44 protein-coding genes and 1 pseudogene (1 of these 45 running past the window's edge) are annotated in these 57,671 nt (G+C 64.4%); 18 read left to right on the forward strand and 27 right to left on the reverse strand.

Annotated features, from left to right (window positions below; genetic code table 11):
• The 5 genes from B4393_RS25115 to eccA all read right to left on the reverse strand — a co-directional run.
• The coding region (locus tag B4393_RS25115; RefSeq protein WP_078336498.1) for a PPE family protein at positions 1-1,251 on the reverse strand (1,251 nt) is incomplete at its 3' end.
• A gap of 5 nt (positions 1,252-1,256) precedes the next feature.
• Positions 1,257-1,565, reverse strand: a complete 309-nt coding sequence (locus B4393_RS25120) for a PE family protein (protein ID WP_070936996.1) — start codon at positions 1,563-1,565, stop codon at positions 1,257-1,259.
• Positions 1,562-5,593 carry a type VII secretion protein EccCa gene (eccCa, locus tag B4393_RS25125; protein WP_078336435.1) on the reverse strand — a complete coding sequence of 1,344 codons (4,032 nt, stop codon included), beginning with the start codon at positions 5,591-5,593 and terminating at the stop codon, positions 1,562-1,564. The genes B4393_RS25120 and eccCa overlap by 4 nt, the downstream gene beginning before the upstream one ends.
• Positions 5,590-7,158 (reverse strand): type VII secretion protein EccB, encoded by a 1,569-nt coding sequence (eccB, locus tag B4393_RS25130; protein ID WP_078336436.1) that lies wholly within the window; start codon positions 7,156-7,158, stop codon positions 5,590-5,592. Before eccB ends, eccCa begins: the two co-directional genes overlap by 4 nt.
• Complete coding sequence (gene eccA, locus B4393_RS25135; RefSeq protein ID WP_078336437.1) at positions 7,155-9,017, reverse strand: type VII secretion AAA-ATPase EccA; 1,863 nt, start codon at positions 9,015-9,017, stop codon at positions 7,155-7,157. The genes eccB and eccA overlap by 4 nt, the downstream gene beginning before the upstream one ends.
• A 395-nt stretch (positions 9,018-9,412) precedes the next feature.
• Here eccA and B4393_RS25140 point away from each other — a divergent pair, with 395 nt between their 5' ends.
• Positions 9,413-10,126: a siderophore-interacting protein gene (locus tag B4393_RS25140; protein ID WP_078336438.1), complete on the forward strand. Its 714-nt coding sequence runs from the start codon at positions 9,413-9,415 to the stop codon at positions 10,124-10,126.
• Between the two features lie 21 nt (positions 10,127-10,147).
• Here the strand turns inward: B4393_RS25140 and B4393_RS25145 are convergent, their stop codons facing one another.
• Both B4393_RS25145 and B4393_RS25150 read right to left on the reverse strand, forming a co-directional pair.
• Positions 10,148-10,459: an SDR family NAD(P)-dependent oxidoreductase gene (locus tag B4393_RS25145; protein WP_078336439.1), complete on the reverse strand. Its 312-nt coding sequence runs from the start codon at positions 10,457-10,459 to the stop codon at positions 10,148-10,150.
• 130 nt (positions 10,460-10,589) lie between these two features.
• Positions 10,590-11,747, reverse strand: a complete 1,158-nt coding sequence (locus B4393_RS25150; protein ID WP_078336440.1) for a flavin-dependent oxidoreductase — start codon at positions 11,745-11,747, stop codon at positions 10,590-10,592.
• A gap of 59 nt (positions 11,748-11,806) precedes the next feature.
• Here B4393_RS25150 and B4393_RS25155 point away from each other — a divergent pair, with 59 nt between their 5' ends.
• The 8 genes from B4393_RS25155 (at position 11,807) to B4393_RS25190 (ending at position 21,060) form a co-directional block, all read left to right on the forward strand.
• Positions 11,807-12,676, forward strand: a complete 870-nt coding sequence (locus tag B4393_RS25155) for a LysR family transcriptional regulator (RefSeq protein WP_078336441.1) — start codon at positions 11,807-11,809, stop codon at positions 12,674-12,676.
• A 204-nt stretch (positions 12,677-12,880) separates the two neighbouring features.
• Positions 12,881-13,624, forward strand: a complete 744-nt coding sequence (locus tag B4393_RS25160; RefSeq protein WP_078336499.1) for a GntR family transcriptional regulator — start codon at positions 12,881-12,883, stop codon at positions 13,622-13,624.
• Between the two features lie 8 nt (positions 13,625-13,632).
• Positions 13,633-13,860: a 4Fe-4S dicluster domain-containing protein gene (locus B4393_RS25165; RefSeq protein ID WP_070936987.1), complete on the forward strand. Its 228-nt coding sequence runs from the start codon at positions 13,633-13,635 to the stop codon at positions 13,858-13,860.
• A gap of 12 nt (positions 13,861-13,872) precedes the next feature.
• The gene (locus tag B4393_RS25170) at positions 13,873-15,270 is read left to right on the forward strand and encodes an ABC transporter substrate-binding protein (RefSeq protein ID WP_078336442.1); all 1,398 of its coding nucleotides are present in this window, start codon (positions 13,873-13,875) and stop codon (positions 15,268-15,270) included.
• Positions 15,267-16,145 (forward strand): ABC transporter permease, encoded by an 879-nt coding sequence (locus B4393_RS25175; RefSeq protein ID WP_109558601.1) that lies wholly within the window; start codon positions 15,267-15,269, stop codon positions 16,143-16,145. Before B4393_RS25170 ends, B4393_RS25175 begins: the two co-directional genes overlap by 4 nt.
• Positions 16,142-16,888 carry an ABC transporter ATP-binding protein gene (locus B4393_RS25180; RefSeq protein ID WP_078336443.1) on the forward strand — a complete coding sequence of 249 codons (747 nt, stop codon included), beginning with the start codon at positions 16,142-16,144 and terminating at the stop codon, positions 16,886-16,888. The genes B4393_RS25175 and B4393_RS25180 overlap by 4 nt, the downstream gene beginning before the upstream one ends.
• Positions 16,888-19,599, forward strand: coding sequence for a fumarate reductase/succinate dehydrogenase flavoprotein subunit (locus B4393_RS25185; RefSeq protein WP_078336445.1), 2,712 nt, complete (start codon positions 16,888-16,890; stop codon positions 19,597-19,599). Before B4393_RS25180 ends, B4393_RS25185 begins: the two co-directional genes overlap by 1 nt.
• A gap of 99 nt (positions 19,600-19,698) precedes the next feature.
• A complete protein-coding gene (locus tag B4393_RS25190; RefSeq protein ID WP_078336447.1) occupies positions 19,699-21,060 on the forward strand; it encodes a salicylate synthase in 1,362 nt (453 codons plus the stop codon).
• A 48-nt stretch (positions 21,061-21,108) separates the two neighbouring features.
• Here B4393_RS25190 and B4393_RS25195 read toward each other — a convergent pair whose 3' ends face one another.
• Positions 21,109-22,758: a (2,3-dihydroxybenzoyl)adenylate synthase gene (locus B4393_RS25195; protein WP_078336449.1), complete on the reverse strand. Its 1,650-nt coding sequence runs from the start codon at positions 22,756-22,758 to the stop codon at positions 21,109-21,111.
• Positions 22,759-22,857: 99 nt separating this feature from the next.
• Between B4393_RS25195 and B4393_RS25200 the strand changes: the two genes are divergently transcribed.
• From B4393_RS25200 to B4393_RS25210, 3 genes are read left to right on the forward strand one after another with little or no spacing between them, the layout of a single operon-like run.
• Positions 22,858-27,234, forward strand: coding sequence for a non-ribosomal peptide synthetase (locus B4393_RS25200; protein WP_078336450.1), 4,377 nt, complete (start codon positions 22,858-22,860; stop codon positions 27,232-27,234).
• Positions 27,231-28,520: an NADPH-dependent L-lysine N(6)-monooxygenase MbtG gene (gene mbtG / locus B4393_RS25205; RefSeq protein WP_078336501.1), complete on the forward strand. Its 1,290-nt coding sequence runs from the start codon at positions 27,231-27,233 to the stop codon at positions 28,518-28,520. Before B4393_RS25200 ends, mbtG begins: the two co-directional genes overlap by 4 nt.
• On the forward strand, positions 28,501-28,716 hold the full coding sequence (locus tag B4393_RS25210; protein WP_078336452.1) for an MbtH family protein: 216 nt from the start codon (positions 28,501-28,503) through the stop codon (positions 28,714-28,716). Before mbtG ends, B4393_RS25210 begins: the two co-directional genes overlap by 20 nt.
• Here the strand turns inward: B4393_RS25210 and B4393_RS25215 are convergent.
• Both B4393_RS25215 and B4393_RS25220 read right to left on the reverse strand, forming a co-directional pair.
• On the reverse strand, positions 28,713-29,582 hold the full coding sequence (locus B4393_RS25215; RefSeq protein WP_078336502.1) for an LLM class F420-dependent oxidoreductase: 870 nt from the start codon (positions 29,580-29,582) through the stop codon (positions 28,713-28,715). The two genes, B4393_RS25210 and B4393_RS25215, sit on opposite strands and share 4 nt — an antisense overlap.
• A 20-nt stretch (positions 29,583-29,602) precedes the next feature.
• The gene (locus tag B4393_RS25220) at positions 29,603-30,037 is read right to left on the reverse strand and encodes a MarR family winged helix-turn-helix transcriptional regulator (protein ID WP_078336453.1); all 435 of its coding nucleotides are present in this window, start codon (positions 30,035-30,037) and stop codon (positions 29,603-29,605) included.
• Between the two features lie 72 nt (positions 30,038-30,109).
• Here B4393_RS25220 and B4393_RS25225 point away from each other — a divergent pair, with 72 nt between their 5' ends.
• Positions 30,110-30,952, forward strand: coding sequence for a class I SAM-dependent methyltransferase (locus tag B4393_RS25225; protein WP_078336455.1), 843 nt, complete (start codon positions 30,110-30,112; stop codon positions 30,950-30,952).
• On the opposite strand, the gene B4393_RS25230 is transcribed toward B4393_RS25225, so the two are convergent.
• From B4393_RS25230 to B4393_RS25285, 12 genes and pseudogenes are all read right to left on the reverse strand, one after another.
• Positions 30,949-32,697, reverse strand: a complete 1,749-nt coding sequence (locus B4393_RS25230; RefSeq protein WP_078336457.1) for an ABC transporter ATP-binding protein — start codon at positions 32,695-32,697, stop codon at positions 30,949-30,951. The two genes, B4393_RS25225 and B4393_RS25230, sit on opposite strands and share 4 nt — an antisense overlap.
• Complete coding sequence (locus tag B4393_RS25235) at positions 32,697-35,294, reverse strand: ABC transporter ATP-binding protein/permease (protein WP_078336459.1); 2,598 nt, start codon at positions 35,292-35,294, stop codon at positions 32,697-32,699. The genes B4393_RS25230 and B4393_RS25235 overlap by 1 nt, the downstream gene beginning before the upstream one ends.
• Before the next feature lie 66 nt (positions 35,295-35,360).
• Positions 35,361-36,638 (reverse strand): MFS transporter, encoded by a 1,278-nt coding sequence (locus B4393_RS25240; RefSeq protein ID WP_078336503.1) that lies wholly within the window; start codon positions 36,636-36,638, stop codon positions 35,361-35,363.
• A 113-nt stretch (positions 36,639-36,751) separates the two neighbouring features.
• Positions 36,752-37,663 (reverse strand): ectoine hydroxylase, encoded by a 912-nt coding sequence (thpD, locus tag B4393_RS25245; protein WP_074367857.1) that lies wholly within the window; start codon positions 37,661-37,663, stop codon positions 36,752-36,754.
• Complete coding sequence (locus B4393_RS25250) at positions 37,660-38,052, reverse strand: ectoine synthase (RefSeq protein WP_070937004.1); 393 nt, start codon at positions 38,050-38,052, stop codon at positions 37,660-37,662. The genes thpD and B4393_RS25250 overlap by 4 nt, the downstream gene beginning before the upstream one ends.
• Before the next feature lie 40 nt (positions 38,053-38,092).
• Positions 38,093-39,373: a diaminobutyrate--2-oxoglutarate transaminase gene (ectB, locus tag B4393_RS25255; protein ID WP_070936971.1), complete on the reverse strand. Its 1,281-nt coding sequence runs from the start codon at positions 39,371-39,373 to the stop codon at positions 38,093-38,095.
• Positions 39,374-39,401: 28 nt separating this feature from the next.
• Complete coding sequence (gene ectA, locus B4393_RS25260; protein ID WP_269085932.1) at positions 39,402-39,896, reverse strand: diaminobutyrate acetyltransferase; 495 nt, start codon at positions 39,894-39,896, stop codon at positions 39,402-39,404.
• Positions 39,897-40,172: 276 nt separating this feature from the next.
• Positions 40,173-41,816, reverse strand: a complete 1,644-nt coding sequence (locus B4393_RS25265; protein WP_078336460.1) for an FUSC family protein — start codon at positions 41,814-41,816, stop codon at positions 40,173-40,175.
• Positions 41,817-41,819: 3 nt separating this feature from the next.
• Complete coding sequence (locus B4393_RS25270) at positions 41,820-42,443, reverse strand: MerR family transcriptional regulator (RefSeq protein WP_078336461.1); 624 nt, start codon at positions 42,441-42,443, stop codon at positions 41,820-41,822.
• Between the two features lie 108 nt (positions 42,444-42,551).
• The gene (locus B4393_RS25275) at positions 42,552-43,760 is read right to left on the reverse strand and encodes a Dyp-type peroxidase (protein ID WP_078336462.1); all 1,209 of its coding nucleotides are present in this window, start codon (positions 43,758-43,760) and stop codon (positions 42,552-42,554) included.
• A 2-nt stretch (positions 43,761-43,762) separates the two neighbouring features.
• A complete protein-coding gene (locus B4393_RS25280; protein ID WP_070936966.1) occupies positions 43,763-44,227 on the reverse strand; it encodes a copper chaperone PCu(A)C in 465 nt (154 codons plus the stop codon).
• 6 nt (positions 44,228-44,233) lie between these two features.
• Positions 44,234-44,949 (reverse strand): annotated as a pseudogene (locus B4393_RS25285) (FadR/GntR family transcriptional regulator).
• 91 nt (positions 44,950-45,040) lie between these two features.
• Here B4393_RS25285 and B4393_RS25290 point away from each other — a divergent pair.
• Positions 45,041-46,282, forward strand: a complete 1,242-nt coding sequence (locus B4393_RS25290; RefSeq protein WP_078336463.1) for an MFS transporter — start codon at positions 45,041-45,043, stop codon at positions 46,280-46,282.
• 134 nt (positions 46,283-46,416) lie between these two features.
• Here B4393_RS25290 and B4393_RS25295 read toward each other — a convergent pair whose 3' ends face one another.
• Entirely contained in the window at positions 46,417-47,901 is a 1,485-nt protein-coding gene (locus tag B4393_RS25295; protein ID WP_078336464.1) for an amino acid permease, read from the reverse strand.
• Positions 47,902-49,636: 1,735 nt separating this feature from the next.
• Between B4393_RS25295 and B4393_RS25305 the strand changes: the two genes are divergently transcribed.
• The gene (locus tag B4393_RS25305; RefSeq protein ID WP_078336467.1) at positions 49,637-49,948 is read left to right on the forward strand and encodes a hypothetical protein; all 312 of its coding nucleotides are present in this window, start codon (positions 49,637-49,639) and stop codon (positions 49,946-49,948) included.
• 118 nt (positions 49,949-50,066) lie between these two features.
• Entirely contained in the window at positions 50,067-50,501 is a 435-nt protein-coding gene (locus B4393_RS25310) for a hypothetical protein (protein WP_133052606.1), read from the forward strand.
• A 117-nt stretch (positions 50,502-50,618) separates the two neighbouring features.
• Here the strand turns inward: B4393_RS25310 and B4393_RS25315 are convergent, their stop codons facing one another.
• The 4 genes from B4393_RS25315 to B4393_RS25330 all read right to left on the reverse strand — a co-directional run bounded on the left by B4393_RS25315 (position 50,619) and on the right by B4393_RS25330 (position 56,039).
• Positions 50,619-51,965 carry an HNH endonuclease signature motif containing protein gene (locus B4393_RS25315; protein WP_078336469.1) on the reverse strand — a complete coding sequence of 449 codons (1,347 nt, stop codon included), beginning with the start codon at positions 51,963-51,965 and terminating at the stop codon, positions 50,619-50,621.
• A 264-nt stretch (positions 51,966-52,229) separates the two neighbouring features.
• Positions 52,230-53,813 carry a fatty-acid--CoA ligase FadD1 gene (gene fadD1, locus B4393_RS25320; RefSeq protein WP_078336470.1) on the reverse strand — a complete coding sequence of 528 codons (1,584 nt, stop codon included), beginning with the start codon at positions 53,811-53,813 and terminating at the stop codon, positions 52,230-52,232.
• Positions 53,806-54,720: an alpha/beta hydrolase gene (locus tag B4393_RS25325; RefSeq protein WP_078336471.1), complete on the reverse strand. Its 915-nt coding sequence runs from the start codon at positions 54,718-54,720 to the stop codon at positions 53,806-53,808. The genes fadD1 and B4393_RS25325 overlap by 8 nt, the downstream gene beginning before the upstream one ends.
• Entirely contained in the window at positions 54,717-56,039 is a 1,323-nt protein-coding gene (locus B4393_RS25330; RefSeq protein WP_078336473.1) for a flavin-containing monooxygenase, read from the reverse strand. The genes B4393_RS25325 and B4393_RS25330 overlap by 4 nt, the downstream gene beginning before the upstream one ends.
• Before the next feature lie 118 nt (positions 56,040-56,157).
• On the opposite strand from B4393_RS25330, the gene B4393_RS25335 reads away from it, so the two are divergent.
• On the forward strand, positions 56,158-56,787 hold the full coding sequence (locus B4393_RS25335; RefSeq protein WP_078336474.1) for a TetR/AcrR family transcriptional regulator: 630 nt from the start codon (positions 56,158-56,160) through the stop codon (positions 56,785-56,787).
• A gap of 22 nt (positions 56,788-56,809) precedes the next feature.
• Positions 56,810-57,671, forward strand: the 5' portion of a protein-coding gene (locus tag B4393_RS25340; protein ID WP_078336475.1) for an N-acyl-D-amino-acid deacylase family protein. The gene runs 935 nt beyond the window's last position; the window shows 862 of its 1,797 coding nt (coding positions 1-862); it begins with the start codon at positions 56,810-56,812; its stop codon lies off the right edge, out of view.

A 57,671-nucleotide genomic window follows, 5' to 3' on the forward strand; every position in this document is an offset into this window, starting at 1 on the left:
GTCCTTGATCCGGGCGCCACGCTTGCGGCGTGCCCGGGAACGGGCCGAAGCCGCGGCTGCCGCCGCGGCGGAGATTCCGGCTGCGGGCGCCTTAGCGCCGGCACCTTCATTCAGCGTCGGGCCAAACCGGGCGGCGGGCGGATCCTCCTGCACGGCATAGACCATGTATGCCGGTGCTGCGGCCGCGGTCGCGGGTGTGGCGGGCGCGTTGGCCGGTGCGGACGGTGCACCAGAGCCACCGGTGGTTACCGTGCCGCCGCCTCCTGGCATTCCGCCCATGGCAAAAGGCTGCTGCTGAGGGGTATTGCGCGCGACCTGCGCCAGTTCCTGTGCCGGCTCCTCCGCCGGTACATCGGCGTCGACCGGAACCGGGTTGACCAGCTGGGCCAGTCCGACCAGGAGTAGTGGCAACCACAGCGGTGCGGACAGCATGATGCCCCACGCGGTGAACCCGAAGGGGATGAAGAACGCCTCGTACGCGATGAAGAACAGCAGCGGACCCCAGGCCACAAGTGCCTCAAGGGGATTGCGCATGAAGTCCTGCAAGATCTTTTGCAGGGTGCCCAGCGGGTCGCTGAAGAATTCCTGGATCTGCCGCATCAGCTTGTCGAAGAAGCTCTCGCTGTCGTCCAGTGCGGTACCGGATTCGGCGGCCTGGGCCTGAGCAGCCATGCCGGACATGTCGGCGGCCATCCGGGACATCTCGCCGCCCGGCGCCATGATCATCGGCGCGGGCTGCGTCGGTGCGACGGCAGTCACGGCGGCGGTAGAGACGCCTTGGTAGATACCCATGGTGGTGGCGGCTTGCACCCACATCCGGAGGTAGTCGGCCTCGTTGAGGGCGATCGGAATGGTGTTGATGCCAAAGAAGTTGGTGGCCAGCAGCACACCGTGGATCATGTGGTTGGCGGCCAGCTCGGCCAGGGTGGGCATGGCGGCAAGTGCCGCGGTGTACGCAGCAGCGCTGGTCTCGTGCAGCACCGCGTTGGTGGCGCTCATGGCGCTCTGCTGGGTCAGCCACGCCAGATACGGCGTGTGGCTGGCGACGTACTGGATGGCGCTGGGCCCCTGCCAGGATCCGGCGCCGGTGGCGGCGAGCAGTTGGGTCAACTCCGTGGCGGCGGCGGTGTATTGCACCGAGAGCGCCTGCCATTGTGCGGCGGCGGCCAGCAGTGCGCCCGGCCCGGGCCCGGCGCTGAGCAGCGCCGAGTGCACCTCGGGAGGCGAAGCCATCCAAATCGGAGCCGACACCGGCGTTAGCCCCGCGCGATCATGTAGGTGGCCGCGGCCTGCATATCCCCGGTGGTGTAGCTGGCCGCGGACTCCGACACACCCAGCCCGGCCCGGCCCAGTTCCTCGACGGCCTGGGCGGCCACACCGGTGTGCTCGATACCGCGGGCACTGAAACCGGCCGCGGTCTCCAACGAGACCGGGTCAGCGGCCGGGGGCACCACGGCCCCGATCACCGGGGCGGCCGCGGCATGCGCGGCAGCCAGACGCGCGGTCAGCGCCTCCACGGCCGCACTGGTGGCGGTCAGACCTTCTGGAACGACGTTGAGATTCATCGTGGGTACTCCCTTCCTTGAGCGGCATGCTCGCTGACGAACGGATTGACGGTCTGTACGTACGTTGGGACATCGTTGTCGGACAACAGGACTCCGCGACCGGCAGGTAGACGCTCGAAACGATGCCCGCGGATGCGGCCCCCGTCCTGTGGGCTGCCGCTGAGCATCAGGGTGTTGGCCTGCAGCTCGTGGAACCGACGCAGCATGGGGTTGGTCATCAGGATGTGACCCGATCCCGTGGCGCGTGCGGTGATGATCACCCGCAGACCGAGCTCACGCGCCTCGGCGAGCAATCCGGTGATCGGATTCCAGGGACGCTGCCCGATGTACGGACCGCTGACAGCCGGTGTGTCGGGGATCTGGTCGACATCGTCGATGATCAGGTAGTGCCGCTGTGCGGTCACCCCGCGTGACACCCAGTTGTGCAGTTCCTCGTTGGAGAGTCCGGCCGGTGGCCGACGCTTCTCCAGCAGTCCGCCGAGGCCCAGCATGGCCGGGGTGATCCGGTCGATGTTGGGGGTGTACTCGTTGTCGGGGAACAGCGGTTCGTCGACAAGATGCAGACGCCGATCCAGAACCGTGAATGCCACCTGATCGGGTGTCGAATGCTCGCGGATGGTGCGGATGACGTGGCGCAGCAGCGTTGTCTTGCCGGATCCGGTGTCGCCCAACACCATCAGGAGCGGGTTGTGCGCGAAATCGAGCGCGACCGGCGCCAGGTCCTGCTCCCGCTGGCCGATGACGACCTGCTCGTGCCCCGGATACAGCGGGCCGATGGCATTGGGTGCCAGGTCTGCCGGCAGGAGGCGGACGGCGGGAGCCTTGGCCCCCGGGTAGTTGGCGTTGACCGATTCCACAGTCCTGGCGTCGGAGGCCGCGAACAGGAAGTGCTCGGCCTGCATGGTCAGACCGCGACCTGGCTGATCGTGCGGAACACTTTCGGCGGGGCGGCGCAGCGCGCCGGGGACCCGCACATTGCTGTCTGCCGAGTCGTGCAGCTTGAGCTCGAGGCGCAGTCCGAGAGAATCGCGCATCGCCAGCGGCACCTCGATCCAGTTCGGAGTGGTGATCACGACGTGGATGCCGTACGACAGTCCGGCGTTGGCCAGCTCGGTAAGCCTGGCCAGCAACGGGTTCCGGGTGTTGAACTGATCGGTGTTGTCACGGCTGAACGCGTACAGGTTGTCCACGATCAGGAAGGTCTCGCCGTAGCCGTCGTCCAGGGTGTGGTCGCTGTCCCGCAGGGCACGCAGCTGGCTCACCGAGGCGATGCCGCGGTCGCGGAACAGCCGCTGCCGGTATGCCAGTAGCTGCTCCAGCTCACCGAAGGTGCGCCGAATACGCTCAGGCTCAAGGGCGCTGGCGACGCTGCCGACGTGTGCCAGTCCTTCGAGCGCGTGCAGTTGTCCGCCGCCGTAATCGATGCAGTAGAACGTGACATCGCGGGGGGAGTGCAGTGCGGCGGCCGACAACATGAACGTCTGCAGCGCCGTGGATTTTCCGGACTTCGGACCGCCGTGAATGATCGCGTTCCCGGCCGCCGACGTTGCGTCGAAGATCAGTGGATCGCGGCGCATCTGGAACGGCTTGTCGATCTCGCCGAGCGGCCAGCGCAGCTGGCGGGCCGGGATCCCGGTCTGGCTCAGCACATCCGCCAACGGAATGGCGGTGTCCAGTGGCGGCAGCCACAACTGCGGTGCGCGGGGTCCCACCTTTGAGAGTTGATCACCGACGGTCGTGATCAGCTTGCGGGCCGGCTGTGTCGGCCGGTCGGACTCGCCCTTCACAATCACCGTCGTGGGATCGGCAGCGACTGGCAACGCGGTGAACTGCTTGGGCTGCGGGGTGGCGCGGATTTCTACGGTGGTGGTCGTCGACGGCGGCTCGTAGATGCCGTCGACATACGTGCTGCGGAACTTGATGGGCACGGCGCCCGGGGCAGGCACCAGGAACCCAACACCCTTGTGGTCCTTGCCCGATTCGATGTGATACGCGTCCTCGGTTCCGATGATTTGCCGGGATGCGCTGGGGCTGGCCACCTTCAGACCGATGCGGTACGACGTGTTCTTGTCGATGTCCTTGATCTTGCCGACGTCCAGAGTCTGCGACGCGAACAGAATGTGGATACGGAACGAGCGGCCCTTGCGTGCGACATAGTCGAACAGCTCGGCGTACTCCGGGTGATCCTGGAGCATCAGGGTGAATTCATCGGCCACCACGAACAGCGTGGGAATCGGCGGCAGGTCGTGACCGGCGGCGATCGCCTCCTCGTACTCACGGACCGAGTTGAAGGCGCTTCCCTGCACGTCGCGGCCTGCCTGCTTGAGCAGGTTTTCCCGGCGAGCGACCTCGCCACGCAACGTGTCGGCGAAACGTTCGGCGAGGGAACGCTTCTCCGCCATGTTGGAGATCACGGCAACAACCTGTGGGAAGTCGCGGAAGATATCCGCGCCGGCCTCGCCCTTGAAGTCGGCGTAGATGATGATCAGGCGATCTGCCGAGTGGGTTGCCAAGAGAGACAGCAGGATCGACATCAGGGTCTGAGACTTACCGGAGCCCGTCATACCGATCATCAGACCGTGTGGCCCCATGCCGCCCTCGGCCTCGTCCTTGAGGTCGAACATGAGCGGCTCGCCGGAAGAGGTGACTCCGATGGGCACGCGCAGCTCCTCGTCGCGCGTACGCGGCGACCAGAGGGCGGGAACGTCCAGTTGGGAAGCGTCCTCGATGCCGAGGAGCGAAGTGAACGTCGCACCGCCGGTGGCGGAGGACCGCAACCCCGGATGGGTCGGGTTGGAGTCCCAGCGGGAGAGCCGGCGGGACACATGTGAGGCTGTGCCGATTGTGAGCTGGTCCGCCTCATCGATGTAGGGCTGCCAGTCGCTGCCATTCCAACGGGCGATGCGTGCGCTCACACCATTCCGATTAACCTGCAGCACAGGACGTTCGGGGTTGAGATAGTCCGGAAGCTTGACCTCGCCGTCCGCGTCGTCGAGCCGCTGGATGACGGTGACACCGTCCAGCCCGGTCGCCGGGATGGGTGAGTTCACGCCGTTCAGATCGTAATTCGGATCGTCCAGGATGATCAGCAGGTGCTTGTGGGCGCCGGATTCGGCACCGAAGAGTGCGCGCTCTGCCAGGGCCGGCCTCAGTGCTTCGAAGAGCTCGGCACCAGTGCGACGCAGGTACCGTGCCGGGCCGACGCCGTCGATCTCACCGCTGATATCCACGTGTGGAAGCCACTTGAGCCAAGACCACTGCGCATCTTCAACACTGGGACCGGCCATGGCCACGGTCAGCAGCGTCGGGTCGTGGAATGTGGTCGCCTGCGCCACCCACGAGCGGATGGCGGCGCGAGCGATGTCGTCATCCCCGAGCACCGTGATGCGCGAAACCTTGTTCAGATCGACGCCGAGCGGGGCGCTTCGCACCGTGCGCTGGGTGTCCAGCAGTCCGCGCAATGCGCTGTGACTGACGGGCTCCAAGTCGATCTCGTCGGCGATGTCCTTGACGCGCACGGGGCTGGCCAGCGGAACATCGTGGCGTCCGGTACGCACCACCAGGTAGTCGTCATCGCCGGGATCGCGTTCCCATTGACGTCGGGTGCCGGGAACTGTCGACAGCTCCTCGGGGTCTGGGTGCGACCATTCCAGAGCCTTGCGCTGTGCAGTGGCGTGGGTGCGCAGATTCTCGCGTACCACCGACAGGTACCGCAGGTAGTCGGCACGCTCGGCGTCGACCTCCTCGGTGCGGACCTTGTCGCCGCCGCCGCGGTACAGCGCGGTGGCAGCCAGCAGAAGCACGAACGGGAAGAACAGCGTCTGCGGGGAGATGAGCCGGATGCCCGAGGCGACCAGCGCAACGATCATGCCGACGATCAAGATCACGATCACGACCGGAATGGCGCGCCGCAGGAACGATGGCGGCACCACCCGAGGCAGCTGCGGAGGCGCCTCGACGGTCACCGTGGCATCGGGTATCGCCGGGGGCGTGACACGCCGATGGGCTTCGAAAATGAGACGGCTCAACGGGACTCCTGCGCATTCTGTGCAAGTTGGGTGTCGGTCTGGATCTGCGTGGCCTGCCGAACGTTCGGGGTCAGGGTGTCGTGCGAGAGCAGGGCGTCGGTGCGTGAGAGCGACGGCCCGGATGCGAACAGATCCAGGATCGACGAGGGGATGGTCAGCGCCGGCTTGTGCAGGCCGAGCGCCTCGAGGGTCTTATCGCCCTCGGCCTCGGTGTCGATGCCATAGCGGACGCCGGTATCGGATATCCACTGATACGCACCACGACCGCCTGGCTGCACCAGGTATCCGGTGCCGGGGGCGATGGCGACCCGGGTCGGAGTGTCGGCGGGGGAGATCAGCTGCACGGTGTGCACCGAATCCGACAGGGGCAGAACAGAACCCGCAAGCAACGACCATGAATCCGAGGTGGCATCTGCCGTCTTGGTGAACCGAGTGCACAGCACTGGATCCTCATTGGCGGCCAGCGGCTTGACGGCGGCATTCGGGAACACCCGAGTGTCGATCGCCGACGACGTCTGCAGATGCGCGATCTGATCGGCGGTCAACCGGGGCGGCTGTTCCAGTCCGTAGGAGTTGGCGTTGCGCAGTGCCGACGCGATCACCGGTGAAACCTGCTGCACGCCATCGGCAAGTACCGCGTAGTACACCGGCGTGTTATCCGTCGAGGAACTCACCAGCACCGAGCCGACAGGCGCCGCGACCGGCAGGGGATAGGCGGTAGGCGTCCCTGCCCCGGCGATGGCGGGAACCACAAGTGCCGGAGCCTCCGGAATGGCGTTGAGCAGACGGGTTGTCACGGGGCGCACCTCAGGCGGTGTGGTGAAACCAAGCGCGCTGGTGACGGCGGCATCTCCGAGGTTGAGCGCGCTGCGCTTCCCGTCCCAGAGCAGCCAGGTAGTACCGGATTCGGTGGACACCACGGCCGCGCGGTCGCGTGGCAGTTCAGAGGCCTTGTCGCCGTTGGTGTCCAACGCTCCGGCGATGACGGTGACCGCGTGGTTGCCCGTGCTGGTTTGGCCGGCCTCGCATACCGCCCAGGCGGCGTCGGTGGCCTTGGTCTGCACCATGCGTTCCGGGGCGCCCGGAATGCCGATCAGGTTGCCGCGCGGAAACTGGTCGAGCTGAGCGCTTTTGACCATCGTGGGATCCACTGCCTTGCCCGCGATGAGACGGGCGGAGGTGAGGTTGAGCACCGGGTGCAGGTTGTCACCAACGCGCACATAGAGTGCCGCCGTCGAACGGTCGGCCAGCACCGGGTCGGTGCCTGCGATACCGGCGGGCCGCAGCAAGCTGAAGACGAAGCATCCAACCACGCCGGTGACCACGATGACGGCGCCCATGCTCAAGGCACGGGACTGGGTGCGCAGTGGGTCGACGAGCATCCGCGCGTCATGCAGTGCAACACCAGATGCGATGCGCCGCATGACAAATCGCCATCCGGTTACCTGATGGCCGGTGACGAATCCGCGGCGATACTTCAGCGGTTCGGGGCTCTCGCTGGCCGGTGTGCGTGACGCGAAGGCCCGGCGCTCGGAATTCGCGTTACTGTCTCGGTTGTCGCTCATTTCTGGACCGACGCCCCCGGAGCCGACAGGCCGAGCCCGGCGACGATGGCCTCCACGGAGGCCTGTACGTCTTCGACGGTGACCGTCATGAGGTCTTCATCGCTGAAGTCTTCGGCGCCTGAATTGTCAAGGCGGTGTTCACGTTCCTCCTCGGAGCGTTCAACGACGTTACGGACGAACCGGCCGTTACCGGCGACGTCGATGCTGCGGCGTGCGATGCCGCGGGTATCGGGAGCTTCCGCGGCGCACATGTCCGAGAAAGCGGCGAGCAGCTTGGCTGCGGCCCCCTCGTCGAACTTGCTGTCCCGGACGGATGCCATCGCCGCGGCGATCTCGACGAGTTCGGACGGTGCGTACGAAGGGAAGTTGATGGAGCGGGTGAAGCGCGAGCGCAGACCCTCGTTGGTGTCGAGGAACTGATCCAGCTCGGCGCGGTACCCGGCGACGATCACGACCAACCGATCGCGGTCGTTCTCCATCCGGGCCAGCAGGGTGTCGATGGCGACCAGGCCGAAATCGTTCTTGGCGCCGGTGGACACCAGGGCGTAGGCCTCGTCGAGGAACAGCACGCCGTCGAGCGCACTGTCGATGACGGCGTTGGTCTTGGCCTCGGTTTCACCGATGTGCTGACCGATGAGGTCGGCACGGTGCACTTCGCGGACGTTCTCGCGTTTGAGAAGTCCCAAACCGCAATAGATCTTGGCGACCACGCGGGCGATGGTGGTCTTACCGGTGCCGGGAGGGCCTGCGAACACCAGGTGGTGTGTGCGGTGGCCGACGGCCAGGCCACGGTCCTGACGCCGCAATGCCATCGCCACGGAGCTCTTGAGCCGGGCGACCTGGTCTTTGACCTGCTCCAGGCCGATGAACTCGCTGAGCTGCTGCTCGGCCTCGGCCAGCAGGATCGCCTTGCGTTCGTGAGCCTCAGGATCGATGAAATCCTCTTCGGTGGGCTCAGTTTCGGGATCCCAGGCATCGGTGCGGGCAGCGATGCGGGCGGCGGTCGTGGTGTGCAGGCCCACGCTCGGATCGGTGAGCGCATGCTCGACCTCGGCGATCTCGGGATTGGCCGCGTACAGATCCTGAAGCACCTCGGTGGCGGTCTCTTCGTCGCCGTGGTGGCGTAGGTTCAGCGCCTTCGCGAGGGCGCCATCGGTCGCTGCCACTTCGATGGGGCCACTGGGGTCTTCGAGGTAGGACAGTGCGGGATTGACCATACCGAGCTTGGCGAGTGCGATACCCAGGGTGATCCGCACGGCGTGGGATGTGGTGGGCTCCAGTGACTTGTCGGTGACGACGGGGGTCAGCAGCGCGACAACATCGGCCCAACGCTGGGCCCGGTTCTGCATGGCGACGGCGACCCAGCGGGCGTTGAACCATCCGGGGCGCCGCTCGGTCACGGCCGCGATCAGTTCATCGGCCTTGACGTATTCGCCCTTGTCCACGAGGGCCGCGGCGTAGGCCAGGTGATAGTCGTCGGGTCCGCTGGCGCGAAACTCAAGGTACAGCCCCGTGTCGTAGGTAAAGGTCAGATCGCCGGGCTGCAGGTTCACCGCATGCTGAAGATGGCCGGCGGTGGACGTGGTCTCCGAGATGGCTTCCAGGACGTCGATGGTGGCGCCTCCGGCGGCCGCGAGCCCGACCCACACGTCACACTGATCTTGAGCGGTCCGGCACAGCGAGGTGAACCCGTAGCGCGCTGCTGGCAGGTCGGCGGGACGTCGCCTGTCGTTGACGGAGAGGCCTAGCGCCCGGCAGCAGGTCGCGAATCGACTCTCCAATTCGGGGTCGATACGCGTCGATGAGGCCGCGCCCGCGGCCACCCACTCTCGCTGACCAACTCGTTCACGAATATCCACTTACAGCCCTTCGCCCGATCGACACGCTCGCTGATTGGAGTAGTCGGCTCGCGAACGTGATTGGTTCCTGACAGTGCCCTCTCGGGTTGTCAGCAAATTTGTGATAGATCGCCCGCTGCCGCCGGCGTGCTCTCCGTGGTGCTGGAGATGGTTGAACCAGTGCCCCTGTGTGAAGGCGGAGGTCCGGGGCGTGACTGCCGTCACACCCGGGCGTTCGAGTTGACCAACTCGTTCGCGAGTACTCATCTACCGCCTTTTTCCATGGCACCGTTGCATGCTCGGCAAGAGATTAGCATTCCCTTACCTAAGTGTCGATAGCTAACCCTAGCCTTATTTAAGGAGACATGATTAGGCTAGCCTAAGCTAATGGCGATGACCGAGGAATCGAGAGTGCAATGCCGAGCGCAGTGACGCAACCGACACGCGGATGGCAGGGCGCCGTTCTTAAATTGTTCCGGGTAGGGGACTATCAGCTAACTGTGACGGGTCGACGCGAGCTAACCGACCACTATGTGAGGCTCAGCTTCTCGGCGGGCGGCCTGCTGCAGGGCCGCGATGTTCACCCCACCATGTGGATCCGGCTGTGGTTCTCGGACGGAGAGAAGCTGCATCAACGTGGGTACACGCTGGTCAGCCCCGATCCTGGGGCCGATACCGTCGATATCGAGTTCGCGTTGCACGACGGTCTGGCCGCCAGTTGGGCACACGCGGCCCGAGTCGGAGACACGATCGAGGCGACGGTGCTGGGTAGCAATTTTGCGTTGCCGAACCCGGCTCCGCGTGGGTACGTCATCGTTGGTGATACCGCGTCGCTACCCGCCATCAACTCCCTGTTGGCCGCGATCGGGGACAGTCCCGCGACCGTGTTTCTGGAGGCCGCGCACGAGAGCGACAAGACCCTGCCCGTCGGCCGGGACGTGGTCTGGGTGGACCGTCATGGCGAGCGGTCGCTGGTCGAGGTCGTGCGTGCGGCGGCCTTCGACGCCTCGGGGTACTTCGGCTGGGTGGCGTGCGATACCCGGACCACTCGACAGATCGCCCAGGTCCTCAAGGATCACTTCGGCATTCCGCGCCGGTCGATGAAGGTCCAGGCCTACTGGATGGCCTAGTCGGCCCTGGGCTCGGCTGGTCTACGAGGCAAGCCGCAGATGGGGCATCTGCCGACCGGCGGTGTCCATGATCGTGGTGACGGTGCCAAACCGATCCGTGGCGCGTCGGCATAGTTCACGGAGCTGGCGGGGGTCGCTGGTGTCGGCCGCGATGGCCATCACCTGATCCGCGTCGTATCCGTGCAGCATCCTGGTCAGATCGGTTGCGTGCTTGCCACAGACGACGACCCGATGACCATTGCGCACCAGTATCTGGACGATCTGACGGCCGTTGGGGGCGTCGGCGTTCAGGACAACGACCACATCCTGGTCCGGGTTCGCGTGGCTTTGCATGTCTCCATTGAGCCAGCGATTCCTGGACCCCGGATGTGAGCGCCATGTGGATTCGTTGGGTGACCTCAGTGGTTGGTTGCATTCACGCCGAGTTCGCGATTGTCAGGCCTTCGTTGTCAGGCCTTCGTTGTCAGGCCTTGGTGCGCTGCCGGTAGGACTCTGCCGCCTCCTGGAGCCCTTCCGGGGACTCCTCGCCCCAGGATCTCAGCATTGCGCGGTTGGCCAGCACCACATCGCGGGTGGCCTCGATCCGCTGGGACTCATAGTCGGCCAGTGCGCGTGTCGGGTCGTCGGGGGAGTCCGACAGTGCCCGTGCCAGCACGTGGGCATCGACAACCGACTGCGACCCGCCATTGGCGCCCAAGGGGTACATGGGATGTGCGGCGTCGCCGAGCAGCGTGACGCGGCCAGTTCCCCAGTGGGGCAACGGATCGCGGTCGACCATCGGGTATTCGACGATGTGCTCGCTACCGCGGACCATTCTGTCGAGGGCCAACCATCCGAAATCCCAGCCCGGGAAGTGCTCCAGCACCTCATCGGCGGTGACCGGGTCATTCCATCGTGCTCCTGCCGGGAGCTGCCCGGCAGGATTGGTGCGCGCGAGTGCCACCCAGTTCACGGTGCTCTCGCTGATGGGATAGGCGATCAGTTCGTGATCGGTGTCGTCGTGCGCGGCGATCATGGTCTTGCCGGTGAGGAAGGGGCCGACATCGGCCGCGCCACGCCACATCCGCACGCCCGACCAGCGCAACGGGTCCACGGGATGCAGCTGCGCGCGTATCGCCGAGTTCACGCCGTCGGCGCCCACCAGAACGGCCCCTTCGACATCACCGTCGGCGGTGTGCACGCACACGCCAGTTCCGTCACTCTCGAAGCCGAGAACCCGGCTACCTGTCCGGACTGCTTGTGGGCCAATGCGTTCCCGCGCCGCGTCGAGCAGTAGGAGTTGCAACCGGCCGCGGTGCACCGAGATCTGCGGGTGGGCATACGCGCCCGCCAGGCCTCGCGGCTCGGTGTACAGCACGGTGCCACGCTTATCGCAGAAGCGGATCTCGGTGGTGGCGATGCCCATGCGGGTCAGCTGCTCACCCAACCCGAGCTCGGTAAGTACTCCGACCGCGTGCGGAAGCATGTTGATGCCGACGCCCAGCGGCTTCACCTCACGCGCACTCTCGAGCACCGCCACCTCGCATCCCGCCGCGTGCAGGGTCAGTGCTGACGCGAGTCCGCCGATACCCGCTCCGGCAATCACGATCGAGGTCTTGTCTGTGCTCATGTCGTCCAGCATCCGGCGATATTGATTAGAAGTCTAAGATCTGTTCATTAGTGAACCTATAATCAGTGCTTATGGAATTGCACCAGCTGCGCTACCTGTTGGCCGTGGCGGACACGTCGAGTTTCACCAAGGCTGCCGCCGCGCTGCATGTCGCCCAACCAGGAGTGAGCGCACAGATCCGCCTCCTGGAACGCGAACTGGGACACGATGTGTTTGATCGATCGGGCCGCCAGGTCCGGCTCACCGATGCCGGCCAGGCGGTGATTCCCTATGCGCGGGCAGCTCTTGCCGCGGTTGACGCCGTGCGCGAGGCGGCGGACGAGATTGGTGGACTGTTGCGCGGGCACATCGCGTTCGGAACCGTCACGTCACACGGCGCCGACCTTTCCTCGTTGCTTGCGGCGTTCCACCGTGACTATCCGGCGATCACGATCACCCTCACCGAAGCGGGCCGCGACGAACTCGTCGCCGGGCTGCATGAGGGCCGGTTGGACGGTGCGATCGTGGCGCTGGGGGTGCACCCGATGGAGGGGTTGGGTTCGCAGGTGATCGATGATCAGCCCTTGGTGGCAGCGGTCGCCACCAACGATCCGTGGGTGAAGCGGCGCACGGTCACGTTGGAGAGGCTCTGTGAACGCCCTCTGGTCTGTCTGCCGGCGGGCAGCGGCGTGCGGTCCATCCTGGAGGGGGCGTGCCGGGCGGCGGGACTCGTCCCGAATGTGGCCTTTGAAGCGAGCTCGCCGCGAGTTCTCGTCAGTCTCGTCGAGCAGGGACTCGGTGTGGCAGTGGTGCCTGCCCCATACGTACGACACCGCGCCGGGGTGATGGCATTGGATATCCGGCCCGCGCTGCGGGGGAGGCTCGCATTGGCCTGGCGCCTCGATGGTCCGCTCGGCCCGGCGGCACGTGTCTTCCTGGAGCGGGCCCGGGCCGTTCTCTGACTGTCGTTCCGATCACCCTGAATCCAATACGGCGCCCAGCCAGGCGGTGGCGCAATGGCAGGCCCGCGGCGGTGCGTAGCAGGTCGAGGGTGGTGTCGAGCGGCGCAATGGAACGGACCTGACAGATTTTCATTTCACCCGGCAGGTAGCCGCTGAGCAGGCCTTTAGCGTGTGGGCGAGGTCGATTCAGGTCAGGAGGACCCCGTGGCCGCTGCCGAGCCCACGCCATTGCGCCGCCCGCGTGCCGATCAGGCGCGGTTGGTCGCCGACGTGTTGCGTCATCAGATTCACGCCGGGGCCTACGCCGACGGCGGTCTGCCGAGCGAGCAGGAGCTGGCCGCCGAGTTCTTCGTCTCGCGCAACACGGTCCGCGAAGCGCTCACCACGCTGAAGGAAGAGGGCCTGATCGAGCGCGGACCGCGAACGGGTACCCATGTCGCGTTGCGCAAGTACGAACACGGCCTGGATGCGCTCCTCGGGCTCAAGGAAACCTTCAAGGGCTACGGCGAGGTGCGCAACGAGGTTCGCGTCATCCAGGAGGTCAACGCGCCCCCTGCTGTCGCGCACAGATTGCGGGTTGACCCGGGCGCGCGTGTGATCTTCATCGAGCGGTTGCGCTATCTCGGTGACCTACCGCTGAGCCTGGACAAGACCTATCTCACGCCGGGCGTGGGGGAGGCGGTCATCGAGCATCAGCTCGAGACCAACGACGTGTTCGCGTTGATCGAACGCGTCACCGGACGCAGGTTGGGTTCGGCCAACCTCTCGCTGGAAGCCGTTGCGGCGGATTCACATTCGGCCGCGACGCTGCAGGTACCGGACAGTGCCCCGTTGCTGCTGCTGGAACGGCTCACCCATCTCGACGACGGGACTCCCGTCGACCTCGAGTACATCAGGATGCGTGGTGATCGAATCACCTTGCGCAGCAATCTATTAAGGGATATCTGAGGATTCTCATGACACTGGTCAACAACCGCATCGACGTACCGGTCACCATCGACGAATCGCTGTGTATCGAGGGCTGCACCCTGTGCGTGGATATCTGCCCGCTCGATTCGCTGGCCATCAATCCGGAAAACGGAAAGGCCTTCATGCACGTCGACGAGTGCTGGTACTGCGGGCCGTGCGCGGCGCGCTGTCCTACCGGTGCCGTCACCGTCAACATGCCCTATCTACTCCGCTAAGACAGGACACCCATGAAGAGAACAGCCCTTCTCTGCTCCGTGCTTCTCGCCCTTGTCGCCGGCTGCTCCTTGGACTCCGGATCCGGTTCGGCCAACGAGGTGACGGTCGTCGTCGGATACCAGTCGAAGACCATCAACACCGTCACCGCGGGCACCCTGCTGCGCGCCCAGGGCTATCTGGAAAAGCGGCTCGGCGAGGTCACCTCCCGAACCGGAACCAAGTACACCGTGCAGTGGGAGGACTACGACACCGGAGCCCCGATCACCGCACAGATGCTCGCCGAGAAGATCGACATCGGTTCGATGGGCGACTACCCGCTGTTGATCAACGGCTCTAAGACCCAGGCCAATGACAAGGCGCGCACCGAGCTGGTGTCCATCACGGGTTACAACGCCAAGGGTGCGCTCAACATGGTTGTGGTGCCGCCGAATTCGCCGATCACCGAGCTTCCTGAACTGAAGGACAAGAAGGTCTCGGCCAGTGTGGGCTCGGCAGGGCACGGCACGCTGGTGCGTGCTCTGCGCAATGACGGGCTGGACCCGGCCAAGGATGTCGAGGTTCTCAACCAGCAGCCGCAGGTTGGCGCCTCTGCCCTGGAATCTGGCCAGGTGCAGGTGCTCTCGCAGTTCGTGGCCTGGCCGGGACTGCTGGTCTTCCAGAAGAAGGCCAAACTGCTCTACGACGGCGCCGCGTTGAATGTCCCGACTTTCCACGGCGTGGTGGTGCGCCGCGACTATGCCAAGCAGCATCCCGAGGTGCTCGACGCCTTCCTGCAGGCGCAGCTCGACGCCACCGATTTCATTCACGACAAGCCTCTTGACGCGGCCAGGATCGTAGCCGAGGGCAGCGGCCTGCCCCAGGAGGTGGTGTACCTCTACAACGGGCCCGGTGGCACGTCGTTCGACACCACCCTCAAGCCCTCGCTCATCGACGCGTTCACAAGCGATGTGCCCTATCTGAAGTCGATAGGAGACTTTGCCGATCTGAACATCGACGAGTTCGTGCAAGACGGCCCACTGCGCCAGGCATACACATCTCGCGCGAAGAGTTACGACACCGAGTTGGCCGCCAAGGTCAATCCGCTGATACTGCACCCGGCAGGCGGGGCAGACCCGGAGCAGGCCGCCGAGATTTGGTTCGACGGCAAGGATTCCACGCAGGTGTACGGCACCGCACAGGAGCTGTTGAAAGCCGTCAACGCCGCCAACGCGGCCGGCCAGAAGGTCCGAGCCGCGTATGTCGCCGATACCGAACTGGGTACCCGCTGGTTCGCCGACCATGCCTGGTGGGTTCGGGATTCGGCTGGGCTGCATCCCTTCACGACCAGTTCGGGTGCCACTCGATACGTCGGCGCACATCCGGGTGCCACACCCCTGGATTACCCGCAGGCACTAGCGGCCGCGTCATGAGCAGCCTGCCCATCCTTGAGACTCGCCCGCGATCGGTTGCGGTCATCCCGGCCGAAGACCGGGTTAGTGCGGCGCTGCCTGCCCGGCGTTCGGGTTCGCGATATGTCGCCTGGGGTATCCGGGCATCCTCGGTCGCAGTCGTCGTGCTGCTCTGGCAGGTGTTGACGGTCAACAAGGTGCGCTTCGGATTGCGATTCGACACCCTGCCGACGGTCACGGAGATCGTCTCCGCGCTCACCAAGCGCGTCGGTACCGAACAGTATTGGCTGGACCTCGGCCAATCCACGATCCGTATCCTCACCGGCTTCGGTCTGGCCGCGGTGCTGGGTGTCATCACCGGTATCTGGCTGGGGCGTTCTCCACTGTTCGCCGACATCTTTGGTCCGCTCACCGAACTCGCACGCCCCATCCCCGCGATTGCGATTGTGCCCGTGGCCATTCTGTTGTTCCCCAGCGATGAGGCCGGGATCGTGTTCATCACCTTCCTCGCCGCGTATTTCCCGATCATGGTCAGTACACGGCACGCGGTGCGCGCCCTGCCGACGCTGTGGGAGGAATCGGTCCGAACCCTGGGCGGCAGCCGGTGGGACGTACTGCTGCGAGTGGTGCTGCCGGGGAGTCTCCCCGGAGTATTCGGCGGCCTATCCGTCGGGATCGGTGTCGCCTGGATCTGTGTGATCTCCGCCGAGATGATCTCGGGCCGTCTGGGAGTCGGCTACCGCACCTGGCAGTCGTACACGGTGTTGGCCTATCCGGATGTGTTCGTGGGAATCATCACCATCGGTGTGCTCGGATTCCTGACATCGGCCGCCGTCGAGCTGGTTGGCCGTCGTGTCACACGCTGGCTGCCCCGCGCGGAGGAGGCGCGCTCATGACACGCGCTTCCACCCTGGTTCTCGACGAGGTCCGGCTCGGTTACGGCGGACGCACCGTCGTGGATCGCCTCAGCCTGACCGTGCGTCCCGCGGAAATACTGGTTCTCACCGGTCCGTCGGGATGCGGGAAGTCCACCGTGCTGCGTGCCCTGGCAGGGCTGCTCCCGCCCGACTCGGGCACCATCCGGGCCGACGGCGAGAAGGTCGTCACCACCTCGCGCGATCGCGCCATGGTTTTCCAGGACAACGCGTTACTGCCTTGGCGCACAGTGCAATCGAATATCGATCTGGCGCTCAAGCTGGGCGGTGTGCCTCGCCAGGGGCGCCGCGAGGCGGTGCAGGCCTGGATCGACGATGTCGGGCTGACCGGGTTCGAGGACTACCTGCCCAAGAGCCTCTCGGGCGGTATGCGTCAACGTGTCCAGCTGGCCCGCGGCCTGGCGGGAGCCCCCCGCGCAGTCATGATGGACGAGCCTTTCGGGGCATTGGATGCCCAGACCCGTGCCAGCATGCAACGCCTGCTCGTCGATACCTGGCGCACTCATCCCACCACCGTGGTGTTCGTGACCCACGATGTCGACGAAGCCCTGCTCTTGGGAGATCGCGTCGCGGTGCTGGGTCGAGCCGGCCAGCCGCTGCGGGCACTGCTGGATGTTCCCCAACCTCGCGATGCCGACGTCGATCGCGGCGCATTGCGCGCTGAAATCCTTGCGGCACTGAATCACACGGAGCTTGTTGCCTGATGGAGACCCCAGAACTAGATAGCGCCATCCGCCTGGACTGTGACGTGCTCGTCATCGGCGGTGGCACCGCCGGAACCATGGCGGCACTGACGGCTGCCGAAAACGGGGCCCAGGTGATCCTGCTGGAGAAGGCGCATGTGCGGCACTCCGGTGCGCTGGCCATGGGGATGGATGGTGTCAACAACGCCGTCATTCCCGGCAAGGCCGAGCCGGAGGATTACGTCGCGGAGATCACCCGCGCCAATGACGGAATCGTCAACCAGCGCACCGTGTACCAAACAGCGACACGCGGTTTCGCCATGGTGCAGCGCCTGGAACGTTACGGCGTCAAGTTCGAGAAGGACGAGCACGGCGAGTACGCGGTGCGCCGCGTGCACCGATCGGGTTCCTATGTGTTGCCGATGCCCGAGGGCAAGGACGTCAAGAAGGCGCTGTACCGCGTGCTGCGGCAGAAGTCGATGCGCGAAAAGATCCGCATCGAGAACCGCGTCATGCCGGTGCGGATTCTTACCGAGGAGCTGGGCGAGCAGAGGGGCGGGACGTCGCTGCGTCGTGCCATCGGCGCGGCGGGATTCAACACGCGTACCGGCGAATTCGTCACGGTCGGTGCGAAGGCGGTGATCCTGGCGACCGGACCATGCGGCCGTCTGGGCCTGCCGGCGTCCGGCTATCTGTATGGCACCTATGAGAATCCGACCAATGCCGGGGACGGGTACGCGATGGCCTACCACGCCGGCGCCGAGCTGTCGGGGATCGAGTGCTTTCAGATCAACCCGCTGATCAAGGATTACAACGGCCCGGCCTGCGCGTACGTGGCCAACCCGTTTGGCGGGTATCAGGTGAACGCGCAGGGGGAGCGCTTCGTCGACTCCGACTACTGGTCGGGCCAGATGATGACGGAGGTCAAGAACGAAATCGAGTCGGCGCGCGGTCCCATCTATCTCAAGGTGACTCATCTGCCGGAGGAGACACTGTCGGCGCTGGAGAACATCCTGCACACCACCGAGCGCCCCACCCGCGGGACCTTCCACGCCAACCGCGGACACGACTACCGCACGCATGATATCGAGATGCACATCTCCGAGATCGGTTTGTGCAGCGGCCATTCTGCGTCGGGGGTGTGGGTGGACGAGCATGCCCGCACGACGGTGCCGGGTCTGTATGCCGCGGGCGACCTGGCCTGCGTGCCGCACAATTACATGATCGGCGCCTTCGTGTACGGCGATCTGGCCGGCGAGCACGCGGCGTCGACGCTCTCGAAAACGCCCGCCCCGCTGGAATTTCCCGTTGATCAGGTCAAAGAGGCGCACGAGCTGATCTACCGTCCGCTGCGTCATCCGGACGGTCCGCCGCAGCCTCAGGTCGAGTACAAGCTGCGCCGCTTCGTCAACGATTACGTGGCCCCGCCGAAGACCGCGGCCAAGCTGTCCCTAGCCGTGCAGACCTTCGAGCGGATGGCCGACGAGGTGAACCAGATCGGCGCGCGCACCCCGCACGAGCTGATGCGGGCGGCCGAAGTGTCGTTCATCAGGGACTGTGCCGAAATGGCGGCACGTTCGTCGTTGACCCGCACCGAATCGCGGTGGGGTCTGTACCACGACAGGGCGGATCTGCCGGAGCGCGACGACGAGAACTGGCGCTACCACCTGAACCTGCGTAAGAGCGTGAGTGGCGGCATGGACTTCGTGAAACGGCCGGTTGCACCGTATTTCGTTCCGGTGCCCGGCTTGGACGACCTACCATCGGGGGAGACCGAACCCATCGCGGTGCACCAGCCCGAGCTGTTGGGCGGGAAGGCCCCGGCCACTCGCGTCTCGGAGGTCATCGCAGCGGAAGCGGAACAGCCGCCATCCCCGCGGATCGCCACGGTGCTGTCCCTGGAGGCTCCCACGGTCGAGGATCTGCTGCAGTATCTCGCCGACGACGATCCGGGCGTACGCCGCACCGCAATCGCCGCGCTGACCGAACACATTCCCAGCGGCTATGAGGACGCCTTGTTGAATGCGTTGGGCGACAGCGATTCCTCGGTCCGTCGTATGGCCGCTGACGGGGTGCGTGAGCTGGTCGAGGTTCTGGACAACCCAGCGGCGATCCGCGATCACGTCGATGCCCCCGACCCGTTGGTGCGCGGTACCGCGCTGTACGTGGCCAGCGCCCGGCGGGTCGGCGATTCGGCGGCATATGTCGCGTCGCTGCGCGATCCCGACCACCGAGTGCGGATCGAAGCCGTGCGGGCCCTGGTATCCGTGGATGACGCGGTGTCCATTGGTACCGCGGCCCACGACGACAACCGTGAGGTACGGATCGCCGTTGCGAACGGGCTTGCGAAGCTGTCCGCCGGTGGCCAGACGGTGCGGGCGCTGGTGGGCGATGCTGACCCGCTGGTGCGGGCCGCGGCGCTGACCGCCCTCGGTGCGTTGGGGGTCGATGAACAGATTCTCGATGCCGTCGAGGAGGCCTTGCGGGCGCCGGCCTGGCAGATCCGCCAAGGGGCGGTGCGTGCATTGGCGGGGGCGTCGTTGGCGCACGCCGTCCCGCCGCTGACACGGGCGCTGTCCGACGCACATTTGGATGTGCGTAAGTCGGCGGTATTGAGTCTGGGCCAGTGGGTGTCGACGGAGCCTGCTGTGCGTGAGGCGCTGACGGGCGCGCTTCAAGATGGGGATGCCGATGTGAGAGCCTATGCGCGACAGGCACTTGCGGCCGGCTGACCGCAGTGCCCATGGACATCGGATTCGGCCCGGCAACGTGGCGCAGGTCATGTTATGGGCGGCTTCCGAGGCCACTTAGCATAGGCTAGGCTTACTCGGGTGTCGAAGATGAGTGCGGTTGTAGATCCCGATACCGGCGCCCGGACCTGGGTTTCTGTGCAGGAGGGGCTGCCGGACGGTTTTGCGCCGGCTGACCTCGCGAGTGTGCTCGCGCAGGAAATCCCTGAGCGCCAGGGCGACGAATACCTGATTTACGAGCGCGACGGCGAATGGGTGCTCGCCATCGGCGCCCGTGCCTCCGTCGAGCTCGACAGCGATGGGCTGCGCATCCTCCGCGACGGATCCGTCGAGAAACGCGGTTGGTCCGGACACCCGGGCGCCGCGCTCGAAGTGGCCGTGAACGAGATCTCCGACGGCGTGCATCGCGTCTTCGGCTGGGTCGCGTTCGAGTTCGGTACCTACCGCTTCAACCTGCAGCATCGACTGGCCCCCGGTACGCCGTTGGCGCGGGTTTTCACTCCCCGTGCCGAAGTGGTGATCACCGCCGACGGCGTGTCGGTCTCCGATGAGCGCTATGTCGACGAGATCAGCCGGCTGATCGATCAGGGCGCTCCGGCGATTCCGGCGCCGGCCTCGATCGACCTGGTTCCGGACCCGTCCGATTATCGAGGGCGCGTAGGCATTGCGACCGCCGAGATCCGATCGGGCCTGTACCACAAGGTGATTTTGTCACGGCGCGTGGAAGTGCCGTTCGCGATGGACTTTCCGTCCACGTACCGCCTTGGCCGGCATAACAACACCCCGGTCCGCTCCTTCCTGTTGCGGCTGGGTGGTATCCGCGCGCTGGGATACAGTCCTGAGCTGGTGACCGCGGTCGAGGCCGACGGAACCGTTATCACGCAGCCGTTGGCGGGAACACGTGCCTTCGGCCGGGGCGCGGACGCGGATCGGGTTGCCCGCGACGACCTCGAATCGAATGCCAAAGAGATTGTCGAGCATGCGATCTCGGTACGCAGCTCGCTGGCCGAAATTGCCGAGGTGGTCGATCCCGATAGTACCAAGGTGACCGATTTCATGACCGTGCGCGAGCGCGGCAGCGTTCAGCACCTGGGGTCGACCGTCAGCGGAGAGCTCAGCCCCGGCATGACGAGAATGGATGCGTTGGAGGCGCTCTTCCCCGCGGTTACCGCGTCCGGGATTCCCAAGGCCGAAGGTGTCGACGCAATCCTGCGGCTCGACGATCACCCCCGCGGTCTCTACTCGGGTGCGGTGCTGATGATGTACCCGAACGGTGGATTGGACGCGGCGCTGACCCTGCGCTCGGCTTATGAGCACGACGGGCACACCTGGCTGCGGGCCGGTGCCGGCATCATCGAGGCATCCACGCCCGAGCGTGAATTCGAGGAAACCTGCGAGAAGCTCGGCAGCATCGCGCCCTACGTGATCAAACGCGAGGCCTAGTCCTGTCATCCTGGTTTCCGGGCTGGCATCGCATCGATCGGCCGAGGTCTAGCTCGTGAGCGAGGCGCGCAGCGCCCGCTTGTCTATCTTGCCCACGGCGGTCAGCGGAAGGGTCGGAACCGCGACCAGCTTGTCGACGCGTGAATGGGTGGCGGCTCCACGATCTTGCAGGTGCCGGTTGAGTTCGGCGGCGGTAGCCGGCTTGCCCTTGAACACAATTGCCGCACAGACAATCTCACCAAGATACTGATCGGGCAGGCCGACGGCGGCGGCCGCGTAGACCGCCGGATGGGTCTGCAGGTGCGATTCGAGATCCAACGCGGCGATGGACTCCCCGCCGCGGAGGATGACGTCCTTGATGCGGCCGGTCACCTCCAAATATCCGTCCGGCAGTGCCCGCACCCGGTCGCCGCTGCGGTAGAAACCGTCGACGGTGAACGAGCGCACATTGTCCGCCTCGGCGCGGTAGTAGCCGTTCAGGGTGTACGGGCCACGCACCAGCAGCTCTCCGGCCTCACCGGGGGCCACGGGGGCGCCGTCCTCATCGACAATGCGCACCTCGTCGGCATCGCACATCGGCCGGCCCTGGGTGTTGTCGAGTATCTCGGCGGGATCGCCTGGGCGCGTGAGGCATAGCAGGCCCTCGGCCATTCCGAAGACCTGCTGCAGTCCCGGCGTGAGTGACTCGCGGACCGTTCGCGCGTCATCGGCGCCGAGTTTGGCGCCGCCGACCTGGAGCAGCCGCAGTGATTCCGGCAGCACAGGCTCCCACGCGGCGGCTTGTGCCCACAGCTGGGCAAGTGATGGCACCAGTGCCGTCACGGATACCCGGTGCCGGGCGATGGTCTCGAAGGCCGACTCCGGGCTCGGGTCCGAGAGGAAAACTGTGGTGGCGCCGGTACTTATCGCGCCGAGCAGGCCCGGGCAAGCCAACGGAAAGTTGTGACCCGCGGGTAGTGCGACGAGGTAGACATCGTCCTGGGTGAGATCACACACCTGCGCGGCCTGGGTGGCGTTGTAGACGTAGTCCTCGTGGGTGCGGGGGATGAGCTTGGGCGCTGCGGTAGTGCCGCCCGAGACCAACAACAGCGCCGGGTCGTCTGTCTGTGCGGTCGGCAGAGGGCCCTGAGCCTCAACGCTTTTCAGCAGGTCCGCCCAGGAGGTAAAGGGTCCGGCGTCGCCGTCGACCACCACGCTGCGCAGGCTCGGGTGTTTCTGGGACAGCTCGACCGCCAAGGCGCGGTAATCGAAGCCACCGGCAGAATCGGCGATCACCAAGGCAACGGCATCGGCCACCTCGATGAAATGCGACAGCTCGGCGGCCCGGTGTCCCGGCAGACACATCACCGGTATCGCGCCGGCGCGCATCAAACCGAACAGCGCAACAGCGAAGGATGCCCTATTGGGAAGCTGGAGTAGCACCCGATCGCCGGGCGTTATCCCCAGCCGGATGAAGGCATGTGCGGCATTGTCCGCCGCCGCATCGAGTTCTCGGTAGCTCAGTGTGGCGTGCTCGTCGATCACCGCGGGGTGATCGGCGCGTCGGGCGGCGGACACGCGGAGCAGGGATTCGACGGTGTTGCCGGTCCAGTACCCGGCCTGGCGATAGGCCTCGGCGCGCGCCGGGGGAAACGGGACGAAACCCTCCGCGCTGGGGGTTGTGGCCGAAGCGGCGGTGGTCGATCTGGCCTGAGTCATCGGGGCTCCTCGTGGGTGACTCCCCGCAGTCTAGATAGGGTAGCCTCGTCGTAGTTAGGGCAGCCTGTACTAATAGCGAAAACGCGAGGTGAGATCGAGGTGCGCACCGTGAGCGAGGGTGACGTCGAGGTGGGCGTTACCAGCGGAGGGGCGTCGATAGGCCTCGAGCCGGCTGCCGCGCCGCCGCTGTCCGCGGGACAGCAGCGCATATGGTTCGCCCACCGCGTGACGCCCGCTCTGATGAACATGTGCCGGTCCTACCGGCTCCGCGGCGACGTGGATGTCGACAGGCTGCGTGCCGCGGTGACCGCGGTCGTGGCGCGGCACGAGGCCTTGCGCATGACAATTCACGCCGGCGCCGAGGGCAATCCGGTCGCATTGCTGCACAACGACCTGCCGGCCCGATGGGTCGAGCATGACGTGGCCGACCTCGCGGGTACCGCGCAAGAGCTTCGGCTGGGCGTGCTGGCACAACGCGAATTCGGCGCCATATTCGATCTGGCCACCGAATCGCCGTTGCGAGTCACCGTCATCCGTACCGGTGCTGCGGAGTACGTCGTGTTCGTGGTCGCCCACCGGATCGCGTGGGACGACGAGTCGTGGTCGGTGTTCCTCGCCGATCTGACGACCGCCTATGTCGACGGCGATATCACCGCGCCACTGTCATCGCTGCCCTCGCAGGATGGGCCCGTCGGTGCGGACGACTACTGGCGCCAAGAGTTGGCGAATCCTGCTGAACCGCTCGAACTTCCGGGCCCCAATGGCTCTGTGGTGCCGACCGACTGGAAGGCTGCGCGCTGCACCGCACGCCTTTCCGCGTCGGTGATGGATGACATCGGGCGGCTTGCGCATGACGCCGACACCACCCCGTACGCGGTGTTGTTGGCCGCGTATTCGGCGCTCCTGCATCGGTATACGCATGCCGAAGATTTCCTCGTGGCCGCCCCGGTACCTGTGCGTGACGCCGGCGTGCAGGGCCGTATCGGTCACTTCGGCAATTTCCTCGCCCTGCGGATGCGCCCGCACGGTGAGGAAAGCTTCAGGGACCTGCTGGGTCGGGTGCGGCGTACCACCCTGGACGGGTTTGCGCATCAGGGGGTAAGCCTGGATCGCGTGGTCCCACGCGTCGGCTTCGCGATGGGTGCGGACTCCGCAGCCCTTTTCTGCCCGCCCGGAATCCACTGTGAAAGAGCGCCATTCGATGGCCAGGTGGCGTATGTGCCACTCGGCCTGACCGTCCAGACGACCCCCGATGGCGCCGATCTGGTGGCCGAATATCTGGTCGGCGTGCTGGACGAACGGATGACCGCGCAGATGCTCCGGCACTTCGGCAACATGCTCGATGCCGCGCTCGACGACCCGGACCGTCCGCTGGGCAGTCTGGAACTCATGGACGGCCGCGAGTCGCAGTGGCTGTGGGATGCGTCGTCCGGGGAACGGTTTGACGCCGAGCCGACGACGCTCGGTGATCTGGTGGCCGCTCGGGTGGCTGCTCAACCCGACGCCACCGCGCTGGTGTACGAGGGACGTCACTACTCGTACCGCGAAACCAATGACTTGGCGAACCGTCTGGCGCACTGGATCATCCAGCAGGGGATCGGCACGGAGGATCATGTCGCGGTTCTCCTCGATAAGTCCCCGGAATTGATCATCACCGCGCTCGCCATCGCCAAGGCGGGGGCGGTGTACCTGCCGATCGATCCCGACTACCCGCCCGATCGGATCGCGCATATTCTTGCCGACGCGCAGCCCAGGCTCGTGATCCGAGAGCCGGTGACCGGCCTTGACCAATTCGATGTTCGCGAACCGGTCGACTCTGATCGAGTGCGGCCGTTGACCGCCGACAATGCTGCGTATCTGATTTACACATCCGGTTCGACGGGCATACCCAAAGGAGTGACGGTCACACACCGCCCACTCACCGAGTACTTCAATTGGTTCCGCGCCGAGTATCGGGTCAGCGGATCGGATCGGGTGCTGCAGGTGGGATCGCCGAGCTTTGACGTATCGATAGGGGAGATCTTCGGGATCCTCAGTTGTGGTGGCCGCCTGGTCATTCCGCGCCGGGGTGGGCTCACCGATGTTGCGTACCTGACGGACCTGTTGAACAACGAAGCCGTCACCTCGATGCACATGGTGCCTTCGTTGCTCGGGCTCATTCTGTCGCTTCCCGGAGTAACACAATGGAAGTCCCTGCGCCGGGTGCCGGTAGGTGGAGAGGCATTGCCCGGGCCGGTCGCGGATAAATTCCACGCCACGTTCGACGCGTCGCTGCATAATTTCTACGGCCCGACCGAGGCCGTCATCAACGCGTCGCGGTACAAGGTCCGCGGAATCCAGGGCACGCGGACCGTGCCGATCGGCACTCCCAAGATCAACACTCAGATTCACATTCTGGATCAGGATCTGCGACCGGTTCCGGTGGGCGTAATCGGTGAGATATACATTGGCGGAACGCATCTGGCGCGTGGATATCATCGCGCCGCAGGCCTGACCGCGCAGCGTTTCATCGCCGATCCCTTCACCCCCGGGCAGCGGATGTATCGCTCCGGCGACCTCGCACGGCGCAATGCGTGCGGCGATATCGAGTTCGTCGGCCGTGCCGACGAACAGGTGAAGATCCGGGGTTTCCGTGTCGAGCTCGGTGAGATTTCCTCCGCGATCGAGGTCGACCCCAGTGTCGGCCAGGCGCTGGTGGTGGTCGACGAACTGCCGCACCTCGGTAAGCGCCTCGTCGCCTACCTGACACCGTTCGGCGGGCACGTGGTCGATATCGACCGGATCCGCTCCAGGATCTCAGCGGCCCTGCCCGACTACATGATTCCCACTGCCTACGTCGTGCTCGATGAGATTCCCATCACCCCGCACGGCAAGATCGACAGGGATGCGCTGCCGGCGCCCGACACCGGGTCCGTCGCAGAGCGCCGTGAGCCGGAAACCGCGACACAGAACCAGGTGACTGCGTTGTTCTCGCGAATGCTCGGATCTGGCGTTGTGGGAATCGACGATTCGTTCGAGTCTCTTGGCGGTCATTCACTGCTCGCAAGCAAGCTCTCGGCGGCAATCCTGTCCGAGTATGGAGTGCGGATCGATATCCGCGAGATTCTGCGCCGGGGTAGCGTCGCGAGCCTGGCCGAGCTGATCGACCAACACATCGACAGCACTGCGGCTTCGGCGGACCGTGTGGTCGAAGGGGAGCCGATTCCGCTGCTGCCGGGCGGACACAGTCTGTATGAGTACGGAAACCCGCGCAGGCTTGCGGTGACGTGTGTTTTCCGGATTCAGGAGGGCATCACCCGTCCTGCCCTGGAGCAGCTTCTGGGTGCCGTTGTCGCGGAACATGAAGTACTGCGCAGTCGGCTCGATCGCGACAGCATGATGCTGGTCCCGCGTGCGCGCCCGGCTCTTCGGTTCGTCGAGATCCTTGCCGCCGATCCCTTGGCCGTCGCGGGTGCCGAGATTGCCCGTGCGGTGGATCGGCTTGATCCCGAACAGGGTTGGATGTTGTCGGCCGTGTGGCTGCACCCAGACAACGAGCCAGGCGTTCTCATCCTGGCGGTACACCATCTTGCCGCGGATCCCATTTCCTGGCGGGTCATCATGTCCGAGTTGGAATCCCGCTGGCGGGCCATGACGCAGGAGGTGGCACCGGCGACCGTTGAGAACGGTATGGGCCTGCGCCGCTGGGCGAATTCGCTAGCGGCCGAGGCGCAGGATGTGGGTAGTCTGCCGTTCTGGGTTGCCCAGCTTGATGGCGATGATCCCGACATCGGTTCGCGCAGAATTTCTCCCGAGTCGGATCGGGAGAGTGAGGTGGCCATCACCGTCGAATCCGCACCGGTGGAAGTCAGTGCACGCCTGCTGAATTCCGGAATTCCGATGCATCAGCTGCTGGCGGCGGCGCTCGCGGGCACGGTGGCGCAGTGGCGTCGTGGCCGGGGACAGCCCCCGGTCGAGCCGCTCTTGGCGATGCAGATCACCGGACGCACGGAGGGCACCGCCGGAACCGTGGGGCTGCTCAGTACGGTATATCCGTTGCGTGTCGGGGGCACCGATCCGCTCAGGATGGGGCCGCGTTCTCTGGTGGAACGGGTCGCTCGGCAGCACAGCGCGATGCCGGGGCGCAGTATCGACTACGGGTTGCTGCGGTATCTGCGCGGCGATACTTCGGCGGTACTGCGAAAATACCGCGACCCGCAAGTCCTGCTCACCTATCTCGGACACGATCTGGGATTTGAAGGGGACCTTCTTCGTCGCGATGAGTGGCTCTCGGTACTGGGCTCGCCTGTCCCCGAACCTGATTCGGCAGTGCGTCACGAGCTCGATATCGCCGTGCTGATCATGGAGACCACCGAGGGGCCGACCATCGGAACCATGTGGCGCGCGATTCCGGACGTGCTCAGTCGCTCGGAGATCGCCGAGTTGCAATCGATATGGCACGGACAGCTGGGAATTCTGGCAAAGGAGCAATGGTGACCTCGACATTGGCAGTGATAGGCGCGGGTGCCAAGGCGGTCGCGGTCGCCGCGAAGGCGGCCGTGCTGCGTGAGTGCGGTGTCGACGTGCCCGATGTGGTGGCGATCGAACGCCAGCAGATCGGCGCCAACTGGCAGGCGTGCGGCGGCTGGACGGATGGGCAGCACCGGCTGGGTACCAGCCCCGAGAAGGATGTGGGCTTCCCGTACCGGTCTGCCGTGCTGCCGGGGCGCAACGCCGAGATCGATGCCCGGATGATGCGGCTGAGCTGGCAGTCCTATCTGATCGCGACCGGCCAGTTCGCCGAGTGGGTCGACCGGGACAAGCCGGCGCCAACGCACAGGCGCTGGGCCGATTATCTGACATGGGTGGCCAATACGGTCGATATGAAGGTTGTCCACGGCGAGGTAACCGGATTGTCGATTGACGACAATCGATGGGTTGTCGGTACCAACGATTGCTCGATTGCCGCCGACGCGGTGATGGTGACCGGACCCGGTCAACCGGAGCGGTCTGTGCTGCCCGAGCACCCAAACGTCTTGTCAATTGCCGAGTTTTGGCGGCGTTGTGCCGGTCCCACCCGCCTGACCGCGGAACGCGTCGCCGTGATCGGCGGTGGCGAGACCTCCGCCTCGGTACTCAATGAGCTTTTCGGACACCGCGTTTCGACGGTCACTGTCATCTCGCCCGGCGTGACGCTGTTCACCCGCGGTGAAGGCTACTTCGAGAATGCGTTGTTCAGCGATCCGACCGGATGGCTGCACCACACGATGGAGGAGCGGCGCGACGCGCTGAACCGGACCGATCGTGGTGTCTTCTCGTCACGTGTCCAGGAATCGCTGCTGGCCGACGATCGCATTCGGCATCTGCGCGGCCGGGTCGCACACGCCGTCGCGCTGGAAGACCGAATCAGGCTGACGCTGCGCAGCGACAGTGCGGGCGAGCCCTCCGAGACCGTGCACGGCTTCGATCTGGTGATCGATGGAGCCGGTGCCGATGCCCTGTGGTTCCTGCCGTTGTTCGACCAGAGCGCCCTGGATCTCATGGAGCTCAAGCTGGGTGCTCCGGTGGATGGCAATGTCTTGCAGGAATCTCTGGGACACGATCTGTCTGTCAACGGCCTTACGCCCAAGCTCATTCTTCCGACGCTCTCGGGTCTGACCCAGGGGCCCGGGTTTCCCAATCTGAGCTGCCTCGGACTGTTATCCGATCGAGTGCTCGGCGGGCATAGCAGCACCGAGCCGTTCCGTCGTGAAAGGAAAATAGTTGACTACCAACCCATTTGATGACGAGAACGGCGCCTTCTACGTACTGGTCAACGATGAGGAGCAGTACAGCCTCTGGCCGACGACCATCGACGTCCCGGCCCAGTGGCGCGTGGTCTTCGGTGAGGCGCAGCGCGCCGACTGCGTCGACTACGTGGAGGCCAACTGGACCGATATGCGTCCCAAGACCCTGCGCGACGCGATGGCAGGCGCCTAACCTATCTCGGACAACCGGGGAATCACCTCGTCACCGAGTCGCCGGACGAATCCTGCAGGATCGGTATTGCCTGGCAGCGGACCGCAGTTGACCATATCGACACCCAGTGCAGCCAGGCTCTCCGCCTTGCGGAGATAAGCGTCAAGATCCTCAAAAGGATCGGTGAACATCGCCACCGTCAAGCGAATCTCGGAGAGATCGCGACCGACGGCATCGCAGTGCCGCTTGAGTACTGTCACCTTGTGGGCGACCTCCTCGGTGGTGGGTGAGGTGCTGTTCCAGATATCCGCGTACTGAGCCACCAGCCGCAGAGTCTTCTTCTCGCCTCCTCCACCGATCAGAATCGGAGGCTGCCGGATTGGCTGCGGTTGGCAGATTGTCTCCGCCAGCCGGTAGTGGGTGCCCTCATAGGCGCCGTCGTTATCGCTCCACATCTGGCGGGTGATCTGAAGTGTCTCTTCGAGCATCTCGAATCGGTCGCGAAGTGGGGGATAGGGGATGCCGAGTGCCACGTGTTCGCGTTCGTACCACGCGGCGCCGATGCCGAACACGCTTCGGCCCTGTGACAGCACGTCGAGTGTGGTGAAGGTCTTGGCGAGCACCCCTGGATGCCGATACGTCACACCCGTGACGAGCATACCCAGGTTGATCGTGGTGGTCTGCGCGGCGAGGAAGCCCATCGAGGTATAGCCCTCGAGAAAGGGATCCTCGGCCCGGCCAACAGCTTCCATCTGGAAGAAATGGTCGGCCAGCGTGAACAGTGTGGCCCCACCTTCCTCGGCGGCGCGTGCGGTGGCTGCGAGACTGGTGCCGAGATCGCGATCGGATCCGGGGAGAAAGTCGATGTAGTGGATGCCTAGTTCCATGGTCATGGTTTACCTTTCGATCAATCGGTGAGACGCCCGAGTAGCGTGAGCGCGTCCACGATGACGCGACGTTCCTTGTCGGTGAATCGGTTCTGAAGTTCCTGGGTCAGCCATTCGTCGCGGATCTGTCGATCGCTTTCGGCGCGTCGGCGGCCCTCGGCCGTCAGCGATAGTTCCGTGCGTCTGCCGTCCTCGGGATCGGGTGTGCGACAGATCAATCCGTGATTGTCTAATGCGGCGACGGTAGCGGCCATGGATTGCGGGCGGACGCGCTCGGCGCCCGCGAGCTGACTGGTGGACGCGGGACCGTCCTTCCATAGCCGGATCAGCACCGCTGTTTGCGACGGAGTGAGGCCGTCGCCTCCGGAGACTTCTGTGAGCCGCCGCCGCAGTCGGCTGAAGATCACACGAAGGTCGCGAGCGGCTGTCACGGCGGATTCACTGTATTGGGCCACATGCCCACTCTAATTTAGACAGTTGAAACTGTCCAGTTGTAACTGTCTACTTATGATTGATAGCGTGACCCGATGGGCAGCGGTGATCGTGGCCAACCGGACCACACGGCCGTAAGGACCGCGCTGTGGCGTGCCCTGCACGTGGAACTGGATCCCGCTCCGCACGTGCTTACCGACCGCATCGGACTACGGCTGGTGGCGCCGCCCGACGACTGGCGTCAACGTCCCGATATGGATCCGGAGGGCTCCGTTGCGTCGCGTCTGGGAATGGTGTCGCGAGCCCGGTTCGTCGAGGATCTCGTGGACCAGTGGGGCGCCCGCGGGGTGGAGCAGTACGTGATCCTCGGAGCGGGCCTGGACACGTTTGCGCAGCGGCGCCCGGAGGCCGGCCGACGGCTCACCGTCTACGAGGTCGATCAGCCTCAGACTCAGGCGTGGAAGCGAAATCGTTTGACCGAGATCGGGTTTGACGTTCCCCACTGGCACCGGCTGGTTCCCGTCGACTTCGAGGCAGGCGGGTCCTGGCGAGACCAACTGGCGATCGCGGGGTTCGACGCCGCCCGGCCCGCGGTGGTGGCGTCCACCGGCGTCAGCATGTACCTGACCGGTGCGGCGATTGCCGCGACGCTGCGGCAATGTGCCTCGCTGGCGCCGGGCTCGACTCTGGCGATGACGTTTCTGCTGCCGTCGGAACTACTGGATGAGCCGGAGCGTGCGATCCGGGAGATGATCGTTTCCCGGGCTGCCCAGTCGGGTACCCCGTGGTTGAGTTTCTTCACTCCCGGCAAAATGCTGTCCCTGGCCCGTGAATGCGGGTTTGCGGACGTGTCACACGTATCGGGGCGTGAATTGATCGAGCGCTATGTGCCCGGCACCGGATTGTCCGCCGAGGAGTTCCTGGTGGCGACCGTCTAGTTGGTGGCCGCCGCGATACGCCATCCGGAGGTGGACTCCTGCTGGTGCCAGAACTCGGCGAAACGTCCTCCGAGAGCGGTGAGTTCGGCGATCGAGCCTTGCTCGATGACCTGACCGTCATCGATGAACAAGACATGATCCGCATTGCGGATCGCGCTGAGCCGATGGGCGATCATCACCTTGGTGCGGATCCGGGGGTCGTTCCCGATGGCATCGGTGACCGCTGTCTCGTTCTCGGTGTCCAGGGCGCTGGTCGCCTCGTCGATCAGCAGGACGGGGGCCGGTTTGACGAGGGCACGTGCGATGCTGACTCGTTGGCGCTCACCGCCGGACAGTGCCGTACCCGCCTCGCCGACGCGTGATCGTTCGCCGTCCGGCAGACGCTCGGTGATCTCGTCGACACGCGCGAGGGTCATTGCCCGGTACATCTCGTCATCTCCGGCGGTGGGATGGCCGACGAGAACGTTTTCGCGGATCGGCCCGTCGAAGAGATAAGGATGCTGGAACACCATGCTCACCAGTGCGCGTCGCGTCGCGGTATCCAAGGTTGCGACATCGGTTCCGTCGACCAGGATTTGGCCGCTTGCCGGCTGCTCGAGGCCGGCGATGAGCGACAGGATGGTGCTCTTCCCGGAGCCAGACGGTCCGACGATGGCGGTGGTGCTGCCCGGTTCCAGGGTGAAGTCGACGCCCCTGAGCACTTGGTCGGTGGCGCCCTCGTAGCGGAAGGTGATATCGCGGAATTCGATGCGCGGAGCGGGAGCTTCGGCGGATGCGACGGCGTCCCCGGGTTGGTCCGCGGCCTCGGCGGTGATGATCGTGTGCAGGCGTCCGAAAACGCCCCGTGAGTTCTCTACGGCGGTGGTCAAATCGGCCAGCACGGTAAACGGCTCCAGGAAACGCACGATCACGACCATCAGGGCGACAGCCTCCGGAGCGCCGATCTCACCGCGCACGGCCAGCACCGTCGTCGTACCCGCCAACAGGATGAGCGCGAGCTGGCTCACGATGCTGAACAGGAGCTGTCCGGGAATCTGGAACAACAGCAGCCGCATGGTCGCACCGCGCGCCACCGCGACCGCCTCACCGGCTTGGCTGCGTGCGGGTGCGACGCGACGGCTGGCCCGTAACGCGGCCTGTGTACGTGCGAACTCCAGGATTCGCTCGGTGAGTGCGCTGTGCGCCTTGGCATCCGCCTCGTCGGCGGATCGCACGATCCGAATGCTGGACATCAGGGCACCCAGCAGCAGCGGCAGGGTGATCGCGGCCGCAACCCCTAACTTCCACGAGATGAAGAACAGCCCGATCGTGAGGGCAGCGGGCAGCAGTACGGCGCCCAGCAGCGGGGTGAGCAGGTTCGCGATGAACCCCACCAGGTCGGGTCCGCCGGATGAGATGGCCTGGCGTGCCAGGGCCGTGCGCTCGGCGGTGAACCAGCCCAGCGGAATATGGGTAATTCGGTCGGCCACCTGATGCTGGGAGTCGTTCAGAAGCGCGAACCCGATGCGGTAGCCGATGCGTGCCAACGTGGTGTCCACAATCCAGCCGCCCACGGTGACCGCCGTGAGTATTCCGAGCCATGGCAGCGCATCGGAGGGCGTCGCACCGAACAGCGCACTCAACAGCGGTATCAGCAGTAAGCAACCGGCCGCCCGCAGCGCCGCCGAGACAAATGACAGCAGGATATAAACCCGCAGCGACCCGCGATGGCTGGATGGAATCAAGCGAATCAGGTTGGAAATCATCAGATGTTCCCTCCGGCGAACACCGTGGAGACTACCGACGGTTCTTCGAGACGGCCCTCCCACAACCGCCGATACCGACCGTTGTTGGCGAGCAGTTCGGTGTGGGTGCCGGTTTCCGCCACTCGGCCGTGATCGAGGACCACGATCTGGTCGGCATCGGCGATGGTGTGCAGACGGTGCGCGATGACCAGCACCGTCCGGTTGTGGATGAGCCGGCCAAGCGCTTGTTGAACCAGGTACTCGGATTCGGGGTCGGCGAATGCGGTGGCCTCGTCCAGGATCAGGATCGGGGTATCCGCGAGAAGCGCGCGGGCGATGGTGAGCCGCTGCTTCTCACCACCGGACAGCTGCGTGTTGGTGTCCAACACGGTGTCATACCCGTGGGGAAGGCGCAGGATTCGTTCATGGATTTGTGCGTCGCGGGCCGCCGACTCGACCTCCGCATCGCTGGCCTCGGGCCGGGCCAGTGCGATGTTCTCGCGCACAGTTCCCGCGACCAGCTGCACGTCCTGAAAGACGAATCCCACCTTGGCGTACAGCTCATCGGGGGTCAGTGCACGGATGTCGGTGCCATCGATGCGGACGGAGCCGCCGTCGACATCATGGAACCGCGCCAGCAGTGAAGCCAGTGTCGACTTCCCGGATCCCGACGGTCCCACCAGCGCCGTGACGGTGCCGGGCCGCAGCGTCAGGGTGACCTCGTGGATGACGGGGACGCCGGGCCGGTACCCAAAGGTGGCGGCCTCGAATGACACCGAGGGCGTCTTCGCGGATGCGGTCTGCGCATCGGCGATCTCCAGCTCGGTCTCGTCGAGGGCGATCGCAATGTGGCGGGCCGCCTCCATGCCGCCGCGAATACCGCCGAGCCCGTAGGCGATTCCCAGCAGCCGGGTGCCGAAGGTGGTGCCGAGCACGAGGAACGGCAGCAGGGTGACGGGCTGCATGGTGCCGGCGACGACGAACAGTGTGCCCGCCGCGGCGATGAGCCACAGGAAGGTGGTGGGCCTGGTGGCCAGGTCCATGAACGTCTTCTTGCCGATGAACGGTCGCTGCCAGTCGTTCAGGAAGGCGAGGTACCCGTCCAGCTTGCGTGTGAACGACGATGCCGCCGAGCCGCCGAATATCCGGATGACCGGCTGCCCTTCGAGATACGCGGCGGACTCGCCGCTCATACGCTCGGTCCAGCGGGACGCTTCGACGATTTTCGGTCCACTCTGATACATCATCGCCATCATCGTCACCATGTAGATGAGGATCGGGATGAGCAGGATGAGCGCCATGCGCCATTCGATGACGAACAGGTACACCAGCACGGCCACCGGTCCGACCACGGCGGCCACCGCGTCGGGGATCGCATGGGTGATCAGGTAGTGCAGGGAGAGCGTGTCGTCCTGGATCAGCTTCTTGACCGACCCGGAACCGCGCTGGGTGAACCACCCCAGTGGAACTCGGGACAGCTTGTCCAGCAGCCGTCGCCGGATATTCGAGCTGAAGCGCAGGTCCACGAAATGCAGCCACAGCGTGAGTGCGGCGGCCAGACAGGTGCCGAGCACCAATAGCCCCAGGAATATGAATCCGGTGTGCCACAACCGGGTTTGGTCCGCACCGGTCAACAACAGGCGCGTCAGCTCGACCAGGACTACGAACGGAGCCAGCTCGATCAGGGTGATGACTGCCTGCAGCACGCCGCTGGCGATCATCTGTTTCTTGACGGGTGCCAACAGCTCGCCCGCGGCCTGTGATCGCCACCGTCCCTGCGGGACAGTCGGTTCTGGCGCGGCCGCGGGTGCATCCGGTGTAGCGGGTTGGGGTGCTGTGGGCGTCGGCGCCGGTGCCTGATGCGTCTCGGTATCCCCGCGACGGCTTCCCATCGCGCGGCCGAAGGTCCAGTAGGCGGCGGCGTGCACGTCCGCTTTGGGGAATCCGAACTCGTCCCGCAACCGTTTGCGCAGGTGCTTGAGCGATCCCGCCTCAGGGCCCGCCCAGGCGTACCAGTTGGACCAGTCGCGCGCCTCGATGGCAGCGGCCAGCGATGTTTCGTCGGCCCGGTCTACCCAGTGCAGCCGGCGCCGAGGATGGTCGGTCAGGGGGATCAGGTCGTCGTCGGCACTATGCCGCTCCAGATACACCTCGATGTCGACATCGGCGGGTAGGGCAGCCACGATCGAGTTGATGGCCGGAATGGAGGCCGAGTCGCCGACGAGAAGGAATCCGGCCGGAAGATCCTCGGGTACCTCGAAACGTGCGGAACCGAAGGCCACCACCGGAATGGTCATTCCGGGCTGTGCGGCCGCCGCCCACTGACAGGCAGGGCCGGCGGGCTCGTGGATGACGACGTCGATGGAGAATTCGCCCGCGTCCTCGTCGGTCGTGACGATCGTGTAGGCCCGTTGGTGTTCGGTGGCGCCGCCCGCGGGGTCGGGGAACCAGAATCTGAGCCATTCGGCAGGGGTGTGTAAGAGGTCCTCGAACAAGGTTGGTGCGGACATCCTGAGCCGCACGCAGTTCGGCGCGACGGGTGAGGTGCCGACGACGGTGGCCACGTGATCACGCGCCCCGAGTCCGCGCAGCATCGCGCCCTGGAACCCTCTACCCATGCTTATGTGACCTTTGTTTGTGCCCGCCCATACTTAGCCCATCCTAACCTAAGGAGAATGGGCGGGTCAGGCGTGGAGGACGTCGGCGTCCTCGGCGGCCTCGCTGCAGGGGATGTCGGTTCCGGCGATCGAGGCCCCGGCGGTCTCGATGAGGAAGGGCAGGGCGCACAGCCCGACGGCACAGGCCAGCATCAGATAGGCAGCGGGAAACAAGTCCCATCCGGTCTTGTCCACCATGAGGTCGTTCACCAGCGGTGCGGTGCCGCCGAAGGCCGCGGTGGACAGGTTGTAGGAGATGGCGAAACCCGCATAGCGGACTTGGGTGGGGAACATGCAGGGGAAGGTCGCGGTGATTGTCGACAGCTGCGGTATGTACAGCAACCCGAGGACCGCGAAACCCACTATTGCCCAACCGAATCCCTGTCCCATGAGCCAGAACATCGGCAGTGACAGCACGAACAGGCCGATCAGGGAGAACAACCACATCGGTTTGCGCCCAACGCGGTCCGAGAGTGCGCCGCAGAAGGGCAGGAACGCCATCATGGCGACCTCACCGATGAGGATCACGATCTGGCCCTGAGTCTCCGACATCCCGAGCCTGGTCTTGAGATAGGTCGGCTGGTAGCTCAGCAGGGTGTAGTTGGTGATGTTCAGCGCGATGACCAGCAGCATCATCACGATCATGGGCCGTTTGTAGTCGCGAACCAGATCCTTGAGCCGTTCCAGCGCGGTCTCTTGGCCTTCCGGTTCCTGCTCCTGCATCTCCTTGAACAACGGCGGATCGTCGAGGCGGCTACGCAGGTACCAGCCGATCAGTCCCATCGGAAGCGCGACGAGAAAGGGGATCCGCCAGCCCCAGGTGTGCATGGCATCGTCGCTGAGGGTGGCGTCCAGGATGAGGACGAACGCGGCCCCGACGGCGAACCCGCCCAGGGTGCCGAATTCGAGGAAAGAACCATACTTGCCGCGCTTCTTGTCGGGCGCGAACTCGGCCATGAACGTTGCCGCACCGCCGTATTCACCACCGGTGGAGAAGCCCTGTACGACGCGCAGCAGGATCAAGAGCGCGGGCGCGGCCATGCCGATCGTCGCCCAGCTGGGCAAGATGCCGATGAGGGTCGTGGACAAGGCCATCAGCACGATGGTGATGGCCATGACGCTCTTGCGCCCCAGTCTGTCGCCCAGAGGCCCCCAGACCATTCCGCCCAGTGGCCGCAGCAGGAAGGAGATGGCGTACCCGAGCATGGTGAACGCCGTACCCAGGGTTGGGAAAAATGCCTGCGTCAGAAAGGTGGTGGTGGCAGCGTAGACGCCGTAGTCGTACCACTCGGTGGCATTACCCATGGCCGATGCGGCGATCGCGCGGTGAAGTTGCCGCCGGCCCTCGGGTGATTGGAAATCCGGTCGAGGGACCGGGGGAGGTTCCGTTTCACCCTCGCGTGGGCCGGCGGACGACATCAGGGCGTGCTCGGCGATTTGGGAGTCAGCGGGGTGAAGTCGCGTGCCGCGATGTATTCCGGCCGCGGCTCGTAGCCCGCGAAGGGTTTCTGTGGCGTGTTCTCCACCGAGTTGAACACCAGGAATACGTTTGAGCGCGGGTAGGGGCTGATGTTTGATCCAGACCCGTGCATCAAGTTGCAGTCGAACCACAGCGCATCACCGGGCTGGCCGAGGAATAGCTCGATACCGCTCGTAACAGCGGCCTCGGCCAGAGTCTTGGTTGAAGGCACGCCAATCTCTTGTTCCACCAACGATTTCCGGTGATTGTCGCGCGGCGTCGCCCCGACGCACGGGTAGAAGGTGCGATGCGTGCCCGGCATTACCTGCAGGGTGCCGTTGTATGCGACATTGACGGTCAACGCGATCGAGCAGGACACCGTGCGCATCTGGGGTAGGCCGTCTTCGGTGTGCCAGGTCTCGAAGTCCGAATGCCAGTAGAAGCCTCGCCCGCGGAAGGCCGGCATCGCGTTGATGCGGGACTGATGCAGGTATACGGGCCCACCCAGTAGCTGCTCGGCGACATCGAGGACGCCCGGCGAACGCGCCACATCCATCACTACCGAGCTGAGCACGTGGGCCTCGAAGATGGAGCGCACCTCTTGCGACCCAGCCTCGCGGATTATTCGCGGATCGTCAGCGCCGATCTGCGCAGGCACCCTGTCGATTTCGTTACGCAACGCGGAGACGGTGGCGTCGTAGACGGTGCTCGGCCGGATCAGGAAGCCTTGCTCGGACATCTGGGTCAGTGCCGGTGGCGCGAGTGGCCCACTGCCCGTGGCGCCCCATACGACGGGTTCCTTGCGGGCGATCGGAGGCTGCTCGGATTCCAGGCGGCTGGGGTAGCGATCGGTGATCGCAGGGGCGCTCATGAGAGCGCAGGCGCAGCCGGGTATGCGCCGGACTCGTCGTGGACCTCCCGTCCGGTGACGGGAGGATTGAAGACGCACATCATGCGCATCTCGGTATCGGCGGAAAGCTGGTGCCGCTCATTACCGTCGAGCAGATACATGCTGCCCGGCCCCAGGGTGAACACGTCACCGTTTTCCAGGTTGGTCAGCGTTCCGGTGCCTGCGGTGAGCCAGACGGCTTCGATGTGGTGCTGGTAGTGGAAGACGTGGATGGTGCCGGCATCGATGGTGGTTTCGTGGAAGGAGAATCCGACTCCGTCATCCGCCAGCACGATCCTCTTGCTATGCCAGCCGTCACCGCTGACATCGCGTTCGGTACCCGTAATCTGTTGGGTGGTACGGACAATCAAGATGTTTCCCTTCTCTCGTGGTGCGCGTTTGGCTGTGGAGTTACTGGGCCGATTCCGCGATGGCTTCACGCAGGGTGGCGATGCCGATATCGAGCTGCTCGTCAGTGGTGGTCAGGGCGGGCAGCAGTTTGACCACCTCGTCCTTGGGGCCTGAGGTCTCCACCAGTAGGCCGCGCTCGAACGCGGCCTTGCTGACTCGGGATCCTCGCTCGGCGTCGGCGAACGCGATGCCCTGCACCATGCCGCGGCCACGCACCGTCACCGAGTCGTCGTCGGCCACCAGTGCGGACAGCTCGGTGTGCAAGCGGTCGCCCTTACGGCGCACGTCCTCGCTGAATGTGGCGTCTTGCCAATACTTTTGCAGTGTGGCGGTGGCGGTCACGAAGGCTGGGTTGTTTCCGCGGAAGGTGCCGTTGTGCTCGCCGGGAGCCCACTGGTCCAGATCGGGCCGGATGAGTGTCAGGGCCATCGGCAGGCCGTAACCGCTGATGGACTTCGACAACGTCACGATATCGGGCCGGATGCCCGCGTCCTCGAACGAGAAGAACGCACCGGTTCGGCCGCAACCCATCTGGACGTCGTCGACGATCAGGATGATCTCGCGCTTGGCGCACAGGTCATTGAGTGCCTGCAGCCACTCGGCGCGCGCCACGTTGACGCCACCCTCGCCCTGCACGGTCTCGACGATCACCGCAGCGGGCTTGTTGAGGCCGCCGCCTTCGTCGTCGAGCACCTTCTCGAACCAGTGGAAGTCCTCGGTGACACCACCGAAGTAGTTGTCGTACGGCATGGGGGTGGAGTGCACCAGCGGCACGCCCGCGCCGGCACGTTTCATCGAATTACCGGTTACGGCCAGTGACCCCAAGGTCATTCCGTGGAACGCATTGGTGAAGCTGATGATCGATTCGCGCCCGGTGATGTTCCGTGCCAGCTTCAGCGCGGCCTCCACGGCGTTGGTTCCGGTGGGACCGGGAAACTGCACCTTGTAGTCCATACCCCGCGGCTGCAGGATGGTCCGCTCGAACTCCTCGAGGAACTGCTGTTTGGCGACAGTGGCCATGTCCAGGCCATGGACCACACCGTCGGTGGTCAGGTAGTCGATGAGGGCGGTCTTCAGCACGGGGTTGTTGTGCCCGTAGTTGAGTGCGCCGGCACCGGCGAAGAAGTCCAGGTAGCGCTCACCGCTGGTGTCGGTGAGCCACGATCCCGAGGCGGAGGTGAAGGTGGTTGGCCAAGTCCGGCAATAGCTTCGCACCTCGGATTCACGTTCGTTGATGACCCTCGGAAGCCCGGATTGCTGCGCGGGCAAGGTGGCGGTCATATGTGTTTCCCCTTTCGGCCCAATGTTTTTAGGCACTGTTATTGGGCGCTTTATGTGGTTCTAGCGGAGTGAGCCGAAGCAATGGCTCTGCCTCGTGTGCATCGGGAAAGAGATGCTCGCCGAATCCTGCGGATTCGGTGAGTTCCATGTCCCGCCGGCGGGCAAATCCGGCGAATAATGCGCGCGAAGCGGTATTCGACTGTGTAACAGTTGTTTCCATGATCAAAGGCTCGCCCTGCAAGGTCGCCAGAGAGTCTGCGAGCCAGGCCAGCATGCTGGCGGCCAGTCCCTCTCCGCGGTGCGCCTCATCGACCCCGACCTGCCAGATCATCAGTGATCCGGAGGGCCTGAGGTATCCGGTGACGAATCCGACGGGCTTTCCGTCGACGCGTGCAACGGCGGCTGTGGAAGGAAAGTCTGTGCACCACAACAGGTATGCGTAAGAGGAGTTGACATCCAGCACGCCGGAATCGCGTGCGATGCGCCACATGTGGCGAGCGTCCGACTGTGTCGGGTGGCTAATCGACCACACGGGGGTGCAACGCTTTTCAGTCTGCAATTCAGTATCGACCACTAAAAATCACCATCACCACAACATGTTTCGTATCAACTCGGGTTTCGTTCCGTTCGACCGTAACCACATTGACACCCGAATGGCCAGGACCGGCACCGAGGATCCGGGTCAACTGATGGCGTTTGCCGAGGGTATCCACCTGATGTGACGCTCGTCACATTATTGTGGGACCATGAGAACTTGACGGGATCTTGACGAGTGTGCATCGAGATTGCTGGACAGCATTCAGGCATTGCTGCTGAAGCAGCGTTCCCAACGGTCGGGATCGGCCAGCATCTCCCCGGGCGGCGTGGCCCAGCAGGCAGCCACCAGGTCATAACCGTGATGGATGAGCGCGGCGTGCGCGGGCCAGTACGACTGCAACCAGTCGGGTTCGTTGTGTGCGCTGTCCACTCCGGCTCGAATTGCGCCCTCGAGCTCAAAGGACAGGTCGCGGGCCTCCGCGTAGGCGGCATCGTGGGCGGGCTGGATCCGTGCGGCCGCGACCAGGGCAAGAGCCGCCTTGCGGATCCGGGCTTCGGTAAAGGCGAAGGTGCGGCGGTGGGCACGCGGCGCAATGAGGTAGATCGACGCCATGGCCACGGCCACGCCGATCATCGTCTCGGCCAGTCGGTCGCGCACTATCGATGTGACCGATCCCTGCAGCGTGACCACGCCCGCCGACAGCAGCGCGATGGGGGTCACGAACATGACGGCCACCGCGTAGTTACGGGGCAGGAACAGCTCGGTGCAGAACTGCAGTGTCGCGATGGCGGCGATGAGCGTGTATCCGGTCGGGGACAGCTGGTAGAGCACCGCGAAGAGACCGAGTCCAATGACGGTTCCGGCGAAGCGATGCAGTCCGCGCACTGTCCCGTGCAACCGATCGGGCCCCATGTGGACGATCACGAGGGCGCTCAGGATGGCCCATTGCGGCCGTGCCAGGCCGACCGCGGCACTGATGACTCCGGCCCCCAGGCAGGCGATACCGACTCGTCCGGCGGTGATTGTCGCGTGCGAACGGAACCGCACCGAGCGGCGGAGCCGATACCAGATGCTTGGGCGCACGACGAGGACATGGTCGCCGGGGATGAGATGGTCGAGCACCATCTTGTTGCCGACGGCGATTTCGGTGAATCTGCGGTGGGTGTCGAGCATGGTGTTCACCAAGGGCGAATCGGATCTGTTCGACAGCCCCGCATCGTGCAGCGCGGTCCATGCCGATGAGATCGCGGCGCCCGCGGCATGCCGTGCGTCGACCGAGGCGTTGCCCGGCTGGGCATAGATGTCCACCGCGTCGACCGCCCGCTGGGTCGCGACGCGCTCGGGTTTGTGGCGATCGATGGCAGCACCCGCCATCGAAACGATGACCGCCGCAATGGCTCCCAGGCCCGCGCAGATCAGGATCCACTCGGGGGCCACGCCCCATTCGGTGGCCCCGAGCGCGCCACCGCACACCAGGACGAAGAACAGTGCACCCGGCGGACCGAGACGAAGGGCATCGACGGTGTAGACCACCGGGACCGCGACGGCCGTCAGGGCCAAGATGGTCGCCGCCTTGTTGGCGACGCCCCCTGGCGCGTAGGTGCCCACGATCGCACCGACCGTGGCGACGAGCATCAACGCGATGCCTGCGGTCGCCACCACGGCCGCGCGCACCCGGTAGGGACGGCCCTCGCCGTACAGGACCGCGAACGCCCCGTAGGTGACGTAGAGCGCGGCGTTCGGGTAGCCGGCGGCAACGACCAGTGTTCCGGGGATGGCGACGGCGGTACCGGCGCGCAGCCCGATGCTCCAGCGCCGGCCCGCGGGCGGAGCGGAGAACAGGATGGAGCGAGCCCGGGCGATCTGCGGAAGCGGATCCGGCGATTCAGGCGCGGGCGGGGTCACACGTCATTTCATACCGTGCCGATGCCGGTAGGCGCGCTGTTTACAGGCGGGGGAGCAGTAGCGCTGCGGGCGGCCCTTGCCTTGGGCGCTCAGCTGTCCGCCGCAGAAACCGCAGCCCCCGGGTTGGCTGACGGTTGTTTCGTCACGCGTTGGCGTGGATTCGTCACAGGCACCACGTGCCGCGGACACCAAGTCCGTGCCGGCCGCGCGCCCGCGCGGGGTACGGATGCGCAGTTCACCGTCCAGGTAGGGGCAATCGACGATGTCCTCGTTCTGGCAGCAGAGTAGGTGATTGAGGTATTCGCGCGCACGATCGAGCTGCTCGATCCGTGCCGAGATCTCCATGACCTGCTCGGTGACCGCATTGCGCCAGGTATCCGGCTGTGCCGAATGCGATGTCACGATCGCTGCCTGGCGCAGCGGCATCATTCCGGTGATGCAGCACAGGTAGGCGATGCCGATGCGACGCAGATCCCGCTCGGTGTACGTACGGCGGCCGCTGTGTTGCGTGGGCGAATTGAGAACGCCTTGTTTTTCCCACCACCGCAGCGTGGACGGAGCCAGGCCGTACAGCGCGGCTGCCTCACCGATGTTCACCGTGGGTTCCGGGGCGATGGATCTTGACATCAAGCTCACTTCACCATTGAAACTTAGGTAAGCCTAACTTGCAAGGAGTTTCCATGGTCGAGATGGCTACGGCTCACCACAATCCGCGCCGGTCTAGCTCGCGGTCGTCTAGTCCAGCAATGACCGGCCGAGATAGCCGTCCTCTGCCGTGCCCGGAGGCATGACAAAAACTGCCGACCCGACGGCGGTGTTCCACTGATTGAACTCGTCTTTTTCGGACAAGCGTTGTTGCACGGGAACGAACTGCGTGGCGATATCCCGTTGGTATGCGGCGAAAATCAGGCCTGAGTTCGATGAAGTGCCCGGTAGAGGCGCGTCGTCGAAGTTGTACGGGCGGCGCAGGAACTTCTCGTGCGGATTGCGGTGGCGGGCAAGAGCGATATGTGAGGTCGCGGGGATGACGGGTATGCCGCCGCGCGTCATCGTCAAATCGGGCTCGTCGGATTCCTTGTCGCCCGTCAGGGGTGAGCCATTGTCTGACCGCCTGCCCATGATCAAGTCCCGGAGCTTGCGATCCAGCTGGTCCCATCCGTCCAGGTTCATCGTGATCCGGCGAAGGACCAGAAGCGTTCCGCCCCTGAGCCACTGATGGTCCTCACCTTGATGCCACAGCAGGCTGTCCAGCTCTGCGGCGCCGGGGTTCACGGTGCCGTCGACCTGCCCCATGAGATTTCGCATCGTGCCGCCGGAGGGATCTTCGGCACGCGGCGTGCGGAATCCGGTTTGGCGCCAGCGTTCGGTGGCCAGCGAGCGCACGTTCTTGAGCAGCACCCGAGCCGTGTGTGCCACCAGCAGCATGTCGTCGGCGCATATCTGCAGCAGTAGATCCCCTCCGCACCACCGTTTGTCGAGCCGATCGGTGGCGAAGGCCGGAAAGTCCCGCGCCGAGGCGGGGCATCTGTCCGTCAAACCGGCCTTGGCGAACGCTGACGGGCCCAGGCCCGCTGTGACCGTCAATCGTGCTGCGGACGTGGCCAATTCCGGTTCGGTATCGGCCAACGCGGGCACGCCCTGGGTCAACCTGGCGGCGTCGGTGGTCCATAGGCGCAGAATCGACTTCAGATTCTCGCGCACTGCCCGTGTGTCTGAGTTGTTGCCGGGCAGCAGATCCACTGCCAGGAACATGGCGTGCGCTTGCGGCGCGGTGGCGATCCCGGCTTGGTGTTCCCCAAAGAACGGTTCGACCGCGCGTTCATTGCTTGGCCGCGCCGCCTGAGATTGAGCAGACCACGCCGATAACCCGGCGCCTGCGGTCAGGGCGGCCGCGGCGCCACCGCCGACGATGAGTCCCCGTCGGGACAGAGAACGACGCGTCATGGTCAGGGCTGGTAGTTCTCGTTGCCGCCTGCGAAGTCCCGGATCTGGGCGGTCAGCGGCTTGGTCGAGCCGTCCTGGAAGGCCAGCGTGATGACGACGTCCTGGCCCGGGCGTAGGGGGGTTTTCAGGCCCATGAGCATGACGTGATCGCCGCCGGGGGACAGCTTGTGTTCGCCGTTGGCGGGAATGACGACCCCGCCCTCCTTGGGCCGCATCAGCCCGCCGGCCGTCACCTCGTGAAGTTCCACCGACTTCGCCGCGGGCGAGGTGGCGGACACGATGCGGGCTTCGGTGGAGCCGTTGTTGTGCACCGTGCCGAATACGGAGGTCATGGAGCCGTCGGGCGCGGACTTGGCCCACTGGTCGGTGATGGTGACTTCGGATGCCTGCTCGGCAGGGGTGGATTCATGCGCCGAACAACCGGCGAGCAATGACAGCGCGACTGCTGCCGGGATGACGATCTTCACGTTCAACTAGTCGTCCCGGCGGTGCGGAAAGTTCCGCCGGGCTGATTCCGGCGCAGGCTCAGCTCGGTGAAGAGCTGCTCGGTGGCGGACGTGGCGGCCTCGATCTCTCCGGCGATGACGCCCTCGACGAGCCTGGTGTGTTCGTGTTCGAACGAACATTCCGCGCCGATGGGATTGCCGCGCATGTAGTGGTCCATCAAGCCCAGGAGCGAATCGTAAAGCTCCAGGTAAAGGGCATTGTGGCTGGCGGCGACCACGGCACGGTGAACGGCGATATCGGTGGCGATGGCTTCCTCGACATCCTGGGGTGCGACATCGCGGGGCGCCCACAGTTCGTTGCGCCGCCGGAGCAGCGCCCGCAGCTGCTCGATGTCGTCTTCGTCACGTCGCTGCGCGGCGAGGCCGGCGGCGGTCACTTCCAGGGTCTGTCGCAGCTCGATGAGATCGCGATCGTTGGCGGCGGCGAAGTAGTCGGCGATGGCCGAACCGCTGCCGCCGACGGAGAGCACGTAGGTGCCGGAACCCTGGCGTCGTTCGAGCATGCCGGCATGGGCCAGCGCCTGGACGGCTTCTCTAATTGTGTTGCGGGAGGTCCCGGTGAGCTCGCACAATTCGGGTTCGGTGGGGATCCGGGCACCGATGGCCCAGCGTCCCGACTGAATCTCCTCGCGGAGTTGCTCGGTGACCTGACCAATCAGTGTCTGGCGACGAACCGGCTGCATGACGGCTCATCGTAGCGCGCGGTGGAAATCACCTTGATCTCATTCATCCATTCATCCTATGATTTGCCGGGCTGCTTTAGGAGGATGAACGGTGACCGCGACCTTGCGAGACGAAACGCACGCGATCTCGGCTGCTGCGCTACGGCGTGGGCGCTGGATGGTGTTGGTCGCGATCCTGCTGTTCGCGATGTGCCTGCGTTCGGCCGTCACCTCGCTGAGCCCGCTACTGACCCAGATATCGCACGAGATCGGTTTCGGATCCGCGGTGATCGGTGTCTTCGGGATGCTGCCGACGGCGATGTTCGCCGTCGCCGGGCTGGTAACGCCCGCGCTCACCGAGCGATTCGGCCTGGAGCGCACCACGCTGGCCGCAGTCGCCGCCACGGCCGTGGGTATGGCGGCCCGGCCCGCGATGGCCACAACCGGCGGGCTGCTGGTGTTGTCCTGCCTGGCGCTGTTGGGCATGGGCATCGGCAATGTGGTGATCCCGCCGTTGGTCAAGCGGTACTTCTCGCATCGCGTCGCGCTGATGAGCGCGGCCTACTTGACGGTGCTGCAGGTCGGTACCACCGTCCCCGCGCTTACCGCCGTTCCGCTTGCCGGCACCTACGGATGGCGGTTCTCGCTCGCCGCGTGGGTCATTGTCCCCGTCGCCGCACTGCTGCCGTGGATCGGAGTGGTCATCGCTCGGCGTGGCCACGACGTGTCCGACCACTCCGCCGAGCCCCATGCGGATTCGACTGTGACGGGTCAGGTTTGGCGTTCGCCATTGGCGTGGGGCATGGCCGGCATGTTCGGCATGACGTCGTTGGTGACGTATTCGATGTTCACCTGGATCCCGGCGATCTTGAGCTCGGCCGGTGGTAGCGCCGCGCTGGGCGGTGTGATGGTGGCCCTATTCTCGGCGGTGGGATTCGTTGGCACACTGACGATCCCGCCCTTGGCGGCCCGCATGCGCAACCCGTTCCCTCTGGTGGCGGCGTGCCTGGTGTGCTTCCTTATCGGATTCGCCGGGCTGTTGTGGCTGCCGATGACCGCGACCGCCGTGTGGGTGATCGCGCTTGGCTTCGGACCGTCCACCTTCCCGTTGGGGCTGACGCTGGTGAACCTGCGCACGCGCACTCCCGCTGGTTCCGCGGCGTTGTCCGGCTTCACTCAGGGCGTTGGTTACGCGGTTGCGTGCCTGGGCCCCTTGCTGTTCGGTGTGCTGCACGATGTGAGTGGCGGTTGGTATGCGCCATTCGGCCTGCTGCTGGTGGCGATCACCGTGCTGGGCATCGGCGCGTTCCAGGCCTGCAAACCCCGGATGTTGGAAGACACCTGGGGCGGCTGAGTCCTGCCTAGAACCGCGGTGGATTGGCCTTGGCGTGCCCTAGTGGTCGTTCACTTCGGCAACTTGGGAAGGGGCGCGTCAGCTTGGATCAGGCGATAGCGCGCGCCAAACCTGCGTAGCCCCAATCGTTTTTGCTAGCTGTCCCGTCCGCCAGGCGGGTCGTCGAGCATGGGAGTGTGCGCTATCACCGGGTAGGCGCCGGTGTATCCGATGCGTTCGCGCGCGAGCTGAAGGACGCGGCCACGGCAGAGGTACCACCCCCCGGTGAGCACAGGGATGAGTATCGCGATCGCGATCAGGTTCCACGCGTTCTCGTAACACATCAGCACCACCACGGCTGCCAGGAAGACCAGCGTCAGATACCCGGTGTACGGCGCTCCGGGCATCTGGAAATTGCCCCGCCGCAGGATGCGGCGCTGCGACCACCGGTACAGCTGGATTTGGCAGATCACGATGGTGGTCCACGACGAGATGATCCCCAGTGCCGCCAGATCGAGGGCGGTTTCGAAGGCTTCGGCGGGAATGACCAGGTTCATGAATATGCCGACAAGTGTGAGGGCGCCGGTGACGGCGATGCCCATGAACGGCACTCCGCCGGAGGTCATACGCGACAACACTTTTGGTGCACTGCCATTCATCGCCAGGGACCGTAGAATTCGCCCGGTGCTATATAGGCCTGCGTTCAGGCTGGACAGTGCCGCCGTGAGCACCACGAAGTTCATCACGTCACCCGCGTACGGCACGCCTATCCGGGAGAAGAAGGTGACGAAGGGGCTCTCGCCGGCTTTGTAGGTTCCGTAGGGCAGCAGCAGCGCCAACAGGATGAGCGAACCCACATAGAAAACCGCGACCCGGAACACGACTGAGTTGATTGCCCGGGGCATCACCTTTTCCGGGTTCTCGGTTTCGCCGGCGGCTATGCCGACCAGTTCGACAGCGGAGTACGCGAAGACGACTCCCGAGGTGACGATGACCAGGGCCATCAGACCGGCGGGCAGCAGGCCGCCGTTGTCCGCGATCACCGATGGTCCTGTGCTGGCTCCGTCGACCGTGAAGCGGCCCGCCAGGAAAACGGTGCCGATGACCAGGAACCCCATGATGGCAACCACTTTGATCAGAGCCGCCCAGAATTCCATCTCACCGAACAGTTTGACGCTGATGGTGTTCATGGTGAGCACGATGACCAAGGCAATGAGTGCGATGGACCACTGAGGGATCGCCTTGAAGGCGCTCCAGTAGTGCATGTACAGGGCGATTGCTGTGACGTCGACGATGGCGGTGGCGGCCCAGTTGAAGAAATACATCCAGCCCGCGACGTATGCCGCCTTCTCGCCGAGGAATTCGCGGGCGTACGACACGAAGGACCCCGAGGACGGCCGGTGCAAGATCAGCTCGCCCAACGCACGCAGGATGAAGAACACGAACACGCCGCAGACCGCATAAACCAAGAACAAGCCCGGTCCTGCGCTGTGCAACCGGCCACCGGCTCCCATGAACAGCCCCGTACCGATAGCACCCCCGATACCGATCATTTGGACTTGCCGGTTTTTCAGCCCCTTGTGGTACCCCTGTTCCTCAGGGGCGGGGGCTGGTGTGTCGTATGTTGCCGGGGACGCCATCGTGCGACCGTATCGACTGGAAAGTCGCTGACTGGAACAACGATGTTACGAACATGCTGCGCGATTCCGCCTGATGACCGGTCAGAGTGATCCGAGAGGCGCGTAGGCCTCCCGGGTTGCACGGCCATTACCGCGTCGCGTTCCGCAGGGAGAATGGCGGCCGGAAATACTGCAGCGGTGATGAGGCTTTAGGGATCGTGTCGACACACATAAGCGCCGCAGCGGGCTGAGATCGCGATATCCGATGCGTGCGATCAGCAAAGTGATGACCCGACCGCAAGGTGTAGCGTTGAGAGATCTTGCGAACGAGTTGGACGGGGGTGTTGTGTGTATCGAGCAATAGGTGTTGTCGGGATTGCTTTATTGACTGCAGCTTTGGCGACTGCGGGTCCGGGCTGGGCTGATCCGGCCTCTTGCGCGGTGTATCACGAGTCTGTGTTGGATCGTCAGACGTTCATCTCTGAGCATTCCGCAGCGAATGATTCGACAGCCAGGGCTCGCGATCGTGACGAGTTCGCTGATGGTTTGGTGGCCCACCGTGATGTCTATTTCAAGTTGGCCGGGTTGTTTCGGGGGATGGCTAATCGGATGACTGACCCGCGGGTGCGGTCATTGGCGGATAATGTCAGTAGTGCTGCTAGTGACTATGGGGATGCGGTCAATGTGCGGCTTGCCTCCGATCTGGAGAAGCCGGCATCCGCGTCGATCCACAACCAGCTTCAATCGGGGTTTGACCGTCTCGAATCGACGTGGGCAGCTCTGGACGGCGCCTGTCGATAGTGGATTCGATCTACGCTGTCTCATGACTGTCCAGGGCAGGCTTCATCGATAGCCCGACTGGAAACCTCTGTCTCAGCGAGGATTTTCTCCTTTCGCTCATCCCATTCCGGGGATGAAGGCTGCGAAAGATCCTGAGACAGGCGGTCATTAAGCAGATCTGCGCGTGCCTGCTCGGCAGCGCTGTATCGAAGCAGTTTGGCCCGCAGGCTGGCATCTGAGGTACGGGAGCCGGTGCTCGCCATTAGATCTGACAACTGCTGGACACGGTCCCGGGCGGCACGGATTGCTTCCGCGAAAGCCGGTGTCCCACGTTGTTGGGCAGCTGCCAAGAGAGCATTGTCGTGTCGCATACGCTCGGTAAGTTCAGTTATCTGTGGAAGAGACCTGTAAACTGCGGCGCAGGCACTGTTCGGAATGGGATCTGCTAGGGCTGTTGGACAAAATCCAAGACTGGCTATGACGATAGCGGTGGTTGCCAGGCTGCGCATGCCTATTACACGACCTTTCATACTCGTTGTAGCGAAGTCTAGCGAAGTTGCCTGCATCGCTTATCTAGGGGTTCGCAGATATCAGCAGGCAGTTGATGTGACGTATCCGCACGGACCTGCCGTGCCTCGGGCTGGCACAACACGGGCGCCTGCGCATGACGACATCTGATTTAGCGGATGCAGTCACTTGGCAACCTAAAGAGGGGAGGCAGGCGAGTGGGTTCAGATGTCGCTGCAGGGCTCATATATTGCCAGTAACCTTTTGGATAAGCACTATTCCTCGATAGAGTGGGTAGCTGGACAAGCTCTTGAAGGGCGGATAGGCTACCCCCAGCAATCTCTATTTGGGCGCTTGATGGGGGGTGACGATGCGTAGTGCACGTGTAGTGATAGCGGTGGCCTTATGCGCGCTGCTGTTACATGTTGGGGTAGCGCCCGCCACAGCGGATCCTGGCCGCTGTGATGCGGTGATCGCGGCAAAGGGCCGGATGGAACAGGCGGCAGCCAACGACCACGCGGGAAACGACTCCGACGCCGTTGTAAAGCGGTTCCGCGGTCGCGCGGCCATCATCGCCCAGGCCGCGCGAGAAACCACGGACCCGGAGATCAAAGTAGAGGCCCAGAACACAGCTGACACCATCAATCGAGCAGCGGACTACTTCGCCGCCCGACAGTTCGACGATTTGCAGGTGTTGATCGAGAACTGCGAAGGCGCCTGCCATGTCATGAGTGAAACCGTCACCTCTGTGGCCAATCTGTACGGAGATTGCGACGCCTGAGCGCTGCGGCAGATTCCAGCATCGGGGCATGTTGTCTCACAAATACATTCACTGACGATAGGCTAGATCGTTGCCCCACAAGCCGTGCTCAAGCGCCTGGGCCAAAGCTGTTGCTGCAGTGGGAATGCTCGCGCTGGTCGGCGGTCTCAGCCCGGGTGTGGCTTGCGCGGACCCGGGACCTGTCGGCCCGACTGATTATGCAAACACGACGGGCGGACATAAGCAGTTCTACACGTCTACAAACATCAACTGCGTGCTGAATGACGACAGTATCGTCTGCATCCTCGACCCCAGCAATGGTCCCGGCGCAGATATGAACATCGCCATGGTGTCCCCAGAAGGATCGTGGACCACATGGTCGGCAACACAAGCTCGAATCTTCGGGCCACCAGATCGACCATTTGATGCCAGCAAGTACGGCCGACCACTGAAAGCCGGGAATGCGATCGCAGCGGGTGGCGGGCAGTGCTCCCTGTCGCAGGCTTCGGTACTCGAATGCCGCAGAGGCGAAAGCGGTTTCGTCATCGACTCGGCAGGCATACGCGTCTACTGACGGTGCCCGCCAGGTCGGCGGTACCAGAGCCCGATGCGCCCGCTCCGGTGTTCAGGGTGCTGAGGTGATCTTGCCGGCCCCGGATGCTGGAAGACACCTGAGGTCGCTGAGTCCTGCCTAGAACGGCGGTGGATTGGCCTTGGCGTAGGCGGCCCGTGCGCTTTGGCGTTGTAATCGTTCGTGTCGATTGAGGTCTCGTTCGGTGCGTCGGCGTTGTTGGCGGTCTTGGCTTCTGGTGCGTGCCCGGGTGAGATTGGCGAACAGCAGCCCGCCTGCGGGCGTGGTGACATAGGTGTGGCCGGTGGGTGCTTTCCAGATGATGGTGCCGTCGGGCTCCTGGATCTCATGCCATCCGCAGAAGGTCTTCAGTAGATGATGCTTGCGGCACAGCGCTTTCAGATTGCCCGCGGTGGTATGGCCGCCGTCGGCGTAGGGGATGCTGTGGTCGAGGTCGGCGGTGTCGGCGGGTTGTGAACAGCCAGGGAAGCGGCACAACTGATCACGGCAGCGCACATAGGTGTCCAGGGCGCGGGTGGGGCGGTAGCCCTCGGTGTCCTCAGGATTGAGGGTGCGGATCCGGGTGCCGGGTTGCGCGGCGATGTGGCGGGCCTGGACGCTGTTGATCACCCCGAATCCGGATACCTGTGCGGGCTCCTGATTTTCGGCATCGTCGAGAGTGTCGTGGTTGGTCACTAGATGCACGATCACTGGGGTATCGGCGGCTCCGCGTCCGGTGCAGTCGGGATCGGCACAGGTGCAACGCATCTGGTTCAGGCCCTGAGTCAGGGCACCGATGGCATCGGCGCGCCGCTGGGTGGTGGTGCGCGGGTCGGCGGCACACACGGTATCCACTAGCTGGTTGAGGCGTTTATCCAGGGCGACGGCGTGTGGGGTCTGCAGCACTCCCCAGATTTCGGCCAGCGGATCGCCGGTATCCAGCGGCCGGATTTCGATGTGCCGGTCATCGGTGGCGGTTTTGGTGCGGCGCACCGCGTCAGGGTCGTGGCGATATACCAAAGCATCCAAGGCGGCCGTGAGGCGTTTGATCGACCAGCGTTCCCAGCGGGGCATCGCTTCGACGATCGCCGCGTCCACGGCGGCGACCACAGCGTCATCGTCGAGTAATTCAGTGCGTCCGATGATCAATGCGACGGTCCGAAAATCGATGTCGCCGGCGGCGAATCGCCGTGCTACGGCCCGTAACCGGTGTCGCAGCACATAGGCGTAGCGCATCTGATGGGAGGCCAGCGCATGCGTGATGCCCTGGGAAGCGGCCACCTGTGCGGCGACCTCATCCCAACGATCCACCGCGAACCGATCACGCGGATCCTGTCGCTCAGGGTCGGCGTGACGATCCACCAACACCCCGATCGCCGAGAGTCGACGCGAAGCCGCCTGAGCCTCGGCACGCTGGGAAGAGCTGATCACATCGATCAGCTCACCATCACCCAATAAGTCGAACATATGTTCGATACTATCGTGGTAAGTGCAGGCGTGCAAGGATTCCGCAAACAACTTTGGTCACTCTGGCAACAGCATGATCCGCCGGACCGGCGACCGGTCGACGTGACGATGGGTACAACGAGACGTGCAGCAGCACAGGCAAATAGCAGTGCGACACCGTCATGATCGGAATGGGGATGCCGCCGATTCGGGTGGCGTCGCGGACGTGTGAGCGTACCGATCCGACGAATCCAGAGTGTCAATTACGCGCCCCGGGGCGGCTTTCTAATAGCTGGTCGAATCTAAAGAGAAATATTCCGCACCGCGCTCTTCGCGGCGCCATAATTCGTCAACTCCGACATCCAGACCATCGGAAATCAGCGCGCGTTTGAGGACCTTGTTGGTCGCGGTTGCGGGCAGGCTCTGCGCTACGCGGATATACCGCGGCCAGCTAATGCTCGGCAAGTCCCGCTGTGCTGAAAGAAATTCGGTCAGATCTAGATGTGTCATCGGAGCCCGTAGGACCAGGGCGGCCATCAGCTCGTCACCGCTGTGCCCATCGCGGACTGCGTAGACCGCCGCCTGGCTCACCGCGGGGTGCCGCTGCAGGATCCGCTCGATGGGTGCCGCGGCAAGGTTTTCACCATTGATCCGCATCCAATCTGCCGTACGCCCGGCAAGGTAGATCCAGCCGTCGGCGTCCCGGTAGGCCAGGTCGCCGGACCAGTACATGCCGTGACGCATGCGTTCCCCGGTGGCGTCCTCGTCGTTGTAGTACCCGGAAAAGAACCCTGCTCCTTGGGTATTCACCAGTTCGCCAACCGCGTCGTCGGCGTTGGCCAGCATGCCGTCAGCAGAGAACCGGGCTACGGCGCACTCGCTCAGCGTGCCGGGGTCGTAGATCGCCACACCGGGGAACCCCTTGCCGATGGATCCGCTCGGCGTTCCCTCCTCCCGGGTAATGATGACCGCGTTCTCGGTCGAACCGAAGCCGTCGTACACCGTGACATCGAATCGTCGTGCGAATTCGGCGATATCGTGGTCGGAGGCCTCGTTCCCGAACGCCACCCGGAGCGGGTTGCACGTGTCGTCCGCCCGTTCCTCGGTCGCCAGCACATAGGCCAACGGCTTGCCCACGTAGTTCATGTAGGTGGCGCCTACCTCCCGGATGTCGGACAGGAAGCGCGACGCGGAGAATTTCGCCGGGGCCAGTGCGGCTCCCGCTGCGACGGCAACACCCCATCCCGCCAAAACGGCATTCGAATGGAACAGCGGCATCGAGACATAACAGACGTCGATGGGGGATAGGGCGAACCTGGCCACTAACGATTGGGCTGCGACGAGTACCGTCGCGTGCGTCACCAGAACGGCTTTCGGGTCCCCGCTGGTACCTGAGGTGAAGATCATCATGAAGGGATCGAGGGGTTGGGGGGTGCGGTACGGCCGCAGCTCCCCGGCGGTACTGGTCTGTGTATGCCAATCCGTACCGTCCACGGCGATCACGGTCACGTCGGGCAGCTCCAAGGCGTCCAGCAGAGGACGATGCTCGTTGTCCACCAACAGGATCTGCACGTCGGCCTTGTGGATATCGCGTGCCAATCCTTCACCGCGCCGGGTGTTGTTGATGGCACACAGGATGTATCCCCCCTGCGCGGCCGCTGTCATCGCCGAGGCCATCGCGGGCGTATTGCCCAGCAGGGTTCCGACGTGTAGCGGTCGATCCGGATCGGCGATCCGGATCAGAGCCGCCGCCTGACAAGCGGCCTCGGACAGATGCTCACGCCAGGTCCACTTCTGGCCCCGGTAGACCAGTGCGACGCCGTCGTCGGTGGCACGGGCAAGGACCAGCTGCTGAATGGTTTCAGCCATGGACTGCTTCGGTCAGCGATGCTGCCCTGACACCCAGATGCCTCGTCAAAAAGCTTATTTGATGAGACACGACGGAGTCGAAGTATTCTTGGCCTTGGTACACGCCGAAGTGGTCGCAAGGGTAGTGACGCACCTCGGCACGTGCCTTGAAGGCGGCCTTGGCTGCGGCGTGTGGCGGCGCGGCGCGATCGAAGTCGGCAATCTGCACCAGGGTGGGGCAGTTGATTCGGTAGGCATGCCGGGTAGGGCGATAGGACGCGAGCTGAGTGCCCACCGTCGCATCGATCTCATTGCGCCATGAGGGGCCAGCGATCGCCAAATGTGCCTCGTAGTACCCGTCCGATGTCAACGCGGCAAGCTCGCCAGGACGCCCGACGATCGGGATCGTGCGCTGCTCGCGGCCCACCCGGCTGCAGATCCCGGTCACCGCAGAGCGCAGCAGGGAACTGGCGCTGTGCTCGCTGATCGCGGACCGTGCCGCGGCGACGCCGTCGACCAGTGGTGTCACCGCGACGACGGCGGCCACATCATTGCGCGAACCCGCCACTGCCAGCACATGTCCGCCGGCCAGGGATACACCCCACAGGACGATTCGCGTGGGGTCGATACCGGGAAGCCGGGCGGCGATGTTTATCGCGGCGTGGTAGTCACCGATTTGGTGGCTGAATGAAACGTGTTGCCGGGGAAAGCCGTCGGAGGAGCCGAAGCCGCGATAATCGAATGCTAGTGCGTGCATGCCTGCCTCGGCCAGGCGCTCGGCGAATGGCGCCAGTCCTGAGTCCTTGGTGCCGCCCACTCCGTGCGCCATCACCACGACGGGGGCCGACTCCTCAGCTGAATCCGCACGGTATAGCCAGGCATCGCAATCGATTCCATGGCTGTTGAATCGGATGTTCTGTCGGTTCATGCCGCACCTCTCGCCCGCGCGTAACCGCGGGGGATCTCTTGAGTTCTCATGTCGTGCTCGTAGAGGAAGTAGTCCAGCTGTTGGGTGTGTCGTGGGCGATCCAACATGTGCCCGGTGTACTTGCGGTGTTCCGCCTCGATGACCTGATGCATCTTGTCGACCGGCGGCAGCCGGTACTTGCCTGCCGCGAAGGCACCCACTAGGCGGGCCTGGCATTCTACGAACGGGAACAACGATGGAACTGCCTGTGCCAGACCGACGAAGATCAGGTCATCAAGGCCTGGTTTGAACATCCGCTTGTACAGGTCTATGCGATTGTCGGGGGCGCTGACGAACTCCGGATCGAAGAACGGGAAGGTGATGTTGTATCCGGTCGCGAAGATGATCACGTCGAAGTCCGCGGATGTGCCGTCCTGGAAATGTACGGTGTCACCGTCGAGACGGCTGATGTCGGGTTTGGGAACGATGTCACCCGAACCCAGGCGTAGTGGGAGTTCAACGGACTGGGTGAAGTGCGCCTCCCCGAACTTGTGGTTCGGCATCGGGAGTCCCAGTTGATCGGGGCGGCCGGACATGAGCGGCTGCATCATCTGGAAAATCTTGCGCTGCCAGGACATCGGGAGGTGTGGGCTGGTGCGAAAGTACTTGTCGGCGGGCTGTCCGGCAACGTATTTGGGCACAATCCAGGCCCCGGATCGGGTGGATAGGGTCACGGTGTTTCCGGTGGCCCGCGAAGACAGCTCGACCGCGATGTCTGCCGCGCTATTACCCAGCCCAACCACAAGGATTCGTTTGTCCATGAGATCCAGCGGAGTGCGCGGGTCGATGTAGTGATGCGAATGCAGAATGGTGCCGGCGAAGGTGCCGGGGAAGTCGGGGTATCGCGGGTCCCAATGATGTCCATTGGCCACGACGAGAAGATCGAACAGCCGTCGCTCGCCCGCCTGTGTCAGCAGCTCCCAGCCGCCGTTCGGTAGTCGCTCGGCGTGGACGACACCATTCTGGAATTCGATGTTGCTCTTCAGGTCAAAGGCACTCGCGTAGTCCTCGAGGTACTGCTTGATGAGCGTGTGATGCGGAAAGTGGGGGTAGCTGTTGGGCATGGGGAAGTCTCGGAACGAGAGCTGATGCCGCGAGGTATCGATATGCAGGGAACGGTAGGCGCTGCTATGCCCGTTCGGATTGCCGAATGCCCAGTTTCCGCCTATCCGGTCCGAGGTCTCGAAGCAGGTGTGCGGAATTCCATAGTCGGACAGCATTTTTGCGGATGTGAGTCCGCTGATACCGGCGCCGATGATTGCGGTATTGGGTCGGGTCATGGCACTCCTTGGCGTGCGGCCGCGACGATGCGGTCGCCTGTGAACAGTTCTGAAGATCTGTGCATTCGGAGTGTACACAGATCTTGAAATGTGTCCACACCTTGTTTAGATTGAGGGCATGACCGCGGTGTTCGACGAAGGCGCAGTGCCCGATCCCGATAGTGACTCAGTGGCTGCACGGCTGTTGGATGCCACCGAGAAACTATTGGCCGACAAGGGTATTCGCGCAACGACTATGACCGACGTGGCTGAGGGGGCGGGCGTTTCCCGATCCTGGTTGTATCGCCACTTCCCGGACAAGCAGACCCTGGTGGGTGCGACGATCATCCGGCTGATCGAGGTCAGCTGGGCCCAGTCGGCGGCCGAGCTCGCGGCTATCGAGGGATTCGAAGAGCAGCTGGTGTCCGGTGTGAAGATCGGCCGGCGCGCCTACGACGATCCAGGCACCCTGTTGATGCGCATGCGGGTGCGTGAGCCCGAGGAATTCATGGCCTGCGCGGGCACGGGCGTCCAGGGGCTGGTTCCCGACCTGGCCGGGTTCTGGCGGCCGTATGTCGAGGCGGCTCGCGTCGCAGGGGAGATCCACGCGCGCACGGACATCGAGGAAGCCAGCGAGTGGATCGCGCGCGTGATGATCAGCCTGGGCAGCGTCCCCGGGAACTGCATCGACCCGGATGATCCGGCGTCTTTGCGTCGGCACTTCCGGCGCTATGTCCTTCCGGCGCTTCGCATTGCGCCCGTGAAATAGCAGCACGACAAGGAGAATCAATATGGTTTCCGGCAATGATGCCCAGTTCGACACCGTGGTACGAGATGGGCGATGGTTCGATGGGACGGGCGCCCCATCCGCCGTCCGGAACATCGGTATCAAAGACGGCCACATCTCCGTGATCTCGGCGGAATGCCTTGACGAGACAGACTGTCCGAACGTCATCGATGCCAGCGGAAAATGGGTGCTGCCGGGACTTGTGGATATCCACACACATTACGACGTCGAGGTGTTGGCGGCACCGGCGTTGTCGGAGTCGGTACGTCACGGGGTGACGACCGTTCTGCTCGGTTCCTGTTCCCTCTCGGTCATACATGTCAACGGCATCGATGCGGGGGATATCTTCGGCAGGGTAGAGGCGATACCCCGGGACCATGTGATCGACGCCGTAGATCGGAACAAGACGTGGAGCAACGCAGGTGAATACATCGCCGCGCTGGAGTCACTACCCCTGGGGCCCAATATCGCCACCTTCCTGGGGCATTCGGATATGCGGGCCGCCGTGATGGGGCTGGATCGCGCGACCCGTAAGGACGAGCGGCCCACGCCCGGTGAACAAGCACAGATGGATCGCTGGCTTACCGAGGCCCTGGATGCGGGATTCGTCGGTATGTCATCTCAGCAGCTGCTGTTCGACAAGCTTGACGGGGAGATCTGTCGATCCCGGACGCTGCCCTCCACCTACGCCAAACCCTGCGAGCTGCGGAAGCTGAAAGCCCAGTTACGGCAACGGAACCGGGCCTTACAGTCAGGGCCAGACATTGAAAACCCGTTGAACGTGCTGTCGCAAGCCGTCCAATCATTGGGCATCGTGCGTAAGCGGTTGTCAACATCGCTACTGTCGGCCGCCGACATCAAGGCCA

Origin of the sequence: Mycobacteroides franklinii (genome assembly GCF_002013895.1) — a bacterium.
Taxonomy (GTDB): domain Bacteria; phylum Actinomycetota; class Actinomycetes; order Mycobacteriales; family Mycobacteriaceae; genus Mycobacterium; species Mycobacterium franklinii.

Coding starts and splice junctions, on each gene's coding strand:
- B4393_RS25120 (WP_070936996.1), bottom strand. CDS start 1,565: ATGAATCTCAACGTCGTTCCAGAAGGTCTGACCGCCACCAGTGCGGCC.
- eccB (WP_078336436.1), bottom strand. CDS start 7,158: ATGAGCGACAACCGAGACAGTAACGCGAATTCCGAGCGCCGGGCCTTC.
- B4393_RS25140 (WP_078336438.1), top strand. CDS start 9,413: ATGCCGAGCGCAGTGACGCAACCGACACGCGGATGGCAGGGCGCCGTT.
- B4393_RS25145 (WP_078336439.1), bottom strand. CDS start 10,459: ATGCAAAGCCACGCGAACCCGGACCAGGATGTGGTCGTTGTCCTGAAC.
- B4393_RS25150 (WP_078336440.1), bottom strand. CDS start 11,747: ATGCTGGACGACATGAGCACAGACAAGACCTCGATCGTGATTGCCGGA.
- B4393_RS25155 (WP_078336441.1), top strand. CDS start 11,807: ATGGAATTGCACCAGCTGCGCTACCTGTTGGCCGTGGCGGACACGTCG.
- B4393_RS25165 (WP_070936987.1), top strand. CDS start 13,633: ATGACACTGGTCAACAACCGCATCGACGTACCGGTCACCATCGACGAA.
- B4393_RS25170 (WP_078336442.1), top strand. CDS start 13,873: ATGAAGAGAACAGCCCTTCTCTGCTCCGTGCTTCTCGCCCTTGTCGCC.
- B4393_RS25175 (WP_109558601.1), top strand. CDS start 15,267: ATGAGCAGCCTGCCCATCCTTGAGACTCGCCCGCGATCGGTTGCGGTC.
- B4393_RS25180 (WP_078336443.1), top strand. CDS start 16,142: ATGACACGCGCTTCCACCCTGGTTCTCGACGAGGTCCGGCTCGGTTAC.
- B4393_RS25185 (WP_078336445.1), top strand. CDS start 16,888: ATGGAGACCCCAGAACTAGATAGCGCCATCCGCCTGGACTGTGACGTG.
- B4393_RS25195 (WP_078336449.1), bottom strand. CDS start 22,758: ATGACTCAGGCCAGATCGACCACCGCCGCTTCGGCCACAACCCCCAGC.
- B4393_RS25215 (WP_078336502.1), bottom strand. CDS start 29,582: ATGGAACTAGGCATCCACTACATCGACTTTCTCCCCGGATCCGATCGC.
- B4393_RS25225 (WP_078336455.1), top strand. CDS start 30,110: ATGGGCAGCGGTGATCGTGGCCAACCGGACCACACGGCCGTAAGGACC.
- B4393_RS25230 (WP_078336457.1), bottom strand. CDS start 32,697: ATGATTTCCAACCTGATTCGCTTGATTCCATCCAGCCATCGCGGGTCG.
- B4393_RS25235 (WP_078336459.1), bottom strand. CDS start 35,294: ATGGGTAGAGGGTTCCAGGGCGCGATGCTGCGCGGACTCGGGGCGCGT.
- B4393_RS25240 (WP_078336503.1), bottom strand. CDS start 36,638: ATGGGTAATGCCACCGAGTGGTACGACTACGGCGTCTACGCTGCCACC.
- thpD (WP_074367857.1), bottom strand. CDS start 37,663: ATGAGCGCCCCTGCGATCACCGATCGCTACCCCAGCCGCCTGGAATCC.
- ectB (WP_070936971.1), bottom strand. CDS start 39,373: ATGACCGCCACCTTGCCCGCGCAGCAATCCGGGCTTCCGAGGGTCATC.
- B4393_RS25270 (WP_078336461.1), bottom strand. CDS start 42,443: ATGTCAAGATCCATCGCCCCGGAACCCACGGTGAACATCGGTGAGGCA.
- B4393_RS25275 (WP_078336462.1), bottom strand. CDS start 43,760: ATGACGCGTCGTTCTCTGTCCCGACGGGGACTCATCGTCGGCGGTGGC.
- B4393_RS25295 (WP_078336464.1), bottom strand. CDS start 47,901: ATGGCGTCCCCGGCAACATACGACACACCAGCCCCCGCCCCTGAGGAA.
- B4393_RS25315 (WP_078336469.1), bottom strand. CDS start 51,965: ATGTTCGACTTATTGGGTGATGGTGAGCTGATCGATGTGATCAGCTCT.
- fadD1 (WP_078336470.1), bottom strand. CDS start 53,813: ATGGCTGAAACCATTCAGCAGCTGGTCCTTGCCCGTGCCACCGACGAC.
- B4393_RS25325 (WP_078336471.1), bottom strand. CDS start 54,720: ATGAACCGACAGAACATCCGATTCAACAGCCATGGAATCGATTGCGAT.
- B4393_RS25330 (WP_078336473.1), bottom strand. CDS start 56,039: ATGACCCGACCCAATACCGCAATCATCGGCGCCGGTATCAGCGGACTC.
- B4393_RS25335 (WP_078336474.1), top strand. CDS start 56,158: ATGACCGCGGTGTTCGACGAAGGCGCAGTGCCCGATCCCGATAGTGAC.